Origin of the sequence: Pandoraea aquatica (genome assembly GCF_902459565.1) — a bacterium.
GTDB classification, from domain to species: domain Bacteria; phylum Pseudomonadota; class Gammaproteobacteria; order Burkholderiales; family Burkholderiaceae; genus Pandoraea; species Pandoraea aquatica.
The window spans coordinates 115343-170974 of sequence record NZ_CABPSN010000006.1 but is presented as its reverse complement, the minus strand read 5'-3'; the positions used below and the strand labels follow the sequence as shown (position 1 = coordinate 170974).

Below are 55632 nucleotides of genomic sequence, written 5' to 3'. Positions count from 1 at the left end.
TTGTCGGCCTGCGCGACGATGGCGTTCGGCTGTGGCGCGGTCTGGACCTGCACTTCGGGCGGCGGCACGTAAGCCTTGGGCTGGACGACGGGGCGCGGCGCGGGCGAGATCTTCTTCACCGGCGGTGGCGGGGGCGGCGGAGGAGGCGGTTTGATCTCCTCGATGATGCGTGTCTCAATGGGTGCCTGGATGATCGTCGCGACCCGGGTGGCGAGTCCACTGAGCAGGGCGTACAGAATCAGGGCGTGCAGCAGCAGTGCAACGCCGATACCGAGCATTCTCCGGGCGGGCGGTTTGGGTTGGGCGTAATTCATGGACTACGTGTCTCCTGCCTGCTTATGTCTTGTGTGGAGTCACGTTACGGCGCGGGTATTTCTGGTTCATCTCGACTTTGTATCGGGATTGATACATAGCGCGGACGATGCGAAGGCGACGCGCAGTTGACGAATAGGTCTGTGCGCCAAATGTTTCAGGACTGCAACAATGCCGCAAGAATGTCTGAACGTTCCTCGCGGATAATCGGGGCATGGAGACACCGCACGTGGGGGAAATGCAGGGGGAATGCCCCGACGTGCCGGAGACTAGAAAAGGAAAACGATCATGGCAACGCACGTACTTGTCGTCGATGACGATGCGCAGATCCGCAGTCTGCTTTGCGATTGCCTTGCCGACTTCGGCATGACCTGCATGCAGGCGGCCAACGGCGAGGAGATGCACCGGGTGCTGGCGCACAGCGATGTGGACATCGTCGTGCTCGACCTGATGCTGCCGGACAGCGACGGCCTGACGCTATGTCGGGAGCTGCGCACGACGTCGGACATCCCGATCATCATGCTCACGGCGCGCGGCGAGATGACCGACCGGATCGTGGGGCTTGAACTGGGGGCGGACGACTATGTCGTGAAGCCGTTCGAGCCGCGCGAACTGGTCGCGCGAATCCAGACGATTCTGCGTCGCACGAAAGCGCAGGCGAGATCGGCGACAGAACAGAAGGACGAGCGGAAGTTTGCGGGATGGCGACTGAGTTTGATCGGCCGCCATCTCATCGCGCCGGACAACACCGTCATCCCGCTCTCGAACGCAGAGTTCCGGTTGCTCAACGCTTTTCTTTCCGCACCGGGGCGTGTGCTCAGTCGTGAGTACCTGATGGATACGGCGCGGGGGAAGTCCATCGACGCGTTCGACCGCAGCATCGATGTCCAGATTTCGAGGCTGCGGCACAAACTGCGCGAAGACATCAAGGAGCCGCGCTTGCTGCGCACGATTCGAGGCGAAGGCTATATGCTCGACGTGCGCGCACAATCGGAGAGTTAGTCCGACCCGCCCGTGGAGGCGTCTTCGAGCGACCGGCCTTTGGTCGATGGGCCGAAAAGCGCAATGCAGATCGCCGCCGCCAACAGAATCACGTCGCTGATCACGAACACGAAGAGCTTGCCTTTGAGCACGGCGAAGATGCCGAAGACCAGAAGCAACAGAATCGCCCCGGCGCGCCCCCATGCCGATGCGAGACCCATCCCCGTCGCACGAATCTCCGTCGGATACAGTTCGGGCGTGTAGCTGTATATGGCGGTCGAGCCGAGCGCCAGACAGAACGACGTCAGTCCGCCGAACACCATGAGCGTGGTGGATGTCGTCGACAAGCCGAACAACGTACCGAAGATGGCCGTGCCGATGAAGGCAAGGATGGCCGTCGGCTTGCGGTCGAGCCAGTCGACCACGTACCCGCCGAATACATAGCCCGGAATGACCGACGCGTAGATCGCAATCGAGAACTCGAAGGACTTGACGATACTGAAGCCCTCCATCGCAAGCAGCGTCGGCACGAACGTCATGAATGTGTAGAGCACGCCGTATTCGGCAAACCATGCGGCCCACAGCATCAGCGTCACCTTGCGAAAGCGCGGGCTGAGCAGATCGCGTGCGCGCCATGCCTTCGCGGGCGTGGCTTTGACTGCCGAGGCTGTCCCCACACTGCTCGACACGACGGCTTCATCCGGCAGGCGACGTCCCACGCGCTGCTCGATCGACGCCAGCACGGCTTCGGCTTCGGCCGCGCGCCCGCGACGCAGCAGCCAGCGCGGCGACTCGGGCAGGCCCGAACGCATCAGTCCGACGACGATGGCGAAGGGCAACGTCAGAAAGAGCGCGGCGCGCCAGCCCCAATGCGGGATGATGTTCAGCGCCCAGATCGGCGACACGGCAATCCCGAGCGCGAAGAAGCCCATCATCCAGCCCCCGAGCTTGCCACGCACGCGTGTCGGCCAGAGTTCCGCCAGGTAGGGCGGCACGATCGAACTCTCCGCACCCACGAACAGCCACGTGAAGAAGTTCAATGCGGCAAACGACCACACGTCATTGACCAGTCCGCGCGACGCCGAAAACAGCGAATACAGCACCAGCGTGAGCATGATCATTTTCTTGCGGCCGTACCGGTCGGCAGCAAAACCGGCCAGCGCAGACCCCACCAGATAACCGCCCAGACCGATGGCTGAGATCACACCGATGGTGGCCGCATCGAATCCCCATAACGGTCGCAACGTCGCCAGGACGAAGCCGGTGATGACCGTGTCGAGCGTATCGAAGAACAGCGAGAGCGCCGCGACAACGAGCACCGTCAGGTGAAAACGCGACACCGGCAGACGGTCGAGCCGCCGGGCGATGTCCTGCTGGGTGAGTGTCGAAGTCCGCAAGGCGTCACGGGCGCCGGACGCCGAGACTGTCGAGGTCTCGGAAGTCGCGTTGCCACCGGACATCCGGCCAGCATCGCCGCCCGGGCGAGAGTCGAATTGAGAGGTCGTCATGTTCTGGTCTGTCAGTGGGGGCCGGACACAGCGCCGGCACCGGTGTCATGAGAAAGCGTTGCGTTGTGTTGGGGCGGGGCGTGTCAGGCGGAAGCGCCGATGCCCGGGTGGAACTGGCCGTGCCCCGGCGTGCCGACGATCTGGCCGTGGTCCATGACCGTCTCGCCTCGCACGACGGTGTAGACCGGCATGCCCGTCGTCTGGATGCCTTCCCACGCGGTGTAGCCGGCCTTCGTATGCATGTCGGCAACGGTGAAAGTCTGTTTCTGCTTCATATCGACGATAGTGAAGTCGGCGTCGGCACCACACTGGATCCGCCCCTTCTTCGGATATTGGCCGAAGCGTTTGGCAGGGGCTTCCGCGCAAAGGCGTGCAACGTCCTGAAGCGTCAACTTTCCCGCATTAACGGCGTTGAGCACCAGCGGAATAAATTCCTGCGCGCCCGTAATGCCCAACGGCACGGAGAAGTTGTCTTTCCAGCCCGGCGTGATTTCTTCGAGCGTATGCGGCGCATGTTCCCCCACCAGCATGTCGGCCGTGCCGTCGTGCACCGCCGCCCAATGGCTCTCCGGTGCGTACGCCCACGCATAGGCGCCGGGTCCGACCTTCTCCGCCTGAGCGCGCGTCATGAACAAAGTCGCGGATTCCATCTCGCCGGAGATGTCCTGTCCTTGCGCCTTGGCCTGTCGCACCAGCTCGTTGGCACCCGGCGGCATGACGCCCATGTGCAGGACATGCAGACGCACGCCCGTCAGTCGCGCGTAGTAAATCGACGCCGCCAGCCCTGCCGCCATCCCGTGGCCGTACATATAACCGCGCTCGTACGCCTCCATGTAGTCGCGATTGCTGGTCTTGCCCGGGTTGATGTAATCGCGAAACGTCAGCCGTTTGCACCACTCGCTGTCGTCGTGGTGCACGGCGCAGAGCAGTCCCTTGTCGGCGACCGCTTCGTACAGCTCGTGCAGGATGCCGTGGTCGACCACACCCAACTCGGAAATGTACGGATACACCTCTTTCACGTGCCGGGTGTTGAAAACCTTGATGCCGATCGCGCCCGCTTCGGCGAGCGCTGCCACCGTTTTCGGGTACAGGCCGCCGCCGTACAGCGCATAGTCGACCAGCGCTTTCGGCGCGATGGTTTCCCGCTTGAGCATGAACGATTCGAGTGTCGTCGGGTGAGGATCGTTGTTCGTCATGTCGATGCAGAACGTAATGCCCCCTGCGGCTGCGGCCGTAGTGCCCGACGTGAAATCCTCCTTGTAGGTGTGTCCCGGCTCGCGAAAGTGGCAGTGCACATGCCACAGCCCCGGCAGCACGTCCAAACCGCCTGCGTCGATGGTCCGCAGCGCGGGCGGCGTGTTCGCGTCGTCCGTCAGCGCCACGATTTTTCCGCCTCGCACGCCGATGTTCAGCGTCGAAAACCCTTCAGGGGTGTGCACCCGACCGCGCGTTATCACGAGATCCAGCGGTTCCTGATTCATCTCATTCTCCAAAAATACACAGTAAATACACGACAAATTGTTTGTGTATAAAATTATTGTGTCAAGTAGGGAATGTTCGCTACACTGGCTGCCAATCGATCACTTCATGTCTCACCATGCGCAAGAAAGCTGAGGTCGCTCAGGACGCGGCGACCAAACACGTCAAGGGTTCCGGGGCTTCGAAGGCCTACCAGTTGCTACGCGATCGCATCGTGTCGCTGGAGATGCATCCGGGCGATGACATCGACGAGCAGGCGCTCGTCGACGAGCTGGGGATTTCTCGAACGCCGCTGCGCGAAGCCATGATTCGTCTGGCGGCGGAAGGGCTGATTTCGATCCTGCCGAACCGGGGCGCGCGGGTGTCGTCGATGGATATCCCGCAGTTGCAGGAGCATCTGGAGGCGTTCGAGTTGACGCAACGCGCAACGACGCGGCTGGCGGCGCTGCGACGCACGCCCGCGGATCTGGCGCGCATCGAGGCGTTGGTGGTGGCCTTCGAGACGGCGCATGAGAAGGAGGACGTCAACGGCATGATCGACGGCAACTGGGAGCTGCATCTGGCCATCGGCAATGCCTGCGGCAATCGCGTGCTCGCCAAGATTTACACGAATCTGCTGACGGAAAACCTGCGGATCGCACGATTGGCGATGAGCTACGAAACCTTCCCGACGCCGGCGGCGCGGCAAGCGCATCTGAACAACATCCTGCGCGAGCACCGCGAAATTCTGGAGGCCATTCGCACGCGGGACGCCGAGCGTGCGGACGAGCTGGCGGCTTCACATACCAATCTCGCACGCAAACGCGTGACCGAGTACATCTCGCTCAGTGCGCTCGGCAGCATGGCCGTCGGCGCACAGGCGAATGTGCCGGGGTTTTCCGGAGGATCTTGAAATGTGTGAAGTCTGCGCCGTCTTTGGCGTGAGTGAACACTGGACCGATGCCGCCGACCCGATGGGTCAGCATTCCGTAGCGGCCGGCATTCTGGAGAATCGCAGCGAACGCGCGCGTCGGCTGCGGCTCATCAATCGCATTCTGCGTCCACATGGTCTGAAGGCCGACGATTGGGACGGCGAATCGTACAGCGTGGAAGACGCAAGCGGGCGTCGTCAACTCGCGTCCGATCTTTCGTCGCTCTGGCGCGTTGCCGAACATCTTGGTCACACCCTCATCGATCCGCTGGAGAGCGACTTCACGGTCGCGCAATCGCTATGGTCAGACTCGTACCGCGTCTCGAACTGAATATCGTCACAGGCTTTCTCGGCAGCGGTAAAACCACGCTGCTCAAGCGCTATCTGGCGCAGCGGCCGCCCGCGTCGACACTGGTCATCATCAACGAGTTCGGGCGCGAATCGATTGACGACCGCCTGACGTTGCACCTGAATTCGGAGATTGCGACCATCGCCAATGGGTGCCTGTGCTGCACGGTGCTCGATGATCTGCGCGAGACGTTGCTCGACATTCTGACCCGTCGTGCGCGCGGCGAATTGCCGGAACTGGAGCGCATCATCATCGAGACCAGTGGTCTGGCCGATCCCGGTCCGATACTGGGCACCGTGCTGTCGGATGAAAATCTCGACGAATACCTTCGCGTGGGTGCCTGCGTCACGACGTTCGACGCGCTGGAAGGCATCGCGTCGCTGGCACGCTATCCGGAAGCGGCAGCACAACTCGCGGCGGCCGATCGTGTGGCCATCACCAAGACCGATCTGTTGGACGAGAGTGGTCTGAGCGCACTCGTCGATGCGGTTCGCGCCGTGAATCCTGCGTGCGCCATCATGACCAGTGAAGTGCCCGAGGCGCTCTTTGCGCCGGGCGAGGCTTCGGCTATTGGAGACGTCTCGTCACGTCAGGCCGGCGCGCACGTCCATACGAGCTCGGTGCAGAGCTTTTCCATCGCGCTCGACACGTCGCTCGACTGGGCGACATTCTCCGTCTGGCTCACGGCGTTGCTCAATCGTCACGGCGACCGGATTCTGCGCTTCAAGTCGGTTCTGTCGATACGCTCGACGCCGGGGCAGCTCGTGGTGCAGGGCGTGCGTCACCGCGTCTATCCGCCGAGCCATCTGCCGCAAATCGAAGGGGAGGCGTCGACGTCGCGACTGGTGTTCATCACCGACGGGCTAGAGAAATCGCGCATTCTCGAATCTCTTCACCGGTTCGCAAACGCCGGGTTGATCGACGCCGGTTTCAATCGATTGACGATGCAGTAAGACACAGATGTCGAGCGCGCAAAGCCGATAACCCGGGGTATTGCGCGCTCGACATCGCGACATCGCCGCGTGAGTTCTACGGCAAATTCTCCCGAAAGATCACCTGACTTCGGCTGGCTTCGACACCGGCCGACAGGTCGCGCTTTTCGCGCAGGTTCGCGAAGATGCGCACGCAGTTCATGATGGCGCTCTGCGGACTTTGGGTGATGACGGCGTCCATCGTGCCGTCGATCAGCATGGCCCGGGTATCTGGCGTGAGGCCGTGTCCGATGAACACCACCTTGTGCTCCTTGCCTACCTCCTTGAGCGCTTTGCCAACGCCCTCCGATCCGCCGCCGATGTTGTAGATCGCGGAGAGGTCGGGGTGTTGCTCGAGTAGCGCGCGCGTCTGGCGGTAATTGACCTTCTCGTCGTCGTAGCCCTCGCGCAGCCCGACGACCTGCATCTGCGGGTATTGCTCGGAAAACAACTGCAAGAACCCGGCCTCACGCTCCACGTGGGCTTTGTAGCTGAGCGACCCGGCAATCAGCGCCACCTTCGCGTGGCGCTTCTGACCGACGAACCGGGCAATCAGATAGGCCGCCGTGCGCCCCGCCGAGCCATTGTCGAGCCCCACATACGCGATGCGCCGCGAGTGCGACAGATCGGAAACCAGCGTGACGGTCGCGACGCCGTCGTCGGCCAGCGTGTCGACCGCTTCTCGCACCTTCGGATGTTCCAGCGGCATGAACGCTACGCCGTCGCAGCCGCGCCCGCGCCCCAGCAACGCCGAGGCCATCGCGTCCGGGTCGAACCCCTGAATGAACTGCACCCGGCAGTTGACGTTGTACGGCGCCCACTGCGTTTGCGAGCATTGCACCCACTCGCCTAGCATGCGCAGAAACTTGCTGCTCCGGTCAGGCAGCACGAACAGCAACTGCGTCGGCGGCGACAGGCGCACGGCCTCCAAATCCTGCTCCGGCAAATACTTCAACTCACTCGCGGCGAGCAACACCCGCTGAACCGTCGTCTGGCGCACGCCTTCCCGGCGATGCAGCACCCGGTCGACCGTGGCGGTCGAGACGCCCGCCATTCGGGCGATGTCCGCCTGATTGGGCATATTTCGTCGCATGGAAGTGAGTCCTTTGAGTGTTTCGATGAACGCGATAAACGCAGCATACTTCATCAAAGCACATCAAATCGCATCATGAAATCGGGTTGGTCGATTGCCGGTTTGCCGCCTATCGTACGACTTCATAGCGGATTGAAACGCATCGAAACGCATCGCAAGACCGGTGCGAAGCGAATAGGAAAAGAACAGGAGACGAGTGATGGCAGGAGCAGACGTGTCGACGTCGCGTCGGCTGGAGGGCCGCGTGGCGTTGGTATTCGGTGCGGGTTCGGTCGGCGACGGCTGGGGCAACGGCAAAGCTGCCGCAGTGGCTTACGCGCGACATGGCGCGAAGGTAGTTGCCATCGATCGCGAGGCGCAGGCGGCCGAGATCACACGCGACGTGATCGCCGGTGAAGGCAACGACGCCATCGCCGTGGCCGCCGATGTCACCCGCTGGGCCGACGTCCAGCAAGCCGTCGCCGCCGCCATCGAAACCTACGGCCACATCGACATTCTTCACAACAACGTGGGCATCACGTCGCAGGGCGGTCCGGTCGAAACCACCGAGGAAGTCTGGGATCGCGTGATGGCGGTCAACGTCAAGAGCATGTTCCTGACGTGCAAGGCCGTGCTGCCGACGATGGAGGCGCAGGGGAGTGGTGCCATCGTCAACATCGGCGCACTCGGCGGCGTTCGCTGGACGGGGTATGCCTACTGCGCCTACGCGGCGTCCAAAGGCGCGGTCAATTCGCTCACGCAGAGCGTGGCGCTGCAATATGCCGCCAAGGGTATCCGTGCGAACTGCATTCTGCCCGGCGTGATGGACACGCCGCACATCTATCAGCAGATTTCCGGCTTTTACGACAACACGCAGGCGATGGTCGAGGCGCGCAATCGCCTCTCGCCGACCGGGCGCATGGGCGACGGCTGGGATGTCGCGAACGCCGCCGTATTCCTCGCGTCCGACGAGGCGCGCTACATCAACGGCGTAGAGCTGCTGGTCGACGGCGGCATGCACGTACGGTGCAATTGACTGCGGTGCTGCGGTGCAGTCGACAATAGTGACGAGACGAAAACCACAATATCAGGAGACAAGCGCATGACCAGTTCAACTTCACAGGGCCGACGCAACGTACTGCGCGCGCTTTCTGCGCTGCCCGCGCTGGGCGTGGCCGGTGTTGCCGGTGTGACGGGCGTGCTGCCGCGCACCGCACGCGCCGCGGCACCCCAGTACGTGTTCAAGTACGGCAACAACCTGCCCGTCAGCCATCCGCTGAACGTACGCGCGCAGGAAGTCGCGGCGCGCATCGCGGCCGAGAGCAAAGGGCGCATGGAATTGCGCGTGTTCCCCAACAACCAGCTGGGCGGCGACACGGACATGCTTGCGCAGGTGCGCAACGGCGGGATCGACATCTTCAACGCAGGCACCATGGTGATCGCGACGCTCGCCCCGATCAGCGCCATCACGGCCGTCGGCTTTGCGTTCTCCAGCTACGACCAGGTGTGGCATGCCGTCGACGGCAAGCTCGGTGACACCATCCGGGCGGCCTTCGCAAAGACGGGGCTCTACACCTTTGAGAAGATGTGGGACAACGGCTTCCGCCAGATCACGAGCGGCAACAAGCCGATCACGAAGGCCAACGACCTTTCCGGTATGAAGATCCGCGTGCCGGTCAGCCCGATGGGCATCTCGCTGTTCAAATCGCTGCAAGCCTCGCCGACGAGTCTGCAATTCAGCGAGGTCTACTCCGCGCTGCAAACGCGCGTGGTGGACGCACAGGAAAACCCGCTCGCCATCGTGCAGACGGCAAAGCTCTACGAAGTGCAGAAGTTCTGCTCGATCACGAATCACAGTTGGGACGGCTATCACCTCGTCGTCAACGGCCGGTCGTGGAAAAACCTGCCGGACGACCTGAAGACCATCGTCGCCCGCGCGTTCAACGAAGCCGCCATCAAGCAGCGCGAGGACGTCTACGCGCTCAACACCGGCTTGCAAAACGAACTGGCGAGCAAGGGGCTGGCCTTCAATTCGGCGTCCCCCGAAACCTTCCGTGCGCAATTGCAGAAGTCGGGGTACTACGCCGAATGGCAGAAGAAGTTCGGTGCAGAAGCCTGGGCGTTGCTCGAAGCGACCGCAGGCAAGGTGGCCTGACATGACGCCGCGTCCCGCGCATCCGTCTGCCGCGTCAGGGCTCCATGCCACTGACGTCGACACCCCCGCGCACGGCTGGCGCGCGTTCGTGGCAGGTCTCGATCGCGCCATCGGCTGGCTGACGGAGATCCCTGCGGCGCTGCTCGTGCTGGCGGATATCGTCGTCATGCTCGCGGGGGTCATCGCGCGCTACGTGTTCCACGCGCCGCTCGTCTGGGGCGACGAACTCGCGGGCATCCTCTTTCTCTGGATGTCGATGCTCGGCGCGGTCGTGGCGTTGCGGCGTGGCGAACACATGCGCATGACGGCGTTCGTCGGCAAGGCATCGCCGGGCACGCGCGCATTCCTCGACATGCTGGCGGTCGCCGCCGCCATGGCCTTTCTGTTGCTGATCGTGCATCCGGCGTACGAATACGCGTCGGAGGAAGCGTTCGTCGTCACGCCCGCGATGGAAATCAGCAACGCATGGCGCGCGGCGGCCTTGCCGGTCGGCATGGCCCTGATGTTGCTCGTGAGCGTGCTGCGCCTGCTGCGCGCTGCGCCTGCGTGGCGCACGGTGCAGGCAATGGCGGTGGTGGCTGTCGTGTGTGCGGGCTTCTGGCTGTTGGGGCCGTCGCTCGAACCGCTCGGTCGCTGGAATCTGGTGATCTTCTTCGCGGGTGTCGTCGGCGCGTGCGTGTTTGCCGGCGTGCCGATTGCGTTCTCGTTCGCACTGGCGACGTTCGGTTTCCTGGCGCTCACCACGACCACACCACTGGTCGTGCTCGTCGGTCGCATGGATGAGGGGATGTCGCATCTGATTCTGCTGGCCGTGCCGCTCTTCGTCTTTCTCGGGCTGTTGATCGAGATGACCGGCATGGCGCGTGCGATGGTGCAGTTCCTCGCGAGCATGCTCGGCCACGTACGCGGCGGGCTGAGTTACGTGCTGATCGGTGGAATGTATCTGGTCTCGGGTATTTCCGGCTCGAAGGCTGCCGACATGGCCGCCATCGCGCCGGTGCTGTTCCCGGAGATGAAAAAGCGTGGCGCAGATCCGGGCGATCTCGTGGCGTTGCTCTCGACCACGGGCGCACAGACCGAAACCATTCCGCCGTCGATCGTGCTGATCACCATCGGCTCGGTGACGGGCGTGTCGATCTCGGCGTTGTTCACGGGCGGCCTGTTGCCGGGCGTCGTGCTGGGCGTGGCGCTGTGCTGTGTGGTCTGGTGGCGCTATCGCCATGAAGACCTGTCCGGTGTCGAGCGCGCCAAGAAGGGCGCGGTGATGAAGGCCTTCGTCTACGCGCTGCCTGCGGTCGCATTGCCGTTCGTGATCCGTGCGGCGGTGGTCGAAGGCGTGGCGACGGCCACCGAGGTGTCGACCATCGGCATCGCCTACTCGGTGCTGGCGGGATTGTTCATCTACCGTAAGTTCGACGCGCGGCGTCTGTTGCCGATGCTGATCGAAACGGCAGCGCTCTCGGGGGCCATCATCTTCATCATCGGGGCGGCGACCGGCATGGCCTGGGGGCTGACGCAATCGGGCTTCGCGCAGGACCTCGCGTCGGCCATGGAGCGCATGCCGGGTGGCGCGGCGGGCTTTATCGCGGTGTCGGTGGTCGCGTTTATCGTGCTGGGCAGCGTGCTCGAAGGGATTCCGGCCATCGTGCTGTTCGGGCCGCTGATGTTCCCGATTGCGCGTGCCGTCGGCGTGCACGAGGTGCATTACGCGATGGTGGTCGTGCTGTCGATGGGGCTGGGGCTGTTCGCACCGCCATTCGGGGTCGGGTACTACGCGGCGTGTGCCATCGGCAAGGTCGATCCGGCAAAGGGCATGCGCGCGATCTGGGGCTACCTCGTCGCGCTCGTCATCGGGCTGATCTGCGTCGCGGCGATTCCGTGGATCTCGACAGGCTTCCTGCGCTGAACGGCAGTACGCAAACGAACTCAGCCCACTCGGCTGCCACACAAAAACACATTCATAACAATCGCGAATCCGGTGAGCGAGGACGGTCCTCGCGCGCACGGCGACGCACACGTCACGAACGTCACAGCAAAGAACAAGGGACGACCCATGAGCAGATTTTTCGGCGAGATTCGCCAGGTGGCATACCTCGTGCCCGATATCGAGGCGGCAATGAACTACTGGTCGGACGTCCTCGGCGTCGGTCCCTGGTACTACAACCCCAAGGTGCCGATCCGCAACTACACGTATCGCGGCGAGTCGTTCGAGCCACACAATTCCGTCGCGCTCGCCAACGCGGGCGGTCTTCAGATCGAGCTGCTGCAAATCCGCAACGACGTGCCGTCGATGTACCGCGACTTCCTCAGCGCCGGGCGCACCGGTGCGCAGCACGTGGCGTACTGGACGGACAACTTCGACGAGGATCTGGCGCGCGCGCAGGCGGCAGGCTTCAAGGTCTGCATGAGCGGCGAAGTGGGCGAGAACGGACGTTTCGTCTACTTCGAAGATCGTGGCGCAGACCCGGGGTGCCACCCAGGGACGACCATCGAGTTGTCGGAAGTGGCGGGCCCGAAAGGCACGCTCTTTCGCATGATTCGCGAAGCGGCCGCCGACTGGGATGGCCGTGATCCGGTGCGTGTCTTTCCCGACCTGTCGAAGCTATGAGTACAAAGCTGAGTGCGACCTATCTGATCGAGACGCCCCTCGATCCGCGCGCGGTTGCCGAAGTGATGGCGGGCGAGCAGTCGTGCGGTACGTTCACGCGCGTAGAAGGCGAGACCGACGCGTTGCGCGAGCGCGCACGCGCCATTGTCGAGTCGGTCGAGACGGTGGGCGAGGTGGCGATGACGTCGCTGCCCAACGCATATCTCGAACGAAAGGGCATTCGCGGCCCGTGGCACCGGGCGCGCGTGCGCATCGCGTTTCCGACGGACAACGTCGGCGCGAACCTGCCGACGCTGGCCGCCACGCTCGCGGGCAATCTTTACGATCTCGGCGAAGTGACCGGCATGCGGCTGGAGCGCGTATCGCTACCGGCAGCGTATCGCGACCAGTTCGACTTCCCGCGCTACGGCATCGCAGGCACACGTGCAGCAACGGGTGTGTCGACCGGTGCGCTGGTCGGCACGATTCTCAAGCCGAATGTGGGTATGAGCGCCGAGGATACGGCGGCGCTGGTGGCGCGCTTGTGCGCAGCGGGCGTCGATTTCATCAAGGACGACGAGGTCTGCGCCGACCCGGTCCATGCGCCGCTCGCGAAACGCGTACCGGCGGTGATGGCTGCCGTGCGCGAGCATCGCGAGCGCACCGGCAAGCAGGTCATGGTGGCGTTCAACATTACCGACGAAACCGATGCCATGCGGCGTCACGCCGATCTCGTGAAGCGAGAGGGCGGCAACTGCGTGATGGTGAGCCTGAACTGGTGCGGCTTTTCGGCCGTACAGACGTTGCGCCGTCACACCGATCTCGCGATTCACGCGCATCGCAACGGCTACGGCGCGATGTCGCGCGACCCGCTCCTCGGCATCGGCTTTCAGGCCTATCAGACGCTCTGGCGACTCGCGGGCGTCGATCACATGCACGTGCACGGTCTGCAAGGCAAGTTCGCGCAAGCCGACGAAGAGGTCATCGAATCGGCGCACGACTGCTACCGGCCGTTGGCTGAGGGCAACGCCTCAGGTCAGGCGGATACGGTCATGCCCGCGTTTTCCTCGGGCCAGTGGGCGGGCACCGTCCCGGCGACCTGGCATGCCGTGGGGCGTGACGATTTGCTGTTCATGGCGGGCGGAGGCATTCTGGCACACCCGGACGGTCCTGCGGCAGGCGTGCAAAGTCTGCGCGACGCATGGCAAGCCGTTCGCGAAGGTTGCAGCCTTGAGGACGCCGCGAAGCAATCGTTGCCGCTCGCGTCGGCATTGCGCTTCTTCGGTCGCTGATCGGTAAGACGACATGGTCATCGAATCGAATGCGACTGCGCGGCATCGTCCGCATCTGCTCTATTACGGCGACGATTTCACCGGTGCGACGGACACACTCGCGACCGCTGCGCAAGCCGGGTTGCGCAGCATGTTGCTGCTCGCGCCGCCGAGCGTGCAACGTCTGGCCGCGCTGGGCGAGATCGACTGTTTGGGCATCGCGGGCATCGCACGCTCGCTGGCTCCGGCGCAGATGAGCGACGAACTCGCGCCGGTGGCTGACCTCGCGCGACGCCTTCAGCCGCGCGTGCTGCACTACAAGACCTGTTCGACGTTCGACAGCGCGCCGGACGTCGGCAGTATCGGCGGGGCCGTTCGCCTGCTGTCTCCGGCAATGCCCAGCCCGTGGGTGGCGATTGTCGGCGGTCAGCCGAACCTGCAACGCTTCTGTCTGTTCGGCAATCTCTTTGCAGCGGCCGGGGCGGGCGGCGACGTGTTCCGGATCGACCGTCATCCGACGATGAGTCGACACCCTGTCACGCCGATGAGCGAAGCGGATTTGCGGCGGCATCTTGCGCGGCAGGGGCTCGAAGGCATCGGTCTGATTCCGTGGACGAGCTACGACGCCGATGCGAAGCATTCGTCGTCCGCGCGCTTGCTCGCGTTGCGTGAGGCGGGCGTGACGCACGTGCTGTGGGATGTCGCGCGACAAAGTGACTTGGCTGAAATCGGGGCGCAGCTATGGACGGCGGCCGAACATGCGCCCCTACTGGCCGTCGGCCCGAGCAGCGTGACGCAGGCGGTGGCGAGTGCTATGCCGCAACGCGCGACGGTGGCGTCGGCGGGTGTCGCGGCGGCCAGCGGGCCGGTGCTGGTGTTGGCAGGAAGTCTTTCGCCCGTGACGGCCGCTCAGGTGGCCGCAGCGAAGTCGTTCGAGATCGTGCGTCTGGATGCCGCGCGACTCACGGAAGCGGACGGGCAGTATTGCGCGTCGGCTGCCTTAGCGCTTGTGAGGCATCTCCGTGCAGGCCGTCACACGCTGGCTTGCACTGTCCCGTCTCAAGGCGCTACGGCCAACGGCGGCACGATCAACGCCCTACGTCTCGCACAAGCCGGAGGGCGATTGCTCGCGCAGGTGCTGCGCGAAGTGCCGGTGTCGCGCATGGCCATCGCAGGCGGGGACACCTCCAGCCACGGCATGCGCGCGCTCGATGCCTGGGGGCTGACGCACGCAGGGACACTCGCACCGGGCGCGCCAATATGCCGTCTCAAAAGCGATGTGCCAGCTTTCGACGGCATGGAGATTCTGCTCAAGGGTGGGCAGATGGGCGGGGAGGATCTCTTCGAGCGGCTGGTGCACGGCGCGTGATTCAAACCGCATAGGTCAGGCATGAACCGCGCATCGCATGGCTTGGCGATGCGATACGATGCGATACGCGGCCTGTCTGCCATTACGCCTGCTGACGCGTCGCTGCCAGCACGATCTCCCGGATACACACGCCATCCGGCTGCGAATACGCGTAGTAAATGGCGTTGGCCACATCTTCTGCCGACAGCACCTTGCCGCCCATGTCCGCCTTCCACGCTTCGTAGCCGGTCTTGATGGCGTCGTCGGTGGTGTGGCTGAGCAAGTCGGTGTCCACTGCGCCCGGCGCGATGGTCACGACGCGCACGTTATGCGCCGACAATTCCTCGCGCAGATTCTCCGACAGCCCGTGCACGGCGAACTTCGTGCCGACGTACGCGACGTGATTAGGGAACGTCTTTCGACCTGCCACCGAGCTAATGTTGATGATCGTGCCGTGCTTGCGCGCGACCATGCCCGAGGCGACGGCGTGCACGCCGTTGAGCACCCCTTTGATGTTCACGTCGATCATGCCGTCCCATTCTTTCGGGTCCTGACGCGTCACGTCGCCGAGCAGCATGACACCCGCATTGTTGACGATGGCATCCGCTGGACCGAAACGGTCTTCGGCTTCGCGCACGGCGGCGTCCAGTGCGTCTCTGTCGGTCACGTCGACCGAGCGTGCGAGCGTGTTCGGCAAATCCAGCGATTCCATTTTCTCCAGCCGACGCGCGAGCAACAGCAGCGGATGGCCGTGCGACGAAAAGAGGCGGGCGGTCGCGACGCCAATGCCGGAACTACCACCGGTAATGACGACGAGGGGCTTTTGCGATGCAGTCATGAGAGACCTCCAGATATCGGCTCGATTTATGTGTAAGCGTTGAATCAAAGTCTAGACACAATTACCGACGGCGAAAAATGCATTATTCTTTTCGCAGAAATCGGAGAAACTTATGGATGGCCGTCAGCTAAAGGCGTTTATCGCCGTCTTTGAAGCGCGCAACATCACGGGGGCCGCACGCCGTCTTCATCTGAGTCAGCCCGCGTTGTCCGGCACGATCAAGAGTCTTGAGGACTTGCTGGGCACACAACTCTTTCTGCGCGAAGCACGCGGCGTCGCAGTGACCGAGGCCGCTCGCATACTCTATCCGCAAGCCCGCCGGATTCTGTCTCAGACCGATTCCATGACGAGACAATTCCGTCAAAGTGGGCATGTTTCTGGCATCGATATCGGTGTCGAAGCAGATATTGCTGCGCAGGATGTCGCACGATTCGTTGTGCTTGCGCGCAGCGCTGTGCCTGCGTTGTTCGTCAGTCTGCTCGATGGCTGCAAGGGCGACGCGCGCTTGTCCACCGAGGACGCGCGTTGCGAGGACGAACTGTTCTTGCCGCTCTTCATCGAGCCTTACGTGCTGGCGATCCCCGAGGGGCGCGATGCCGATGCTTTGCCGTGGATCGTCTGTCCGACGCATCCGACACACCAGCGCTTGCTGCCGTACTACGGCGCGGCGGCGGGTGCCCCGGCCGCGCACGCGGAAACCCTTGGGCTGGCGCTGAATCTGGTGTCGGCTGGGTTGGGGGCTTGTGTCGCGCCCGAATCGCTGGCGCGGGGGCATGCCGGAATTGCCGTTCAGCCCATCGACGGGTTCGAAATGTCGCGCCGCGTGGGCCTTTGCTACGCCGTGCAGGCACTGGACAAACCCGTTCTGGCGACGCTGGTCGAGCAACTGCGTGCCGACGCGTCGGCCGTGTCGGCGATGGTCTGACGTATCGGTGTCTCCTTCAGAGAGGTACTTGACGCGCAACCAACCAACTAGTAGATTGGTTGCCATCGGACGCTATCGTCAGCGTCAAACCCGCGTGTGAGGTTCGGCTTCACGCGCCGTTTCGTCTAATCGAGTTAAGGACTATGAGCGTCGAGCTGTCTCCCCGGGCGACCGAAATCGCAGAGCACACGAAGCAATTGTTGGCGGCGGGCGGTTATCACGGGTTCAGCTACGCCGATTTGTCCGAGCGTGTGAACATCGGCAAGGCCAGCATTCATCATCACTTCCCGAGCAAAGCGGATCTGGTGCTGACGGTGGTCAAACGGCATCGCGAGCAGGCGCGCGACGGGCTGGCGGCGCTCGATCAGCACGTGGCCGATCCGACGGCGCGTCTCGCCGCCTACACGAATTACTGGGCGGAATGCATTCGCGACGGTTCGATGCCCATGTGCATCTGCGCCATGCTGGCGGCGGAATTGCCGATGATCCCGGCGGAAATCGCCGACGAGGTGCGTCGCTATTTCGACGATCTGACGGCATGGCTCGCATCGGTGCTGGAAGCCGGTGTGGCGCAGCGGCAGTTCCGGTTGAACGGCAGCGCGCTGGTCGAGGCGCAGGCGTTCATGTCCACGGTGCACGGCGCGATGCTGACGGCGCGGGCATTAGGAAACGCGGATTCGTTTCAGGCGATTTCGCAAGTGGCGATCAGCCGTTTGAGTGGCGCGAAGTGAGTCTGACGACATGACGTCGACGAAGTGAGCGTCGTTCGGACGAGCAGACAGAAAAGGGCGCATTTGCGCCCACTTTTTGAAGCATCAAACCAACCAACTAGTCGGTAGAAGGAGTCCCCTCCATGCCTCATCCTATTTCCACCTTGGGCGCGGTGCATACCGCCATCAGTGTCGTGACGTTCGCGGCGGGTATCGTCAGCTTCGTCCGCTATCGAAAAATCGATCCGGCCAATCGCGCTGGTCAACTCTATCTGGTCGGCATGTTGATCTCGGTGTTCACGGCGTTCGGGCTGTCGAGCACCGGTGGTTTCAACGCGGGTCATGCGCTGGGCATTCTGGCGTTGCTCGCCACGCTGGGCGGCTTGCTCATCCCTCGCATCGACTTTCTGGGACGTGCGCGCCCCTACCTGTCGCAGTTCGCGTTCGCGTTCAGCTTCTTCTTGCTGTTGGTACCGGGGATCAACGAGACGCTGACGCGCTTGCCCGCGAGCCATCCGCTTGCGAGCGGCCCGGAGTCGCCACTCGTGCGCGGCGCGCTCGGCGCATGGCTGGGCATCTTCGTGCTCGGTGCGATCTTGCAATTCGTGTGGCTTCGTTCGCAACGTAGCCGCGCTTAAGCGCGTGTAAGCACGTTAGAGGGAACGAGGGAGGACGTCGGTATCAGTGCCGCGTCCTCCCGCATCGATGTCGAATCAGGCGTCGCCGCCGAGCGCAAAGTCGACGGCTGCCAATGCGTGCAATTCGGTGGTGTCGAACAGCAGCAGATCGGTGTGTTCCGGCTTCACGAGCAGCGAAATCTCGGTACAGCCGAGAATGATGGCTTGCGCACCGCGTGCGGCGAGCCGTTGCATCACGTCCAGGTAGATCGCGCGCGACGCGTCGCTGACGACGCCGACGCAAAGCTCGTCGTAGATCACACGGTGCACGGCGGCGCGGTCGTCGCTGTCCGGCACGAGCACGTCGAGTCCGAACTTTTGGTGCAGGCGCGACTTGATGAAATCCTGCTCCATCGTGAACGCTGTTCCTAACAGGCCGACGCAAGTGATCTCACGCGCCTTTGCGGCATGTCCGACCGGGTCCGCGACATGGATAAGCGGGATCGAGACGGCGTCTTCGATGTAGTTCGCCAGCTTGTGCATCGTGTTCGTGCACAGCACCACACAGTCCGCACCCCCCGCTTCCAGACGCTTCGCCGCCTCGCGCAACATCACGCCGGCGTCATCCCAGCGCCCCTCATGCTGAGCGCGTTCGATCGGGCCGAAATCCACGCTGAACATCAAGGTCTGCGCAGAGCGCAGCGGGCCGAGCTTCGCCTGTACCGCCTCGTTGACGATGCGGTAGTACTCCACGCTGGATTGCCAGCTCATGCCGCCGATAAGGCCGATGGTGCGCATGAAAATTCCTTGTTTGGTAGAGACGATGTTCGCGTGATGTGCGCGTGACGTCCGCTGAATTCGCTTATTCGCTTAACGACGCACCAGCGCCACAACGTAGACGCAAGGCTGCTTGCCCGCGTTGAGGAAAGTGCACGGCGCGGGCGGTCCGAGCTGAAGGCAGTCGCCTTCCTTGAGTTCGTACGTCAACTCGCCCTCTTCGAACGTGAGCGTGCCTTTGCGCACCCAGATCTGCTGATGCTGAAACGTGAAGGCCGACGACGGATACGACACGTTCACGCCCGGCGGCAGCGTCACTTCCAGCAACTCCAGCATGCCGCCATTGCGCGGTGACACGGCGCGGCGCAGATAGCCCGTCTCCGGGTCCTGCCAGACCAGTTGCTCGGCTTCGCGGCTCAATCGTTCACCGGATTGCTCGGCGAGCGAAAGCAGCATCGACAGTTGCAGACCGAATGCGCCCGAGAGACGACCGAGCAGTGCGGCCGTCGGGCTGGCTGCGCCACGTTCGATCTTGCTGATCATCGCCTTCGAGACACCGGAGCGTTCGGCCAGATCACCTAACGACCAGCCGCGGGATTCGCGCTCGATACGGATGCGATGCGAAATCGCGGGCGTCGGGTCCACCATCGGGGGAGTCATGCAGAGATTCCAAGGGTTTCGGGTTGCGAAATTATACAAGTCACCTCTATCACGACCCGGAAATTAAGCGTTTACCCCCAGTCGAAACATTTTTGATCGTAGTCAAACGTCTACTATAGTAAACGGCAACAACGGATCGAACCGCATTGGTCCCGCCCCTAATTTGTTGCAGACAAGGAGTCAACATGCCCCGTGAAATTCGACTGAACGCCTTCGAGATGAACTGCGTGGGTCATATCCAGCAAGGTCTGTGGACGCATCCCCGCGATCAATCCACGCGCTACAGCGAGTTGCAATACTGGGTCGACTACGCGAAGAAGCTGGAGAAGGGGCTCTTCGACGGGATGTTCTTCGCCGATGTCGTCGGCGTGTACGACGTCTATGGCGGCAACGCCGACGCTGCGTTGCGCAACGCCGTGCAGGTGCCGGTCAACGATCCGCTCATGCTGATTCCGGCGATGGCCGCGGCCACGCAACATCTCGGCTTTGGCGTCACGGCCAACCTGACTTACGAACAGCCGTTCCTGTTCGCGCGCCGTATGTCGACGCTCGATCACCTGACGGGCGGCCGTATCGGCTGGAACATCGTGACGGGTTATCTCGATAGCGCCGCGCGCGCCATCGGCATCGAAGGGCAGATCGCGCACGACGACCGCTATGACCTCGCGGACGAGTACATGTCGCTCGTCTACAAGCTGTGGGAAGGCAGCTGGGACGACGACGCCGTGCTGGCCGATCGCGCCGGTGGCGTCTACGCCGATCCGTCGAAGGTGCGCGTGATTCACCACCACGGCAAGCAATACAAGGTCGACGCCATGCACCTGAGCGCGCCGTCGCCGCAACGCACACCTGTGCTGTATCAGGCCGGTTCGTCGCCGCGCGGTTGCCAGTTCGCTGCCACCCACGCCGAGTGCGTCTTCGTGAACGGCCAGAAGATGGAGGGTGTGAAGGAGATCGTCGACACGATCCGCGCGGAGGCGGTGAAGTACGGCCGCGAAGCGAACGACGTGAAGGTTTTCATGGGCGCGACGCCCATCGTCGGCCGCACCGACGCCGAAGCAAAGGAGAAGTTCGAGGAGTATCGTCGTTATGTCAGCTCGGAAGGGGCGCTCGCACACGCGGCGGCGTCGCTCGGTATCGACTTCGCCAAGTACGACATCGACGAGCCGATCGACACCGGCAAGAGCCAGGCCATCGTGTCGAACGTGACGGCCATGACGCGCGCTGCCGGTCCGCAATGGACGCGTCGCAAGCTGCTCGAACAGATGGTGCTCGGCAGCCGCCAGACGCCGTGGATCGGCTCGGCGCAGACCATTGCCGACCAGATGATGGCGTGGAGCGAAGCGACGGGTATCGACGGCTTCAACCTGTCACGCACGGTCGTGCCGGAGTGCTTCGAAGACGTGATCGATCTCGTGGTGCCGCTGTTGCAGGAGCGTGGCGCGTACAAGACCTCGTACGGCGACGGCACGTACCGCAAGAAGCTTTTCGGTCACGACCGTCTGCCGCAAACGCACAGCGCTGCACAGTACCGCTCGGGCGCGAAGTAAGCGTCGCCGTGAAACCGTCACGTATCCAAGTATCGAACGAGGTGAAGGAAATGGACAAGAGCACGGTGGACAAATCGATCTTCCGCGAAGCGATGGCTGGCCTGGGCGCTGCCGTCAACGTCATTACCACCGATGGCCCCGGCGGGCTGGCCGGATGCACGGCCTCTGCCGTGTGCGCTGTTACCGACGATCCGCCCACGCTGCTCGTCTGCATCAACCGGGCGAGCCGAAACAACGCTGTGATGCGCGAGAACGCACGCCTGTGCGTGAACGTGTTGTCGGCCGATCAGCGCGACATCGCCATGCAGTTCGCGACGAAGGATCTGTCGATAGAAACGCGTTTCGCGAGCGGCGACTGGGACACCCTGCACACCGGTGCGCCGGCGCTGCAAGGCGCGGTGAGCGTGCTCGACTGCGAAGTGTCGTCGATCACCGAAGTTGGCACGCACACGGTCTTCTTCTGTGAAGTGAAGGCGGCGCGCTCCGCCGGGGCGCTCGATGGCCTGATCTATTTCGCACGCGGCTTTCACCGCGTCGGCATGGTCGCGCAAGCGGTTTCTGCCTGAGGACGCACTGCCCATGAAGTCTCCGTCCACCCTGCGCACTCTGCGCGAACACGGTGCCCCCGACGGCAAGATTGCCTCGCTGGCGATCGTGCTGCTGGCGCAAGTGGCGGCGATGGGGGTCTGGTTTTCGTCGACGACCGCCGTCGCGCTGATCAAGCGCACGCAGGCGATTGCCTCGGGGGACGAGGCGATGCTCACCGGTGCGGTGCAGCTCGGGTTCGTGATCGGCACCGTCGTGTCGGCCACGCTCGCGCTGCCCGACCGGTACGACCTGCGCCGGATCTTCGCGGCGTCTGCGCTAATGGCGGCGCTGTCGACCGGTGCGCTTGCGGTGCTGCCGCCGACGGGGCCGGTGGTGATTCTGCTGCGACTGATCACGGGCATTTGCATGGCTGGCGTCTATCCGGTCGGCATCCGGCTTGTAGCGACGTGGGCCAAAGCCGACCTCGGATTGCTGATCGGTCTGCTGGTCGCTGCGCTCACGCTGGGCTCCGCGAGTCCGCATCTGGTCGGTGGCTTGCAAGACCTCGACTGGCGCTGGGTCTATCTCGCGGCGGCCACGCTGGCCGTGGCGTCGGGCGTGGCCATCGGTTTCGCGGAGATCGGCCCGAACATCAAGCGGGCGTCGCGCGTCGATTTCACGAAGGTCACGCAAGCGTGGCGCGACCCGGCGGTGCGGCTGGCGAATCTGGGCTACCTCGGCCACATGTGGGAGCTGTATGCCATGTGGGCGTGGCTCGGCCTGTTCCTGCAATACACGTTGCATCTGCATGGCGTGGCGGACTTCCATGAGAAGGCCGAGATGCTGACGTTCGCGGTGATCGCGTTTGGCGCGGTCGGTGCGTGGGCGGGCGGCATGCTTGCGGATCGTCTGGGCCGAACGCTCGTCACGATGGGGGCGATGGCGCTCAGCGCGACATGTGCCGCCGTGATTGGCTGGCTGCCTGCGGCACCGCTTGCGCTTGTCGTGGGTGTCGCATTCGTGTGGGGCTTCTCGGTGATCGCAGACTCGGCGCAGTTTTCGGCGGCCGTGGCGGAGCTGGCGGACCCGACGTCGGTCGGCACGCTGCTCACCGCACAGACATGCGCCGGCTTTCTGCTCACGCTCGCCAGCATTCGGCTGGTGCCGGTGATCGTGGCGCACCTCGGCTGGCAGGGCGGCATGGGGGTGCTCGCCATCGGACCGGCCCTTGGCTGCGTGGCGATGTGGCGACTGCGTCAGCACCCGGCGTCGCTACGCATGGCCGGTGGCAAACGATAGCGCGACAACACACGAAGCTCTCTCCCTCAGTACCTCAAGTAACCCGAGACGTTGAAATGTATTCCTATCCCGATATCAAGATGCTGATCGGCGGTCAGTGGCGCGCCGCGCCCGGCCAACCGGTGACGAATCCCTCGGAAGGCACGACCATCGGCACCGTGCCGACGGCGACGCTCGCCGACCTCGACGACGCGCTGGCCGCTGCCGAGCGTGGCTTGCGCGTCTGGCGACGCAAGTCGCCCGCGCAGCGCACCGAGATCATGCTGCGTGCGATTGCGTTGCTCAAGGAGCGCGTCGAAAGCATCGCGTTCGCTATCTCGCTGGAGCAGGGCAAGACGCTGGCCCAAGCCCGCGCCGAAGTGCTGCGCGGCTGCGATCTGATGACGTGGGACGCCAACGAAGGCAAGCGTCTGTACGGTCGGGTCATTCCCGCTGAACCGGGCATGCGTCATACCGTGGTGCGTGAGCCGGTCGGTGTGATCGCCGCCTTCACGCCGTGGAACTTTCCGATGAGTTCGCCCGCCCGCAAGGTCGGTGGCGCACTCGCGGCGGGCTGTTCGATCATTCTCAAAGCGGCCGAAGAAACGCCCGCCGGTGCCGTGCTGATGGCGCAGGCGTTCCAGGACGCAGGCTTACCCGACGGTGTGTTCAACCTCGTGTTCGGCGATCCCGCGACGATTTCGTCGCACCTGATCGCAAGCCCCGTTGTGCGTGGCATCACGTTCACGGGCTCCACGCCGGTCGGCAAGCATCTCGCCGGGTTGACGGCGAAGCACATGAAGCCCGCCATTCTGGAGCTGGGCGGTCACGCACCGGTCATCGTATGCGACGACGCCGACCCCGAAGCGGCGGCGCTGGCGTGCGTCAAAGGCAAGCTCAACAACGCCGGTCAGGTGTGTGTGGCTCCGACGCGCTTCTTCGTCCATCGCAAGGTCTACGACGCTTTCATCGCCGCCTTCGCGCGTCATGGCGCGGCGATCCGCGCGGGGCACGCCCTCGAATCGTCGAGCGACATCGGCCCGGTGGTGAACCAGCGGCGTCTGGACGCACTGCATTCGCTGGTCGACGACGCCGTTGCGCGCGGTGCACGCGTACTGTGCGGTGGCGTTCGCGCGGAAGGCCCCGGCTATGTGTTTCCGTTCACCGCGCTGGCCGACGTGCCGCCTGACGCGCGCGCGATGCTCGAAGAACCGTTCGGTCCGCTGTCGCTGATCGTGCCCGTCGATAGCCTCGACGAAGCCATCGAACGCGCCAACAGCGTGCCCTATGGATTGGCGGGTTACGCGTTCACCCGCTCGGCGGCGAATGCCTACCGCCTTGGCGACGAACTCGAAGTCGGCAACCTCGCGATCAACCATCTGGTCTCGGCAGTCTCCGAGACCCCGTTCGGTGGCGTGAAGGACAGCGGCTACGGCAGGGAAGGGGGCACCGAGGGGCTTGAGTGCTACACGCACGTCAAGAGCATCTCGCACCTGATGGAGACGGCGTAACCCGACGACGGATCCGTCGCGGTGAACGTACGGGACACGCTTCACCGCATACACGACGTGCCGGACGACGGCTATCGAACATCGACACACGTTGATGTTGCGAAGCCCCGACCGGCCCGACAAGGCAACGGGAAAAACCAGGAGACGCTCATGCGGTCCATACATCTTTTAGCACTCCTACCAGTATTGGCGGTTCTGGTAGGTCCGTTTTTCGTCAACCGCGTCACGCCGTATGTGCTCGGCATGCCGTTTCTGCTGGCGTGGCTGGCCGGAGCGCTCGTGCTGACGTCGATTGTGATGGCGATCATCTATTACGCGGATCGGGCGCGATTCGAAGCGGCTGACCACGGCCAGGAAGGAGTCTGAGCATGAATAGCGCACTGATCTTCATCTTTCTGGCCATCGCGCTGGCGCTGTTCCTCGGCATTCGCGCGCGACGCGGCAAGGACATGAGTCTTGAGCAATGGGCCGTCGGCGGTCGCGGTTTTGGCGCGGCCATCGTCTTCCTGCTGATGGCGGGCGAGATCTACACGACGTTCGTGTTCCTCGGCGGCAGCGGTTATGCGTACGGCCATGGTGCCGGCGCGTATTACCTGCTCGGCTACGGCAGTCTGCCGTTCATCCTGTCGTACTTCCTGTTGCCGCCGATCTGGCGCTACGCCAAGGAACGCAACCTGATTTCGCAGCCGGACTTCTTCGCCTCGAAGTACAACAGTCCGGTGCTCGGCGTGCTGGTCGCCATTGTCGGCTTCGCGGCGCTGGTGCCGTACCTCGTGCTTCAGCTCAAGGGCCTCGGGATCATCGTGAGCGTATCGTCGTATTCCGCGCTCTCGTCGAATCAGGGCGTGCTGATCGGTGCGGTCGTGGTCGCGGTGTACGTGGCGCTGTCCGGCGTACACGGTTCGGCATGGACGTCGGTCGTCAAGGACGCGCTCGTCATGTTCGTCGCCGTGTTCCTCGGTCTCTATCTGCCGTATCACTACTACGGTGGCGTGGGCGACATGTTCGCGGCCATCGAGAAGGCCAAGCCGGGCTTCCTGGCGCTCAAGGACGTCGGTGAAAGCCCGGTGTGGATGGTCTCCACGGTGATCCTGTCGACGCTGGGCTTCTACATGTGGCCGCACATGTTCATGGCGACGTACACGGCCAAGCGTGAGGAAGTGCTGCGCCGCAACGCATTCGTGCTGCCGATCTATCAGCTGATGCTGCTGTTCATCCTCTTCGTCGGCTTTTCGGCGGTGCTCGCCGTGCCGGGCCTCACCGGTGGCGACATCGATCTGGCGCTGTTCAAGGTGTCGCTCGCGACGTTCGATCCGTGGTTCGTCGGCGTGATCGGTGCGGCCGGGATTCTGACGGCACTCGTGCCGGGGTCGATGATCCTGATGACGTCCGCCACGCTGCTCGCGAACAACGTGTATCGCCCGCTGCGTCCGCAGTCGAGCGATGCGCATGTCGCTCGCGTCGCCAAGTGGCTCGCTCCGGCGGTCATGGCGCTGGCGGTGCTGTTCACGCTCAACGGCGGTCAGACCATCGTGGCGCTGCTGCTGATGGCTTATGCACTCGTGACGCAGTTGTTCCCGGTGCTGCTCGCCAGCCTGATCGGCAAGAACCTCGTGACCCGCCCGGCAGCGTTCGCCAGCATCATCGTCGGTGAAGCGACGGTGGCGTGGGTGTCGCTCACGAAGAAGTCTGTCGCCGCACTCTTCCCGTTCCTGCCGGACGCGCTCAAGGACCTCAACGTCGGCATCGTGGCGCTGGTGTTCAACGTGGCGACGCTAGTGGTCGTGACGCTGCTCACGCGCCGCACGGCGGGCGCTGCGCAGCTCTCGGCAGACGCATCGTAATCCAGTCACAAGAGAAGTAACGAAAGCCCGTGGCCGCCCCGCAAAGGGCGCTGGGCTTTCGTGCAACAGACTAGCTATGACGACTTCCCTCGATATTCATCGCATCGCATTCGTGCAGGCTGGCTGGCATGCCGACTTGCTCGACGGCGCACGCGACGCCTTCCGGGCCCGCATGACCGAACTGGGCGTGCCCGCCGACCGTATCCATCACTTCGACGTGCCCGGTGCGTTCGAAATCCCCTTGTTCGCGAGACGTCTCGCCAAAAGCGGCCAGTACGACGCCATCGTCGGCGCGGCGCTCGTCGTCAACGGCGGAATCTATCGTCACGAGTTCGTGGCGCAGGCGGTGGTCGACGGTCTGATGCGTGTGCAGCTCGACACCGATGTGCCGGTGTTCTCGATGTCGCTCACGCCGCACCACTTCCATTCTCACGACGAACACTACGGCTTTTTCGACGGGCATCTGCGTCACAAGGGCCGCGAAGTGGCCGACGCCTGTGTCGGCATGCTGCTCGCACTGGCGAATCTCGACAGCCCCGTCGCTCCGGTGGATGACGTATCCGCCACACCTACCAAGGAATCTCAGACATGACGCCTCCGAGCGATCTGGACGTATTGCTCGCCGAGGGCGACGCCGACCTGCGCACCTTGCGCCGCGACCTGCATGCCCATCCCGAACTGCGTTTCGAAGAGCGTCGCACGGCGGACGTGGTCGCCGGGTATCTGACGTCGCTCGGCTACACCGTCGACCGTGGCATGGGGGGCACCGGCGTGGTGGCGAGCCTGCCGGGCGCAGACCCGTCGATGGGGATCGTGCTGCGCGCCGACATGGATGCACTGCCGATACAGGAAGCGAATACGTTCTCGCATGCCTCGTGTCATCACGGCGTGATGCACGCCTGCGGCCATGACGGCCACACGACGATGCTGCTCGGCGCGGCCCGTGTGCTGCGTCAATTGCCGCAGTTGCCGGGTTCGGTGCACTTCGTCTTCCAGCCGGGCGAGGAGGGCGGCGCGGGCGCGCAGAAGATGATCGACGACGGCCTCTTCGAGCGCTTCCCGACACAGGCCGTGTTCGGCATGCACAACTGGCCGACACTGCCGGCGGGCGAGTTCGGCCTGCGCACGGGGCCGATCATGGCGGCGGGCGTGCGTTTCCGGATCAAGATTCGCGGGAAGGGCGCGCACGCCGCGCAGCCGCATCTCGGCCTCGATCCGATTCCGCTTGCCTGTTCGATGGTGCTGCAATGCCAGACGCTGGCCGCTCGTCACAAGGATCCCGTCGCCCCGGCAGTCGTCTCCGTTTGCATGATGCACGCGGGCGACACGGACAATGTGATCCCGGATACGGCGGAGTTGCGCGGCACGATTCGCACCCTGTCGTCGGCCGTGCTGAACCAGTTGCAGGACGGTATTCGCCGCATTGGCGACGGCCTGGTAGCGGCCTACGACGCGACGATCGAGACGGAGTTCTTCCAGTACTACCCGGCGACCGTCAATACGGCGAACGAAGCCGCGCTGTGCGAGCAGGTCATGCGCGAGACGTTCGGCGACGAGGCCACACACGCAGACGTGCCGCCGAACATGACGTCTGAGGACTTCGGTTTCATGCTCGAAGCGAAGCCCGGTGCTTACGTGCTGATCGGTAATGCGCCACGTGGCGAAACCGGCGTCGGTTTGCATCATCCCGCCTACGACTTTAACGACGACATTATTCGCGACGGTGTGCGGTATTGGGTTGCGCTTGCGCAGGCTTACTACGTAGGACCACGTAGACGATAATTGCCCGAAGTCAAGATTTTTTAATGCGGCGAATTCAACGCACCTGCGTATTTTTATCCACGATGCAGGTGCGTTGTCTTTTCCGCTTCGGGCATTATTCGTGCCTGATATTTCAACCTAAGTCCCGATGAAATCGACGTAAAAACACGTCGATTTCATCGAATAAAACGGACGTTGAACTTGCACATCGGGACAAAATGTTTCGATACGCACAACGTCTCCATTCTTCCCTGAAACCCCACTGTTCATGGGGCTTTGCGGCGCAGCGGCAAAAGCACATTCCATCGGCTAGAGTGTATTTAAGCGTGTTTTACATGCGCTTTTATCGAACTAGAACAAGAGGAGACTGCTGAGATGCGGTTATTGCTATTGCTGCCGTTCATCGGCTTGTTGTGGGTGCCTTTCTACAACAAAGAACTGCCGGCCCTTTGGGGATTCCCTTTCTTTTATTGGTACCAGTTCGCCTGGGTGCCGCTGACCTCGCTGCTGATCTGGATCGTGTTTCGCGATGGTCTGAGGAAAGGGGAAGAATAAATGGAAGCCGGTATCAACTGGACTGCGCTAGCGGTCTTCGTATTTTTCTTCATCCTCGTGACCGTCATGGGGTTCTGGGCGTCGCGCTGGATGGCGGGACCGTCCAACAAAGGCGCGCATCTGGACGAGTGGGGCCTCGGCGGCCGTAACTTCGGCGCGTGGATTACGTGGTTCCTCGTGGGGGGCGACTTCTACACGGCTTACACCGTGATCGCTGTGCCGGCACTGGTCTACGCCGTCGGTGCCTACGGTTTCTTCGCGTTGCCGTACACGATTCTCGTCTACCCGATCGTCTTCCTGATCATGCCCAAGCTGTGGCACGCCGCGCACAAGGCGGGTCACGTGACGGCCGCCGACGTGGTCTACGGTCGCTATCAGTCGCGTCCGCTGGAGTTCGCAATTGCGCTCACCGGCGTGGTGGCGACGATGCCGTACATCGCGCTGCAACTGATCGGTATGGAAGTCGTGATCAAGGCGTTGGGGCTGACGGGTGAGTTGCCGCTGCTGGCCGCATTCGTGATTCTCGCGCTGTACACGTACTCGGCGGGGTTGCGCGCACCGGCGCTGATCGCCTTCGTCAAGGACCTGATGATCTACATCGTGGTGCTGGTGGCGGTGGTGGTCGTACCTGCAAAGCTGGGCGGCTATGGTGTGGTGTTCGACTCGGCGCGCGAGGTGTTCGCGAACAAGGGCGGGGCGACTGGCCTGACGCTCAAGCCGTCGCAGTTCCTGCCATTCGCCACGCTGGCGCTCGGCTCGGCGATGGCCGCGTTCATGTATCCGCATACGCTGACCGGCATTTTCGCTGCGAAAGATGCGAACACGATTCGCAAGAACGCCGTTTTCCTGCCGGCCTACACTGTGCTGCTCGGCCTGATCGCGCTGCTCGGCTTCATGGCTTACGCGGCGGGTGTGAAGGTGCAGACCAACAACGACGTCGTACCGGCGTTGTTCAACGGCCTGTTCCCGAGCTGGTTCGCAGGCTTTGCGTTTGCTGCGATTGCCATCGGTGCGTTGGTGCCGGCGGCCGTGATGTCGATCGGCGCATCGAACCTGTTCACGCGCAACTTCTGGAAGCCGTACGTCAACCCGGGGATTTCGAACGAGGGTGAAGCGAAGGTCGCCAAGGTCGTGTCGCTAGTCGTGAAGCTTGGCGCGCTGGTGTTCATCCTGTTCCTGCCGACGAAGTTCGCACTCGACCTGCAATTGCTGGGCGGTGTGTGGATTCTGCAAACGTTCCCGGCGCTGGTGTTCGGCCTGTTCGTGGGCTGGTTCGGCGCGCGTGCGTTGCTGTGCGGCTGGGCCGTCGGGATCGTGTGCGGAAGCTGGATGGCGTTTGCCGACGGCATCAAGCCGGTTCACTCGTTCATGGTGGGCGGTGAGCAGTACGCGATGTACACCGGCCTGATCGCGCTTGCGCTGAACGTGGTTGTGGCGGTGGTCGCTAACCTCGTGCTGGGCAAGGGGTCACGTCCGGCTCTGCGTAGCGCAGCGTAATTGCTGAGTGCTTGCCGCGTGTAGTCAGCGCGGCATTGCGCATGAATTAAGGGCGTCACATACCGGAGTCCTCCGGACATGTGACGCCCTTTTCGTTTCATCGCGCCTGATCGAGACCGCGCTCGCGCCATACGCGCAACCACGTCGCGAGGCCGGTGACAGAGATCTCTGCCTTAGCGTTGAACGTCTGCGCTTTGGGCCACGCGACCCCGTCCTTGCGCGCAAATGACAGCCGGTATTTGCGCATCGTGTCGTCCGGGTGCGCTGCAGCGTCGGCTTTCAACTGCGGTACTTCCCAGCACTCCACCGAGAACGGGCGTCCGAACTCATTCGTCAGCGTGCTTGCCAGTTCGCGGTAAGTGAACGTGTCGCCGGCCACGTGCACGACCTGATCGTCGAACGACGGACGCGACGCGGCGATCTGCGCGGTGAGACGTCCTATGTCCTCCGGCGTCGTGACGGTGAGCGCAAAGTCGGGGTCGCCCAACGCGTGCACAACGCCTCGCTCGACGTCCACCAGCCCGAAGGCGGGCAGCACCACGAAGCTCATGAACATGCCCGTCGAGACGATGGTCCAGCGCACGTCGTTCTGCGCGCGCAGCATGTCGCGCACGTCGAGCTGTTCGTCCCAGACGTCCTGACCGCTGCCCCGGCCGACGACGTCGTAATCGACACCGAACTGCCACGGGATGTAATGCGCGACGCGGGCCTTAAGCACGGCCGCCGTGATTTTGCGCTGCGTGCCGGAACCGCCGACGAAGCCGGTGCAGCAGATGATCTGGTCGAACGGTTGGAAGACGGCGGCGAGCGCATCTTCCGAGGCGGTCGCGAGATCGGCTTCGACGATGTCGACCCGAAGCTCATTCAGCTGCGCAAGTAGTGCCGTGCGTTGCGCCGAATCGGCTGCCGCAGGCCGCAGTAATACGGAGACGGATTCGACGCGCCCGGCATCACGCATCGCGCTCATCTCGCGCAGCACGCATTCGCCGAGTTCTCCCGCGCCAAGCACCAGCACGCGGTTTTCCGAAGGATTTAGAGTGGTCATTTGCAACTCCTGTGAAGTTGCGAATAATAGGGACGTTCCAGCCCTTTGATAAGAAGGTACACGCGTGATACTGCCTCCTGGCATCCCCTCCTTCGAAGCGCTCCTTCAGGAGTCGCAAGCCGCGTGCGACGCGCTCAGCGCAGACGACGACGGCCTCAAGCGCGAGATCCTGGCACATGCAGGCAACCGCTGGTCGCTGGGCGTCGTGCATGCGCTGGGCGTGGGCGGCACGTTACGGCACGCCGAGATTGCGCGTCGGCTCGACGGCGTGACGCAGCGCATGCTCACTCGCACGCTGCGCCAACTGGAGCGCGACGGCCTGATCGCTCGCCACGATTACGACGAAGTGCCGCCGCGTGTCGATTACCGGCTGACCGAGTTAGGACGCGGGTTGCTCGTCGGCATGGTGCCGCTGTGGCGGTGGGTGATGGATAACGCCGACGACTTTCGTGAGTCGCGCAGAGCGTTCGACGTCAAGACGCCCTGAGCCGTCGCCAGCCTGCAAGGCGTTCGGCGGCGTTTTGCGCAACAATGCCTGCACACGAATATCCGGCCCGGAGTTCGAGACAACCGGCCGCCCCCAAAACATCAAGGACACGCGATGCGCAATCTGGATCAACACACGATCACGCAGGAAGCGATCGACCGCCTGGCGGACACGCCGGACCCGCGTGTGCGCGAAGTGCTCACCAGCCTCATCCGCCACCTGCACGACTTCGCACGCGACGTGAATCTGACGGAAGACGAATGGGCCAGGGGAATCGCCTTCCTGACGGCGACCGGCCAGAAGTGCGACGACAAGCGTCAGGAGTTCATCCTGTTAAGCGATGTGCTGGGCCTGTCGATGCTCACCGTCGCGATGAATAATGCGAAGCCGCCGGAATGCACCGAGGCGACGGTGTTCGGCCCGTTCTTCGTCGACGGCGCGCCGCATTACGAGAACGGCGACGACGTGGCGAATGGCGCATCGGGCGAGCCGTGTGAAGTCATCGGCAGCATTCGCGCGCTGGACGGCCGTCCCGTCGCAGGCGCGCGCATCGACGTGTGGCAGGCCGACGCACAGGGCTTGTACGACGTGCAGCGCGACGACCTCGACACCGCGCAAGGACGCGGCGTGCTCCATGCCGACGACGCCGGCATGTACCATTTCCACACGGTGCTGGCCGAGGCCTATCCGATCCCCACCGACGGCCCGGTCGGCGAGTTGCTGGCGGCGACGGCGCGGCATCCGTGGCGTCCCGCGCATCTGCATTTCCGTATCGAAGCGCCGGGCTATGAGACGCTGGTCACGCATGTTTTCCGCGAAGACGATCAATGGCTCGATTCGGACGCGGTATTCGGTGTTCGTCAGTCGCTGATCGCACCGTGGGTCCGCCGTGAAGACGGCAGCTACGCGCTGCATTACGACTTCGTGCTCAATCCTGTCGCCAAGGGCTGAGCGTTATTGAAGCGCTATCGAAGTGTTATCGCAGTCGCAGTCCCCACAGCGCATCGAGCACATGCTGGGTTGAGCGCTCCAGCGGCCCTGTGTGATGCGCGATGCCCAGATCACGCCACAACGCGGGACGTAGCGGCCGCATGGCGATGCGCTCGTCGGTGTGGGGTGTCGTGGCTTCGTGCGGCAGCAATGCCGCGCCATACCCGGCGGCCACGAGGCTCTTGATCGCGTCGTTGTAGTTGAGTTCGATGCGTGGCGTCGGATGATGCCCGGCCGCAGCGAACCATTCGGCCGTCTGGCGCGAAAGCCGGGTCGTACTGTCGTTCAGGATGAGCGGCTGGTCGGCGAGCCAGTCCGGTGTCACGCGTTTGGGCGTCTCCCAATGCGCGGGCACGAACGCCATGACCGGATCGCGACGCCATTGCCGCAGCGTCAGCCCTTTGACCTGCGATTGCGGCAAGGCCACCAGCCCGAGATCGAGTGCGCCGCGATGCAAGCGGCTGAGCGTCTCCTGCGAGGTGAGGATGGCGACCTGCACGTCGATATCCGGATGATCCAGACGCAACGTTTCAAGTGCCTGCGGCAGCAAATGCGCGATGGCCCCCGTCGACGCGCCGATTCTCACCCGTCCCGCCAGCCCCTGCGCATGTCGCTCGATGTCCTCGAGCGTGCGCTCCGCGTCGGCCAGCAGTCGGCGCGCGCGTTCCACCAGCGCCTCGCCGACCGACGTCGGCCGCACATGCCCGCGCTTGCGCGATAACAGCTGTGCGCCCACGCGCGCTTCCAGATCCGAGATATGCAGGCTGACGGTCGGCGGCGAGAGGTGCAGCGCCTGCGCCGCGTCGGCGAACGAACCGCTGTCGGCGACCGCCACCAGTGTCTTCAATCGGTCGAGACTGATCTCTCTCATATCGTCACCGTCACATCGTCGATTGTCGTTCAGAAAAATAGAATTTCAGATTCACGAAATTCAACTTTTTTTATTTCGGTCGTGGCGAGAAGATACCACTTCGACGAGGTTCATGATCCACTGATGGGGTATCCGATATGTCTTCTCCGCTTGTTTTTATCGATGGTGATCAGGGCACCACGGGATTGCAGATCCACGAGCAACTGCGTGGACGCACCGATATTCAACTGCTGACGTTGCCGGACGCCCATCGCAAGGATCCGCAGCATCGCACTGATGCGATCAACCACTGCGATATCGCCATTCTTTGTCTGCCCGACGCCGCGGCACGCGAAGCCGCCGCATCCATCGTCAATCCGCACGTACGGGTGATCGATGCGAGTTCCGCGCATCGCACGCATGCCGACTGGGTGTACGGATTTCCCGAAATGACGAAAGGGCAGGCAGCGCGTGTGGCGAGCGCCAAACGCGTGTCGAATCCCGGCTGCTATCCGACGGGCGCGGTGGGCCTGCTGCGGCCGCTGGTCGATGCCGGACTGATCCCGCGCGACTATCCGATCAGCGTCAATGCCGTGTCGGGGTATTCCGGTCGTGGGCGGGCTGGCGTCGACGAGCACGAGGGACCGAACGCAACGCCGCGCTCGACGCATCGTGTGTACGGGCTGGAGCTGTCGCACAAGCACGCGCCGGAGATCGAACAGCGCTCGGGCCTCGCGTTCCGTCCCCTGTTCCTGCCGTCGTACGGTTCGTACCGGCAAGGCATCGTGCTGACGATTCCGCTTCACGCGCGCTTGTTGGGGCCTGGCGTCGACGGCCGCGTGTTGCACGACGCTTTGTCGGCTCATTACGTCGATGAAAAATTCGTCGAAGTGATGCCGATGGAAGCGCCGGGCGTTGTGAAACAGCTCGATCCGGAGGCGATGAACGGCACGAACGTCATGCAACTGAGCGTGTTCGCGCACCCGGAAAACGGCCAGATCCTGCTTGCAGCGGTGCTCGACAACCTCGGCAAGGGGGCGTCGGGGGCGGCGATCCAGAACCTGGATCTGATGCTTACCCAGTAAAACAGGCGACAGCGGCAAGCCAGCGGCGTCTTCGGACGCCGTTGTTTTGCCCGGGACCTGCCCCCGGGAAATCGCGCGGATGTTGTATCGTCAGGGCTCCCGTAATTTGTTGTTGAAGTCCCCCCGATGATGCCGCTTCACTCCGATCCAGCGTTTTTTCAACTTCTGGCGGATAGCCACGCACGACTGCTTGGCCGCCCGCTCGTCCCGCAAGACATCCCCTCAGAGGACGCCGTCGAATGGCTCTACGAGCACGCGCCGTTTGCCGTGCTCGCACACAATACGGCCACCGATCCGGTGTTCGTGTACGGCAACAAGATAGCGCAGCGCCGCTTTGGCTACGACTGGGACGAAATCACCCGTCTGCCGTCGCGACTGTCGGCCGAAGCGCCGAACCGCGAGGAGCGTCAGCAGTTCCTCGAACGCGTTCAGCGTCTGGGCTACGAGTCGGGCTACAAGGGCGTACGCATCACCAAGACCGGTGAGCGTTTCATGATCGAAGAGGCCACGCTGTGGCAGTTGATCGACGACGACGGCAAGCTGCATGGACAGGCCGTCGTCATTCCGCGCACTCGCGATATGTGATCTGTCGGCGGGGGGGCGGTGCACGTGAGGTGAACGACGTCTCGCGTCACCCCTTCAGCCGTTCACCGATTCGATGGCGATTTCCGGATGCTTGTGGAAGCTGGCGAGCGCGTCGTCGTTGGGGCGCGCGTCGGTGACAAGCGTCCATGCGCGTTCCAGCGGCGTCCAGTGCTGCTGACTCGCGCGGTCGAGTTTGTTCGCTGTCACTAATACATAGACGCTCGCCGACTGGCGGATGATGCATTCCTTGAGCCACGCCTGCTCGGCCGAGGCTTCGCACAGTCCGCGTCCGGCGACGACGCCATCCGCGCCGAGAAACGCCTTGTCAACGGAGACCCGCGAGAGCGCGAGCTGCGCCAGTGGCCCGAGCACGCTCATGCTCGACGGACGCACGTCGCCGCCGATGAGCGTCACCGGCACCTTGTTGGCGGCCAGCGCACCGACGGCGAGCAAATTGTTCGTGACGACCTGCACGCGCTCGCGTCCTGCGAGGAAACGCGCCATCGCTTCGGTCGTTGTGCCGCCATCGAGGAAGATCGTGTCGCCGTCGGCGACATGCGCGACCGCAGCGCGCGCGATAGCGTCTTTCTGTTCGCGAAAACTCTCACGACGCAATTCCAGTGATTCTTCCGGCTCGTGCATGCGCACGGGCGCTGCGGCACCCCCGTATGTGCGCACGATGCGACGCTCGTCGGCGAGTGCGCGCAGGTCGCGCCGCACCGTCGCCTCCGACATGCCGAAGTGCGCACACAGTGCAGCCACATCGGTCATGCCAGACAGGACAGCTTTGAAAATCGCCTCGCGGCGGTTAGCAACTTTCATGGAGGGATCGCTCAATGATACGAATGACGAAGTCTCGCGGGCGAGCGCAATGCCGTCAGGACTGCATCAGCGTGGACTGAAGGCTGACAGCGGGATCGCCGCGCGGCGCGCATAGTGTAGCTTGCGGCGTCCGCAAACCGGTGGGGACGCTGGCAAACGGGTGGGGGAGGGAAGCATTCGGCGCACCTTCCTCTGAAAATGATCGATTCGATCATTTTGGCGATCTCGATGCCTCAGTTTTGATCGATTTCACCCGAGGATAAACCCCTAGTCACAAAATTTGCACATTTTTCTGGCAGCGATTAGACTTCCGTCTGCTCAAATCGATCAAAATAATGATCGATTAATCAATATCGATATCAGTCGGGAGACAACAATGGCTCAAATTCGTATCAAGCGCGGCATCGAACGCGTACCGGGCGGGATGATGATTGTCCCCCTGCTGATCGGCTCGTTGATTGCCACGTTCATGCCGGGCATGCCGAAGTTCTTCGGCTCGTTCACGAATGCGCTGTTCACCGGCGCGCTGCCGATTCTCGCGGTGTTCTATGTCTGCATGGGCGCGAGCATCGACGTGAAGGCCACGCCGTACCTCATCAAGAAGGGCGGCGCGCTGTTCGCCGCCAAGGTGGGCGCAGCTATTGTCGTGGGCATCGTGCTGGGCCACTTCCTGGGCGAAGCGCCGGTGACGTCGGGCATGTTCGCGGGCATCTCCACGCTGGCCGTGGTCGCCGCGATGAACGACACCAACGGTGGCCTGTACATGGCGCTGATGGGCCAGTACGGCCGTTCGGAAGACGTGGGCGCGTACACGATCATGTCGCTCGAATCGGGTCCGTTCCTGACGATGGTCACGCTGGGCGTGGCCGGTCTGTCGGCGTTCCCGTGGCCGACGCTGGTCGGCAGCATTCTGCCGCTGGCCGTGGGCATGCTGCTCGGTAACCTCGATCGCGAAATGCGCGACTTCCTGGGCCGTGCCGTGCCCGTCATGATTCCGTTCTTCGCGCTGGCACTGGGTGCTGGCCTCGATCTGCACAAGGTCTGGCAAGCAGGCCTGCTGGGTATCCTGCTCGGTTTCGCCGTCGTCGTCGTGACGGGCATTCCGCTGTACATCGTCGACCGTCTGACGGGCGGCACGGGCGTGGCCGGTACGGCCGCTGCCAACACGGCAGGGAATGCGGCGGCAGTACCTGCACTGATCGCGGCCGCCAATCCCGTCTATGAAGAAGCGGCCAAGAGTGCGACGCTGCTCGTGGCTGCATGCGTGGTGGTGACCGCCATCGTCTCGCCGATCCTGACGGCCGCCGTCGCCAAGCGGGCGATGGCGCGCAACACGGCAAACGCAGCGAGCTCGGGTAAGGGAGCGGTGCAGTGAGTGTTCTGATTGTCGCCGACGATCTGTCCGGCGCTGCCGACTGTGCCATCGGCTTTACCAATGCCGGACGGCGCAGTGTGGTGTCGCTGGATGTCGAAGGCTTCAACGCTTCGGCACAGGTCGTCGCCATCGACACCGATACGCGGCGTCTCGCACCGGGTGAAGCGGCCGCACGTGCGGTCGCCGCCTGGCAGCGACTGGCGGCACCGGGCCGTCGACTGTACAAGAAAATCGATTCGACGTTGCGTGGCAACTGGGTCGCCGAAGTGGCGGCCTTGCAGCCGCTCGCGGGGCTTGCGGTCGTAGCGCCCGCGTTTCCGGCGACGGGACGCACCGTGCGCAACGGCGAAGTCTTCGTGCGTGGTGTGCCGCTGGCCGAGACGGACACATGGCAACTGGAGCATGAAGGGCAGGAGGCGCGTCTCGCGCCCATGCTGAGCGCGGCCGGTATGGTCACGCAAACGGTGTCCGTCGAGACGCTGCGCGCCGAACTTGTGCAAGTGACATCGGCGTTGGCTGGCATCGTCGCGCAGGCGCGCGCGGTGGGCGTGACGGCGTTGATCGTCGACGCGCAGACCGATGACGATCTCGCCATGCTTGCGCGCGCGAGCACGTCGCTCACGGAAATCTTCTGGGTCGGTTCGGGCGGACTCGCTCGTGAACTGGCCGAATTGCCGGAATTGTTCGAAGTGCCGGAAGGCGCAACGCCGTCGGCAGACGCAGTGAGCAATGTTGACACCTACAACGGCAACGGCCGCGTGTTGACGCTCGTCGGCAGCTTGTCGGCGGTCTCGCGCCAGCAATGTGCGCGACTGTGTGAAGACAATGCCGTCGTGGAGTGGGTTGTACCGCCTGCCGTATTGCGTGCCGGTGCTGCACATCCGCAGAGCGCCGTGTGGTGCGAACGCATCGGCGAAGCCATCGAGGAAGGCACCGACCTGCTCGTGCGTATCGGACGCGACGACGCGTTCGATCCCGCCGAAGGCGCGCAACTCTCGGCGGCACTGGCGGCGCTGATCGCACCGCACTTCGCGAAGTTGTCGGGACTGATCGTCACGGGCGGCGAAACGGCCCGTGCGATGTTGAGCGCAGCGAATATCGGCGCGCTGGAACTGCTGTCGGAAGTCGAACCGGGCGTGGCCGTCGGACGTCCCGCCAACGGTGTGCGCATGCACATCGTGACGAAGGCTGGCGCATTCGGCGGTGAAGCGGCGCTGCACAGCGCCTATCGTCATTTGCGCGCGGCGGCGGACGCAAGCGTCGGTTGACGCGTGCCCTGGACGCAAGCTGCCTACGAAACATCTGGAAATCGCCTCGGCCTGTGCGCCGGGCACCCCCCAAACGAAACGGATATGAACGCAAACGCCATGAACCCTTACCTCCCTGTTATCGGCATCACCATGGGTGATGCGGCGGGCGTTGGCCCTGAAATCATCGTCAAGAGTCTGGCGCACGAGAGCGTTTATCAGCAGTGCCGCCCGGTGGTGATCGGCGACGCGCGCCGTCTGGAACAAGCCATCGCCATCGTGAAGCAGCCGCTCACCGTGCGCCGTATCAAAACGGTCAGTGAGGCGACTTTCGCGCGCGGCGTGATCGAGTGCATCGACCTCGATCTGATCCCGGAAGACCTGCCGTTCGGCGAGCTGTCGGCGATTGCGGGCGACGCGGCGTATCAGTACATTGCGCATGCCGCGAAGCTGGCCGAAGCGGGTGAAATCGACGCGATCTGCACCGCGCCGCTCAACAAGGAAGCCCTGCACGCGGGCGGTCACAAGTTCCCGGGGCATACCGAGATGCTGGCGCATCTGACGGGCGTGGAAGAAGTGTCGATGATGCTGGTCGCGCCGCAACTGCGCGTGATTCACGTGACGACGCACATCGGCATCATCGACGCGATTCGCAAGATCGAGCCGGGGCTGGTGCAGCGCACGATCGAGCGCGGTCATGCGACGCTGGTGAAGGCAGGCATCGCGAACCCGCGCATCGCGGTGTGCGGTATCAACCCGCATGCAGGCGAGAACGGGCTGTTCGGTTACGGCGAAGAGGAAGAGAAGATCGTGCCGGCGGTGCAACTGCTGCGCGAGCGCGGTTGGGACATCGAAGGGCCGCTGCCGGCCGACACGCTGTTCTTCCGCGCCGGCCGTGGCGACTTCGATCTGGTCGTCGCCATGTACCACGATCAGGGCCACGGCCCGGTCAAGGTGCTGGGTCTGGAGGCGGGCGTGAACGTGACCGTCGGTCTGCAAGTGGTGCGCACGTCGGTCGATCACGGCACGGCGTTCGACATCGCAGGCAAGGGCATTGCCGACGAAGGCAGCCTGCTCGAAGCGCTGCGTCAGGGCGCTGAGCTGGCGACGCGTCGCGGCTGATGCGACGAAGGGGGAGGTGGCGCTAACGCGTCACTCCACCCCCATATGACCGCGATCGTTGATTTCGCGGATGAGCGTACGTAGCGCGCCGACGATACGCTCGGTCAGTCCTTGTGGCGGACGTTGCTCTGCCCACACGAGTCCCACATCCATCGACGGCACGCCCGTGCCGAGATCCCGTCGCAGAATCCGTCCGCCATCGATCGACCATGGCCGGTAGACGAGATCCGACAGAATCGACACCCCATACCCCTGCGCCACCATGCTGCGAATCGACTCGATCGAGCGCGTGCGGAAATGCACGACCGGCTCGACGTGCGCTGCATGCCAGTAGCGCTCGACCGTCTGCACGTGCTCGTCCATATCGAGCAGCAGGAAGCGCTGCCCGCGCACGTCGTCCAGCGTGACGGTCGGCTTGTCGAGCAGCGGATGCCCCGGGTTCGTCCAGAGCCGTCGGGTGGAGCGCAGCAACGTGTGCGAGACGAGACCGTCGGCGACGACGTTGGACACCAACAGTAAGGCCAGATCGACGTCGCCCGCGAGCACGGCCGTTTCCAGTTCGCGACGGTCGCCCTCGATCAATGTGAGTTCGACGTTGGGGAAACGCTTGGACAACGTGCTGGCCACCGATGGCAGCAGATAAGCGGAAATCGTCTCCGTGACGGCCAGCCGCAGCCGCCCGCCTGCGTCGTCGGGCAGCGTGCGGGCTTCGTGCAGGGCGTCGTCCGTCGCGTTGAGGATGCGATAGGCGTGCCGCAGGAACCGTTCGCCCGCTTCCGTCGGACGCAGCCCCTTCGCGTGCCGCACGAACAGCGGCGTGCCGACAATCACCTCCAGATTCTGCAAGGCAATCGTCAGCGACGACTGCGATGCGCTGCACCGCTCGGCGGCCCGCATCACTTGCCCGGTCTCGGCGACGGCCACGAAATACTCGATCTGACGCAGGGTTGGTTTCATTTAAAAAATCAATATTGCAAACTATATTTTTTATATTAGTAATAAAACTGCCCGCTGTATAGCATCGGAACATCGCTTCATATAAGAGATGCACGGGACATGGTTCAGGAGGTCAAGCCCGGGTTCTGCACGCTTTGCAGGTCCCGCTGCGGCACACTCAATCGCGTGGAAAACGATGCGCTGATCGCGGTCGAGCCCGATCCGTCGCACCCGAACGGCGCGGCCATGTGCCGCAAAGGCAAGGCTGCGCCGGAGTTGGTGCATCACCCGGACCGCCTCACCACGCCGTTGCGCCGTACTGCGCCCAAAGGGGCCGACGATCCGCGCTGGGAGCGTATTTCGTGGGATGAGGCGCTGACCGAGATCGCCACGCGTCTGGGCGACATCCGTCGCGAGAGCGGGGCGCATTCCGTTGCCTTCGGCGTCACCACACCGAGCGGCACGCCGCTCTCGGACAGCATCGACTGGATCGAGCGCTTCATCCGGGTCTTCGGCAGCCCCAACACCGTCTACGCGACGGAAATCTGCAACTGGCACAAGGACTTCGCGCACGCGTTCACGTTCGGCTGCGGCATGCCGACCGCCGACTATTCGCAAGCGGACGTCATCATGCTCTGGGGGCATAACCCGACGAGCACGTGGTTGAGTCAGGCGAACGCCATCGGGCGCGGCCGCACACGCGGTGCGCGTTTGCTCGTCGTCGATCCGCGCAAAACGCCGCTCGCCGCTGCGGCGGATGCGTGGCTGCCGGTGCGTCCCGGCACGGACGCGGCGCTGGCACTGGGCCTCGCTCGTCGCCTGATCGACGACAACCGGTTCGACGAGACCTTCGTACGCCGCTGGACCAACGCCCCCTTGCTCGTGCGCAACGACAACGGGCACTTTCTGCGTGCGCAGGATTTGGCGACGTTTGCAGCGAACGCTTCACCGGACGCCTTCGTCATCTGGGATGATGCGGCTGCCGCGCCGCAGGGCTACGACACAACCCATGCGCTGACGCGCGACGCCGCCAATCGCGCGGCCCTGCGCGGCGAATTCACCGTCGATGGCCGCGACGGTGCGCGCATCGTCTGCCGCCCGGCGTTCGATCTGCTGTGCGAAGGCCTGGCCCCTTACGACCCGGCAACCGTCAGCGAACTGTGCGGTGTGTCGCCCGAACAACTCGACGCGGCCGCTGCACTTTTCGACGGCACGCAACGCGTCGCGTATCACGCGTGGTCGGGCGTCGCCCAGCACGCGAACGCCACGCAGATCGAGCGCGCCGTTGCCGTGCTGTATGCACTCACCGGCAGCTTCGACCGCCGTGGCGGCAACCGGGTGATGACGCGTCAGCCGGTGAACGCGGTGGCACAACACGAGCTGCTGAGCCCGGAGCAACAGGCGAAAGCATTGGGCATCGACGAGCGTCCGCTGGGGCCGCCTGCACGTGGCTGGGTGACGGCGCGCGACACCTATCGCGCGATCCTCGAAGGCGAGCCGTATCGCGTGCGCGCGTTGTTCTGCTTCGGCACCAATGTGCTGGCGTCGCAGGCCGATTACGAGATGGCGTGTGCCGCGCTCGAAGCGCTCGAATTCCATGTCCATTGCGACTTGTTCGAAACGCCGTCGTCGCGCTACGCCGACATCGTGCTGCCGGTGAATACGCCGTGGGAGCGCGAAGGCCTGCGTCCCGGCTTCGAGATCGACGATCAGGCGGACGCGCTGATTCAGTTGCGTCAGCGCATGGTGTCGCCGCGCGGCGAGTCCCGCAGCGACAACGACATTGTGTTCGACCTCGCCGTGCGGCTGGGCATGGGCGACGCGTTTTTCGGTGGCAGCCTGGAAGCGGGGTGGAATTATCAACTCGCGCCGACGGGGCTGGATGTGCAGACGCTGCGCGCGCATCCCGAGGGCATTTCACGTCCGCAGCCGCAGTACGACCGGAAGTACGCGCGCGGCGAATCCGGTGGCGTGCGCGGCTTCGCGACCGAGACGCGACGCGTCGAACTGTACTCCGAGCGTCTGCTGCGTCACGGCTATCCGCCGGTGCCGGTGCACGTCGCTTCGCATGCATTCACCGACGACGAAGCGCGTCGTTTCCCGCTGGTGCTCGGCTCGACGAAGAACGGTTACTACTGCCATAGCCAGCATCGCGGATTGGCCAGTCTGCGCATGCGCGCGCCGGACCCGCTGGTGCATCTGCATCCCGCGCTGGCCGAACGCAAGCAGATCGCCGAGGGCGACTGGGTGCGCGTGACGACGCCTGCCGGTGTTGCGCGTTTTCGCGTGGCGTTCGACGCGGGTGTCGGTGTGGATGTGCTGCTCGCCGAATACGGTTGGTGGCAGGCGTGCGACAGCGTCGGACGTCGCGGCTTCACCATGACGGGCGAGCAGTCGAGCAACTACAACGCACTGGTGACGACGCAGGACATCGATCCGATCAGCGGTTCGTCGCCGTTGCGCTCGTTCCGCTGCGATGTTGAGCGTGACCCGGCCAGCGATCCCGCGCGTCGCCCGTGGGACGGACTTGCGCGCTTTCGCATCAGCGAACTCGACGCCGCCGCCGACGGCGTGTGCGCCATCGCGTTCGAACCGCTGGACGACGTGGGCCTGCCGGACTATCTCGCCGGTCAGCACGTCACTGTGCGCGTGCCGATCCCCGGTCATGCGAAGCCGGTCACACGGGCTTACTCGCTGACCGGCCCCGCCAATGAGTCTGCGAGACGTGGCTATCGGATCGCCGTGCGACATCAACAAGGGCGCACCGCCAACGGCGAACCGTTTGCGGGCGTCGTGTCCAGTTGGCTGAACACCGGCGCGCGCGTGGGCGACGTGATCGAACTCGGCGCACCGTCGGGACGCTTCGTCATGCCGCTGCAAAGCCGTCAGCCGGTGATCTGCTTCGCTGGCGGTATCGGCATCACACCGTTCCTCTGCTATCTGGAATCGCTGGCCGAACAACGGGCGCGCGGACTGACGCAGACGCCGGAAGTCTGGCTGCACTACGCCAACCGCAATGGCGCGACGCACGCGTTTCGCGATCGTCTGGCGGCGCTGGCGCAGCGGGTGCCCGACGTGCATATCGTCAACTACTACGACGCACCGCGCGACGTCGATGTGTTCGGCCGTGACTACGCGTCGGCCGAACGGCTGTCGGCGGCTGTGGTGTCCGACGACCTGATCGCGCGTCGCGCGCGCGTTTATCTCTGCGGTCCTGAGCCGATGATGGTGGCCGTGATGGGCGGGCTGGCCGCGCGTGGTGTTCCGGCGTTCGACATGTTCAAGGAAGCTTTCCGCTCACCGGCCGCGCCGCGCGTGGATGCCGACGCGGCGTGGCCTGTCACCTTCGCCCGCTCGGGCCGTCAGGCGGTGTGGACGCCCTCGCACGGCAGCTTGCTGTCTTTCGCCGAGTCGCTGGGTCTCTCGCTGCCAAGCGGGTGTCGCGTCGGACAGTGCGAAAGCTGCGCCGTGCGCGTGCTGGAAGGCGAGGTCGATCACATGGGCGATGTGGCGCTCGACGAGCCGGGCATGTGTCTGGCGTGTCAGGCCATACCGCGCGAAGCCGTCGTGATCGATGCTTGAGATCGACCCAAGACTTATCCGAATTTCATCCCCCCAATTCTGAAGAGGACGCAACCCATGCAAATCATCGACGCCGCCGCCACCCGCAACGCTCTCGCGTTTGGCCCGCTGCTCGACGCGCTGAACGCCATGTTCGTGGAAGGATGCGAAGTGCCGCTGCGCCATACGCACGTGATCCCCGATCCGGCGACGGGCGCATCGGTGACCGTGCTGATCATGCCCGCGTGGCAGCCGGGCGGGTTCCTCGGCATCAAGACGGTCAACATTGCACCCGCGAACGCTCAGCGCAGCGTCCCCGGACTGCATTCGACGTATTTGCTGTACGACGCTGCGACTGGCGTGCCGCTCGCGCAGATGGATGGCAACGAGATCACGTCACGCCGCACGGCGGCGGCTTCGGCGCTGGGGGCGGCCTACCTGGCACGCGAAGACGCGTCGCATCTCGCGCTGCTGGGCGCGGGCCGCGTTGGCTCGCTGGTGCCGCCTGCGCATCGCACGGTGCGCCCGATTACACACGTGAGCGTGTGGGACCGTGATGCGAATGCGGCTGCCCGTGTGGTCGACGGTCTGCGAGAGCAGGGCTTCGAGGCGCAGGTGAGCGCGACGGCCAAAGACGCCGTGGCGGACGCCGACGTCGTGACCTGCGCCACGCTCGCGACCGAGCCGGTCGTGCAGGCCGAATGGCTCAAGCCGGGCGTGCATCTGGATCTGATCGGCAGCTTCACGCCGCAGATGCGCGAAGCGGACGACGCCTGCTTTGCCGGTGCGACGTTGTTCGTCGACACGGAGGAAGCGCTGGCGAAGTCCGGCGAGCTGCTCGGACCGATGTCGCGCGGCGTTTTCACGAAAGACGACGTGCGCGGCACGCTGGCCGACCTGTGTCGCGAGGGACGCATCCACCGCAGCACGCAAGACGAGCGCACGGTGTTCAAGGCCGTGGGCACCGCACTAGAAGACCTTGCTGCCGCCATGTTGGTCTGGCGAGCGACGCAGGGCACCTGACCCATCCAATTCAAGCCACATCAAGCAAGGGGAACGCAGGAAATGAAACCGGGAACTTCACTATCGAGCACGACGGAGGCGCCGCACGACGGCGGGCTCCTCGAACGTCTGGCGGCATCGGTCACACGCTGGTCCGAGCGCTGGTTTCCTGACGCCTATCTGTTTGCCGCACTCGCCGTGATCGTGTGTGCGGGCGGGGCGCTTGCTATCGGGGTGCCGGCCGTCAAGGTCGGTGTCGCGTTCGGCGACGGCTTCTGGAGCCTGATCCCGTTCACGATGCAGATGGCCATCGTCGCCATCTCGGGCTATGTGGTGGCGGTCTCGCCGCCGGCGGCCGTGCTGATCCGCAAGATGGCCGCCGTGCCGCGCAGCGGTCGCAGCGCTGTCGCGTATGTGGCGTTCGTGAGTATCGTGCTCTCCTTGTTCAACTGGGCCATCAGCCTCGTGTTCAGCGGTCTGTTGGTGCGTGCGATTGCGCGACGCGACAACATCCGCATGGATTACCGCGCGGGCGGCGCTGCGGCATATCTGGGCATGGGCGCGACGTGGGCGCTGGGTTTGAGTTCGTCGGCCGCGCAGTTGCAGGCGAACCCGGCGAGCCTGCCCAAGGCGCTCATCGAGATCACCGGCGTCATTCCGTTCTCGGACACGATTTTCTTGCCGCAGTCGATGGCGATTGCCGCCGTGCTGACGGTCGTCTCGGTGATCCTTGCGTACTACTCCGCGCCGCGCGACGAACGTGCGAAGGTGGCTGCCGATCTCGGCGTGTCGCTCGACGATGCGTCGAAGCCGTACGTGCGTCCGCAGCGTCCCGGCGACTGGCTCGAATACAGCCCGCTCGTGACGGTGCTGATCGTGGCGCTCGGCGCGTTGTGGATCGGGCATGAGTTCACGACCAAAGACCCGCTGCTCGCCATCTCGAACCTGAACACGTACAACTTTCTGTTCCTGATGCTGGGGATGTTGCTGAACTGGCGTCCGCGCCGTTTCCTCGACGCCATCGCCAAGTCGGTGCCGTCGGTGGCGGGCGTGCTGATTCAGTTCCCGCTGTACGGTGGCATCGCTTACCTGCTGACGAAGGCACCGGGGCTGGATGGCCAGACGCTCTCGCATCATCTCTCGAGCTTCTTCGTGGCGATCTCGTCGCAGGAGTCGTTCCCGGGCGTGATGGGCGTGTACTCGGCCGTGCTGGGCTTCTTCGTGCCGTCGGGCGGCGGCAAGTGGATCATCGAAGCGCCGTATGTCATGCAAGCCGCTAACGATCTGCACGTCCACCTGGGCTGGGCGGTGACGGTGTATAACGCGGCCGAGGCGCTGCCGAACCTGATCAACCCGTTCTGGATGCTGCCGCTGCTGGGCGTGCTCGGCCTGCGCGCTCGCGACGTGGTGGGCTACACGTTCACGCAATTGCTCGTGCACTTCCCGGTGGTCATCGTGATGCTCTGGTTGCTGGCGCAAACGCTGACGTATCACCCGCCGGTCATGCCGTAACGATTAGCGCTCACACGCTCACACGTTTAAGCACAAAAGCGCCTCCCGGGAATTCCGGGAGGCGCTTCGTCTTTTCATCGTCCGTGACAAGCCGTCACGCATCAGTCGGCGCGCGGGAAGTCGAGGTCCGTGTCGTTGATGCGGTTGACCAGATTCGTGAACGTGATGCCCGACATCACCAGCGCGATTTCGATGACCTGCCGCTCCGTGAAGCCGGCGTCGCGAATGCGCTGGTATTCGTTCTTGTCGATGGTGCCGTTGGTGGTGACCAGATTGCGCACGAAGTGAGCGAGCGCGTCGCGATGGTCGTCGCCCGAGACGACACCCGCACGCACGGCACGCATGGCTTCCGGTGCGAGTCCCGACATCTTGCCGATCAGCGTGTGCGCTGCCACGCAGTAGTCGCAACCGCCGACTTCGCTCACGACGAGACGGATCGTCTCGATGTCTTTCTTCGCGAGGCTCGTCTTGCCGATAACGGCGTCGAGCGCGAGGACGCTGGCGAGCACGTCCGGGGCATGAGCGCCGATGGTGGCGTACAGGTTCGGCACCTTGCCTGCGCTCGCCTTGATCTTGGCGAACAGTTCGGCGGTTTGACCGGCGGCGTCTTGCGGCGAGATGGCAGAGATACGGCTCATGACTTGCTCCTTAGGGTTTGAGATACCGCGTCACAGTGGCGACGGCATGGATCACATCTTAGGGAGGATCGGTGATATCTTTAATGCCTGATTTTGTCGGTATCATGCTCAATCGTCTCAATTTGGCTTTGTGGCCGAGGTCGTATGAATTTGCTGGATCGTCTGCTGACGCTGATTCCCGTGACCGGGCAGCTCGATTTCCGTTGCCACTTCGGCGCGCCCTGGCGAATTGACGAGGCGCGCTCGGCCGACAGTCAGATCGTCTGGCACCTGTTGTTGAGCGGGACTGCGACGGTTGCGTCCGGCGACGCGCCGCCGGTCGTCATGACGGCGGGCGACATCGTCATGTTTCCGACCGGGGATGCCCATTCGCTGAGCGAGGGGGAGGGTGGACCGACTGAGCCGCCGCGCTTCGAGCCGGGCGCGGGCTTCACCATCGTGCGGCAGGGCAACGACGACGCGGCCGATGCCGCCGATGTGCTGTGCGGCCGCTTCTTCTTCGGCGCGGTGCCTTATGGCTTGCTTCAGACGTATTTGCCCGCGCGCATGGTCGTGCGTGGCGGACGTCAGGGGGCGAACGGGGATGAAGCCCCTGCGCCCGGCAGCATCGGGGATCGGCTGGCGCGCCTGATCGCCCTCATGCGGGACGAGACGATGGCGCAGGAGCCGGGATGCGAAGCGCTCGTCGGCAATCTCTCCGGCGCGTTGTTCGCAATGACGCTGCGCGCGGCGAGCGAGGGGGATAGTTCTCCGCGAGGGCTGCTGGCGCTCGCTCGCGAGCCGCGTTTGCAACCCGCGCTCGCCGCGATGTTCGATGCGCCGGAGCGAACGTGGTCGTTACCCGATCTGGCGGCGCTGTGTCATATGTCGCGCGCCACGTTTTCCCGACGTTTCGACGAGGCCGCAGGGTGTTCGGCACACGACTTCCTCGCCGAGATCCGCATGGCCATCGCGGGCCGAAAGCTCGCCAATACGACGGCGTCGGTCGCGGACATCGGCGAGTCGGTCGGCTATCAGTCCGACGCCGCGTTTCAGCGCACATTCAAAAAGGTCGTCGGCGTGACGCCCGCGCAATGGCGTACGCGGGCACGGCAGGCAGATCAGAGCGATCAGTCACCGCGCAAGGCCGCAGCCTGACGTTTCCACAACGTCCACGGACGCTCCATCACACCGAGATTCGTTTCCGTCGAGCGTCGGCCTTCCTCTTCGTCGAGATACGTCACCTCGCCGCCGAGCGCGATGGCGCTCGATTGCATACCGGCGTTCAATTCGGTGTAGATCGCGCGATAAACGGCGGCGGGTAAGGTCGGGGCGGTCGCCACGAAGCCATGACCGCGCATGAGCGCGACGTCCGCGTTACCCAGCGTGTCGGCGAGCGCTTTGCCTTGTTCGCCGTTGCGCACGAGCATGTCCGTGCAGCCGAAGCAATGACGGATGTCGAACACCGGTGCGCCGCTGCCGAGAAACCCGGCCATGTGATAGACAGGACGCAGCCGCACCGACGACGCAGCGAACGGAATCACCGATGGCGAATGGCTGTGAACGATGGCCTTGACGTCCGGACGTGCGCGATAGATCTCGCTGTGAATCCACGTCTCCAGATACCGCTTGCGCGTGTCGCCGTCGACCGGCTGGCAATCGAGGTCGAGCGTGAGAATGTCATCCGGCGTGACCAGTTCGGGGGCCATCGATTGGGCGATCAGAAAGTGCGCTGCGTTGCGCGGGTCGCGCACGCTCACGTGCCCGAAGCCGTCGAGCACTTCATGATGCGCGAGGATGTGGTTGGCGGCGGCGAGGTCCTCGCGCAGTTGCGCGATGGAAGCGGCGTCGTGGTCGGTGATCGCCGGTGTGTAGGGAGTGGTGGCTTGCATAGTGGTGTTGTGCAATGAGTATCGATGGTCGGACGGTGACGCGACGGGCCGGGCGGACATCACACCCGCACGGCGGCGCTCACCTCGGGAGGAAACAGATCGTCGGCCTGCATCGGGCGATGGCAGACCCCTTGTTCGAAGGCGAAACGCAGGAAGGCGTCGAGCGTGACGCGGTTGGGCGCGACGCCGTACGGCCACGGATCGCCCCCGAACATCGCCCTGGCTTCGGCCGCACGCTGACTCATCCAGGGCAGCGGGAAGTGCGAGCAGGTGATGTCTTCGAGACGGGCGATGCTCGCGTCCTTCGCCTGTGTGAACGCTTTGATGAGGTTGTTGGCGATCCAGCGATTCGCGGTGAAGACATCGCGTCGCATGACGACCAGATGCATGATCGGGAAGATGCCGCTGCGCTCGAAATAGGCGCGTTCCGCGGTCTCGAAGTCCGGCAGCAGACGCACGACCTCGTGCTCGCGACCGGCGGGTGGTGCCGGCGGACGTGCGCTGAGAATGGCGTCGATCTCGCCGTCGAGCAGCATGGCGGTGAGCGACTTGTCGGGCGACGGGCGATAGCGCACGCCTTCCGGCACGCGCACGGCGACTTTCTCGCGGCGTCCCGCCTGATTCACGCCACCCTGCACCCACTCGACGTCCGTGAGCGCGACGCCCTGATCGTGGGCGAGCCAGCCGCGTGAGTAGACCGACGCGGTCTGCGCCCACTCGGGCACACCGATGCGCTTGCCGCGCAAGTCGCCGGGAGATGCCACGCCGCCGTCTGCCTTCACGTAAAGCGACGACAAGCGAAAGACGCGCGACGGAAACACCGGCAGGCCGATCAGCCGGTCGTCGCCCTGCGAGCGCAGCGACGCGTACTTCGCGAGCGACATTTCCGAGAGGTCCCACTCCTGAAAATGCGTCGTGCGATAGAAGATCTCTTCCACCGGTAGCACTGAGGGCACGAGATCGATGCCGGTGACGGCGATGCGACCGTCGAGCAGATCGCGCACGTGGTCGTAGTCGTTGATGGCGAGGGAAAGCGAGAGTCTGGACATGAGGGGTTCCGAAGCGGGCGTGTCATCGAAAAGACACTGCCCGCGATACGAAAGGAAGAGACGTCAGTGGCCGAAGGCCGGCGCTTTCGGCAGGTTTTCGGGGCGAGCGACGAGGAACACGAGTGCGGCAGCGGTCACGAGCGCTGCGCCGAGCACGAAGAACATCGTGCCTGCGCCGCCCGTCGCCTGTTGCAGCACGCCGGCGATGGCCGGTCCGCACATGGCTCCGACGCGAGCGATGCCGAGATACAGCCCGACGCCGGTGCTGCGAATCTCGGTCGGATAGCTCACCGCCACGAGGTTGTTGAGCACCGTCTGCGTGCCGATGACGAACATGCCCGCCACCACGATGCCCACGAACGTTACCGAGCCGCCGGTGATCGTCGCGAGCACGCCGATGGCCGCAGCACCACACAGCCAAGCAAGCGACATGGCGAGACGGCGATTGCCGATGCGGTCCGCGACCACGCCCGTGAGCAGGCTGCCGAATGCCGACGCGAAGACCAGCAGCGATCCGTAGGCGAAGCTCGTCGAGAGGTTCTCGCCGCGCTTGAGCATGATCGTCGGCAGCCACCCGGACAGGCCGTACGACGAGAACAGCGACAGGGCGCCCATCGACCAGAGGCAGATCGTCTGACGGCGGAATTCGGGCGAGAAGAGCGCCGCGACCGAGCCGGCTTTCACACCGGCATCGGGGGACGTGAACGTCGCCGTCGCGAACTCGGCGGCGCGAGCGGGCCACAGGCGGCTCAACTGCGAGCGGACTTCATCCTGACGGCCGCGACTCGCGAGGAACGACACCGACTCGGGCAGCACGAATTGCAGCGCGAGCGCCAGCACGACCGACAGCGCACCGACGTAGTACATGCTCTGCCAGCCGTACTGCGGAATCAGCCACGCCGCGATGAAGCCGGACGCCGTTGCACCACCGATCCAGCCGCACGAGAAGAACACGATGGTGAAGACGTTCGCGCTGCGTTTCGGCGCAATTTCGTTGATGTACGTGACGGCTACCGGCATCAGCAAGCCCAGCGAGATCCCCATCACGAAACGCAGGGCGATGAACGTGCGCAGGTCGTGGGCAAAGAGCGCGATGGCGAGACTCATCACACCGGACAGCCAGATGCCGGTGAGCAGCACACGGCGACGTCCGATGCGGTCGCTGAACGGTCCCGAGACGGCGGAGCCGGCGGCGAAGCCTGCCAGCCCGCACGAGAGCAGCACGCCGATCTGGCTCGGCGACAGCAGCCATAGCTTGGTGACGTCGTGAACGATGTAGGCGGCGTTGTAGAGATCGAAGCCGTCGAACAGCAGGATCAGCGCCAGCAGCGTCGCGAGCCGATAGTGAAAGGCCCCTAGCGGGGCGGATTGCAGCGCTTCGCGAACGTCGATGCGCTCAGTGGGTCGCGGCGGAAGGTCATGGGCCATGCGTTGTCTCCGGATGGGCGACCTGTCGAATACCGGCGAGCGCCGGTTCGCAGTGTCTTTGTCTGTGTTCCGGAGACGACTTTACTGAGCGATTTTTTGTTTATCAATATTGATTTTTAAAGTCAATATGAATGTGGCATGATGAGCCGCAAACGCGTTGCCACCGGGCGACGCAGCGCGACCGAAGGAGCCGCAGACACCGATGACGCAGCAAACCGACCTGATGACGCGCGAAGAAGTCCTGGCGCTGCTCGATATCAAACCGGCCACCCTGTACGCTTATGTGAGCCGGGGGTTGATCCGGGCGCGTCCGCATGAAGACGGTCGCAAGAGCCTGTATCTGCGTCGCGACGTCGAGCGTCTGGCCACGCGCAAACGCGGGCGCGCACCGACCGGCGCGGTGGCCGAATCCACCATGCGCTTCGGCGATCCTGTGCTGCATTCGGCGATCACCCAGATCACGCCGCACGGCCCGCGTTATCGCAACCGGTTGGCAATCGATCTGGCGAGCGGCGGGGCGTCGTTCGAGTCGGTGGTGCATTTGCTGATGACGGGGATCTGGCAGGACAGCATTGCCGAATGGCCGATGCAGGAAACGCCGTCCGACGTGTTGCGCTTTCTGTCGACGTACGACGGGGAAGTGGCGAGCGCCGACATTGGCAATCTGCTCGGCATGGTGCCGTTCGCGCTCGCCATGCATGGGCGCGGCGCACGCGAGCTGGCCGACGGCACCGCCGTGCAGGCGGCCCGCGCGATGCTGCATTGCATGGTCGGCTGTGTGGGTTTTCTCGGGCCTACCCAGCGCTTCGTTGCGCGTGAGCGCGGAGAGAGTGTTGCGGCGCACGTGCTACGTGCAGCGGGCAGTGCGGTGACACCTGCACGAGTGCGCGCGATGAACGCCGCACTGGTGGTGCTGGCCGACAACGAACTCGCACCGGCGACGTTTTCGGCGCGCGTGGCGGCGTCTACTAATGCGGACCTGTTTGGTTGCGTCGCGGCGGCCATCGGCTCACATATCGGCTTCACCACCGGCACCAGCACCGAAAAGATCGAGACGCTGCTGCTGTGCGAGCCGTTCGATGCGCTCGATTCGCGCATCGGCCGGGTGCGCGAATACGGCGCGAGTCTGCTCGGCTTCAATCATCCGCTGTATCCCGGTGGCGATGCGCGTGCCGATCTGATGATGCAGATGGCGGGCGAGTTGATGCGCGAGACGGACGACGCCACCATCGACGACACGTTGCGCAACAACACGCGTCTGACGCTCGACTTTCTCGAACGCATGCGCACCGAAGTGAACGCGCATGCGGGCCTTGCGACGGGACTGGTTGCACTCGCGCGTGCGCTGGGACTGCCCGACGGCACGTCAACGGCGATGTGGATCATCGGCCGCTCGGCGGGCTGGGTGGCGCACGTCATGGAGCAACGCACGCAGGCGTTCATGCTGCGACCGCGCGCGAAGTACGGCTTTGGTGGGCCGGTGACGGCCGAAACCTTCGAGTCGTTCGACCCGCCCGCCACCCGGTGATCGACGCCGTCTGTCGGACTTCGCAGCGCATGGATGTCAGACGGTTTCGCATAGAGACGGATTGAGGATGTAACAAAAAATTCATATCGGACTGCTAGCCTGCGCGCAGATTTCCCATTCGCACGCGCCCGGCGGCACCCGCCTCGACCCGGAGCCGCCGTGCGCCAAGTAGCGCGGACATGCTCAGAACCAAAGCGAAAAGCACGCCGCAGCCGATATTGTTACTGTGCATCGCGATGATCTGCTACTGCGCTTGCTCTGCCCGTGCCTGGGCGACGGATGTCGCGCCCGGCGCTGCAACATCCGTCGCACCTGCCACGTCAGGCGCATCGGGCGACCTTGCCGCCGAGCCGTCGCTGCACTTCGACATTGCGTCACAACCCCTTCAATCCGCGCTGGAATCGTACGGCGCGTTCACCGACGTCTCCCTCCTGTATGACAGTTCGCTGACGGCCGGTCGCGTCTCTGCACCGGTGCAGGGCGACATGACGGCGCGCGCTGCGCTACGCGTGCTCCTTGAAGGCAGTGGCCTCGCCGCACGTTATACCGGCGCGAAGACGGTGGCGCTGGTGCCGTTGCGCCGCAGCCTGCCGGACAGCGCGGACGACATTCAGATCGAAGCGAATGCGGCGCGTCGGTACTTCGGACTCGTGCAGGCGCGCGTTCACGATGCTTTTTGTGCGCAACCGGTGCTGGCGCAGGGGGCGAGACGCATCGCGCTGCGCTTGTGGATCGATGCGTCGGGACGCATCGGTCCCGTCGGCCTGCTCGGGTCGAGCGGCGACAGCACGATCGACAGACTCGCCGTGGGCGCATTGCAGGGGGTGAGCGTGGGTGAGCCGGTGCCGCCCTCGCTCGCACAACCGTTCACGTTCGTGATCCTGCCCAAGGCGTCGGGGCGTAGCTGGGGCTGTAGTGCCGCCAACGACGCCACGGCCGTGACCCCTGATAAGCCACCTCGCACGGGAGGCCGGAATGGCCGATAGCGCCCGCGCGACACTGCGTGAACTGCTCGTCGAGCGCTACGGGCAACTCAAGACGCTGCTCTCGCGCAAGCTCGGGTCGTCCGATCTCGCGGGCGACGCCTTGCAGGACACGTGGGTGCGGCTGGAGAACACCGAGAACATCGAGCCGGTGCGCAATCCGGGCGCGTATCTGTACCGGATGGCGTACCACGCAGCCATCGACAAGCAGCGTGCCGAGGACCGACGACTCAGCGTCGGCGAAATCGAGACGATGCTCGATCTCGTCAGCCCCGATCCCGGACCCGCACAGATCGCCGAAGCGAATTCCGACCTGCATGAACTCGCGCGAGTGTTGGAACAGATGCCGCAACGCCGTCGCGACATCTTGCTGGCGGTGCGTCTGGACGGCCTCGCGCAGCGCGAAGTCGCCGAGCGTTTCGGGATATCCCTGCGGCTGGTCGAACTGGAGTTGAAGAAGGCGCAGGAATTCTGCGCGGAGCACATCGAACGGTAGGTGTATGACGCGGCGCGTGACACGGCTTTATGACGGTCATGCGACACGACAAAAAATAATGGCAAAAAAACTGCGGATTCTGCCGATGGGAAACGTCATGTAATCAGGACGTCCCGAAAACCCATGGATGCATGGGCGACATCGAAGGCAGAATTCAGGGCGCACGCTACGGCGATGCGTTCCCGCAGGCAGAGGATCGACAGACACACCCGATATGAAGGCATCACCCGACAACCCGACCGGATCTGCCACCGTGCAGGCCTCGCATGACGCGCAGCGTATGCAGCGCGACGCCCACGCGTGGGTGCGACGCCTTACGTCCGGCGAAGCCACCGTGGCCGACGCGCAGGCGCTCCAGCAATGGTGCGACGCAAGCCCCGCGCATGCCGCGGCGTTTGCCGACGCCCGGCGTTTGTGGCGCGATCTCGGCCCGGCGGGTGAGGTGGTGCGTGCGCGCGAGCGTGCCGAGGCACGTCGTCCGGCGCGCGTGGGACGACGCGTGTTCCTGGGCGGTGCGCTGGCTTCCGTGGCGGGCGTCGGTGCGGCGGTGATCGCACCCGCAGGGCTCTGGGGCGCGATGACGTCGCTCGCGCATGCGGACTACCGCACGTCGGCAGGCGAACAACGGCAGATTGCGCTCGCCAACGATGTCACGGTCAATCTCAATACGCGCACGAGCATTGCCTTGACGGAGAAGGGGAGTGACGTGAGGGCAACGTCGTCGCAAGGCGTGCGTCGGGGCGTCGATCTGCTCGATGGCGAAATCGCCGTCGACAACTCGCGCAGCGCAGCGCCGTTCGTCGTCACGGCGGGCGATGGCCGCGCTATCGGCACGCTGGCCAATTTCGAAGTGCGCAATCTCGACACGCGTGTCTGCGTGACATGTGTGTCCGGTAACGTACGTGTCGAACTCGGCGGCAACAGCGTGCAGTTGGCCGCGCACCAGCAAGTGATCTATCAAGGGCAAAGTCTCGGGCGCGCGACGACCGTCGATACGACCGTCGCCACCGCGTGGCGCTCGGGGGT

53 protein-coding genes (2 of these 53 only partly in view) are annotated in these 55632 nt (G+C 64.0%); 38 read left to right on the top strand and 15 right to left on the bottom strand.

All coding sequences use genetic code 11. The features are described from left to right. Window positions 1–314, bottom strand: the 5' portion of a protein-coding gene (locus PAQ31011_RS19710) for an energy transducer TonB (RefSeq protein ID WP_150577418.1). Its footprint begins 322 nt before the window's first position; the window shows 314 of its 636 coding nt (coding positions 1–314); it begins with the start codon at window positions 312–314; its stop codon lies beyond the left edge, outside the window. A gap of 286 nt (window positions 315–600) precedes the next feature. Here PAQ31011_RS19710 and PAQ31011_RS19705 point away from each other — a divergent pair, with 286 nt between their 5' ends. Continuing rightward, entirely contained in the window at window positions 601–1314 is a 714-nt protein-coding gene (locus tag PAQ31011_RS19705) for a response regulator (protein ID WP_150577417.1), read from the top strand. On the opposite strand, the gene PAQ31011_RS19700 is transcribed toward PAQ31011_RS19705, so the two are convergent. Both PAQ31011_RS19700 and PAQ31011_RS19695 read right to left on the bottom strand, forming a co-directional pair. Then, complete coding sequence (locus PAQ31011_RS19700; RefSeq protein ID WP_217424877.1) at window positions 1311–2801, bottom strand: MFS transporter; 1491 nt, start codon at window positions 2799–2801, stop codon at window positions 1311–1313. The two genes, PAQ31011_RS19705 and PAQ31011_RS19700, sit on opposite strands and share 4 nt — an antisense overlap. An 83-nt stretch (window positions 2802–2884) precedes the next feature. After that, a complete protein-coding gene (locus PAQ31011_RS19695; RefSeq protein WP_150577416.1) occupies window positions 2885–4282 on the bottom strand; it encodes a dihydroorotase in 1398 nt (465 codons plus the stop codon). A 116-nt stretch (window positions 4283–4398) separates the two neighbouring features. Here PAQ31011_RS19695 and PAQ31011_RS19690 point away from each other — a divergent pair, with 116 nt between their 5' ends. Genes PAQ31011_RS19690 through PAQ31011_RS19680 form a run of 3 tightly spaced genes read left to right on the top strand, consistent with a single transcriptional unit; the run spans window position 4399 to window position 6492 of the window. Continuing rightward, window positions 4399–5172 (top strand): GntR family transcriptional regulator, encoded by a 774-nt coding sequence (locus PAQ31011_RS19690; RefSeq protein WP_150577415.1) that lies wholly within the window; start codon window positions 4399–4401, stop codon window positions 5170–5172. A 1-nt stretch (window position 5173) separates the two neighbouring features. Continuing rightward, window positions 5174–5521, top strand: a complete 348-nt coding sequence (locus PAQ31011_RS19685; RefSeq protein WP_150577414.1) for a hypothetical protein — start codon at window positions 5174–5176, stop codon at window positions 5519–5521. Then, complete coding sequence (locus tag PAQ31011_RS19680; protein ID WP_150577413.1) at window positions 5491–6492, top strand: CobW family GTP-binding protein; 1002 nt, start codon at window positions 5491–5493, stop codon at window positions 6490–6492. The genes PAQ31011_RS19685 and PAQ31011_RS19680 overlap by 31 nt, the downstream gene beginning before the upstream one ends. Before the next feature lie 76 nt (window positions 6493–6568). On the opposite strand, the gene PAQ31011_RS19675 is transcribed toward PAQ31011_RS19680, so the two are convergent. Continuing rightward, complete coding sequence (locus PAQ31011_RS19675; RefSeq protein WP_246179673.1) at window positions 6569–7603, bottom strand: LacI family DNA-binding transcriptional regulator; 1035 nt, start codon at window positions 7601–7603, stop codon at window positions 6569–6571. A gap of 199 nt (window positions 7604–7802) precedes the next feature. On the opposite strand from PAQ31011_RS19675, the gene PAQ31011_RS19670 reads away from it, so the two are divergent. The 6 genes from PAQ31011_RS19670 to PAQ31011_RS19645 all read left to right on the top strand — a co-directional run bounded on the left by PAQ31011_RS19670 (window position 7803) and on the right by PAQ31011_RS19645 (window position 14964). After that, window positions 7803–8618, top strand: coding sequence for an SDR family NAD(P)-dependent oxidoreductase (locus PAQ31011_RS19670; RefSeq protein WP_150577412.1), 816 nt, complete (start codon window positions 7803–7805; stop codon window positions 8616–8618). A gap of 66 nt (window positions 8619–8684) precedes the next feature. Beyond that, window positions 8685–9737: a TRAP transporter substrate-binding protein gene (locus tag PAQ31011_RS19665; protein ID WP_150577411.1), complete on the top strand. Its 1053-nt coding sequence runs from the start codon at window positions 8685–8687 to the stop codon at window positions 9735–9737. Between the two features lies 1 nt (window position 9738). Further along, window positions 9739–11643, top strand: a complete 1905-nt coding sequence (locus PAQ31011_RS19660; RefSeq protein WP_150577410.1) for a TRAP transporter large permease — start codon at window positions 9739–9741, stop codon at window positions 11641–11643. A gap of 147 nt (window positions 11644–11790) precedes the next feature. Continuing rightward, a complete protein-coding gene (locus PAQ31011_RS19655) occupies window positions 11791–12345 on the top strand; it encodes a VOC family protein (RefSeq protein WP_150577409.1) in 555 nt (184 codons plus the stop codon). Then, window positions 12342–13616, top strand: coding sequence for a ribulose-bisphosphate carboxylase large subunit family protein (locus PAQ31011_RS19650; RefSeq protein ID WP_150577408.1), 1275 nt, complete (start codon window positions 12342–12344; stop codon window positions 13614–13616). The genes PAQ31011_RS19655 and PAQ31011_RS19650 overlap by 4 nt, the downstream gene beginning before the upstream one ends. Before the next feature lie 13 nt (window positions 13617–13629). Then, the gene (locus PAQ31011_RS19645) at window positions 13630–14964 is read left to right on the top strand and encodes a four-carbon acid sugar kinase family protein (RefSeq protein ID WP_150577407.1); all 1335 of its coding nucleotides are present in this window, start codon (window positions 13630–13632) and stop codon (window positions 14962–14964) included. 82 nt (window positions 14965–15046) lie between these two features. On the opposite strand, the gene PAQ31011_RS19640 is transcribed toward PAQ31011_RS19645, so the two are convergent. After that, window positions 15047–15781 (bottom strand): SDR family oxidoreductase, encoded by a 735-nt coding sequence (locus tag PAQ31011_RS19640; protein WP_150577406.1) that lies wholly within the window; start codon window positions 15779–15781, stop codon window positions 15047–15049. Between the two features lie 112 nt (window positions 15782–15893). Here PAQ31011_RS19640 and PAQ31011_RS19635 point away from each other — a divergent pair, with 112 nt between their 5' ends. From PAQ31011_RS19635 to PAQ31011_RS19625, 3 genes are all read left to right on the top strand, one after another. Continuing rightward, entirely contained in the window at window positions 15894–16706 is an 813-nt protein-coding gene (locus tag PAQ31011_RS19635; RefSeq protein ID WP_150577405.1) for a LysR family transcriptional regulator, read from the top strand. A 143-nt stretch (window positions 16707–16849) separates the two neighbouring features. Further along, on the top strand, window positions 16850–17437 hold the full coding sequence (locus PAQ31011_RS19630; RefSeq protein ID WP_150577404.1) for a TetR/AcrR family transcriptional regulator: 588 nt from the start codon (window positions 16850–16852) through the stop codon (window positions 17435–17437). Between the two features lie 122 nt (window positions 17438–17559). Continuing rightward, window positions 17560–18054, top strand: coding sequence for a hypothetical protein (locus PAQ31011_RS19625; RefSeq protein ID WP_150577403.1), 495 nt, complete (start codon window positions 17560–17562; stop codon window positions 18052–18054). A 75-nt stretch (window positions 18055–18129) separates the two neighbouring features. Here the strand turns inward: PAQ31011_RS19625 and PAQ31011_RS19620 are convergent, their stop codons facing one another. Then, window positions 18130–18831: an aspartate/glutamate racemase family protein gene (locus tag PAQ31011_RS19620; protein ID WP_150577402.1), complete on the bottom strand. Its 702-nt coding sequence runs from the start codon at window positions 18829–18831 to the stop codon at window positions 18130–18132. A 72-nt stretch (window positions 18832–18903) separates the two neighbouring features. Continuing rightward, the gene (locus tag PAQ31011_RS19615) at window positions 18904–19470 is read right to left on the bottom strand and encodes a helix-turn-helix domain-containing protein (protein WP_046291224.1); all 567 of its coding nucleotides are present in this window, start codon (window positions 19468–19470) and stop codon (window positions 18904–18906) included. A 185-nt stretch (window positions 19471–19655) separates the two neighbouring features. On the opposite strand from PAQ31011_RS19615, the gene PAQ31011_RS19610 reads away from it, so the two are divergent. From PAQ31011_RS19610 to mctP, 10 genes are all read left to right on the top strand, one after another. Further along, window positions 19656–21020: an LLM class flavin-dependent oxidoreductase gene (locus tag PAQ31011_RS19610; RefSeq protein WP_150577401.1), complete on the top strand. Its 1365-nt coding sequence runs from the start codon at window positions 19656–19658 to the stop codon at window positions 21018–21020. A 50-nt stretch (window positions 21021–21070) separates the two neighbouring features. Beyond that, window positions 21071–21586 carry a flavin reductase gene (locus PAQ31011_RS19605; protein ID WP_150577400.1) on the top strand — a complete coding sequence of 172 codons (516 nt, stop codon included), beginning with the start codon at window positions 21071–21073 and terminating at the stop codon, window positions 21584–21586. A 13-nt stretch (window positions 21587–21599) separates the two neighbouring features. Beyond that, window positions 21600–22847, top strand: coding sequence for an MFS transporter (locus PAQ31011_RS19600; RefSeq protein ID WP_150577399.1), 1248 nt, complete (start codon window positions 21600–21602; stop codon window positions 22845–22847). A gap of 56 nt (window positions 22848–22903) precedes the next feature. Then, window positions 22904–24337 carry an NAD-dependent succinate-semialdehyde dehydrogenase gene (locus PAQ31011_RS19595; protein WP_150577398.1) on the top strand — a complete coding sequence of 478 codons (1434 nt, stop codon included), beginning with the start codon at window positions 22904–22906 and terminating at the stop codon, window positions 24335–24337. Window positions 24338–24487: 150 nt separating this feature from the next. After that, window positions 24488–24703 carry a DUF3311 domain-containing protein gene (locus PAQ31011_RS19590; RefSeq protein ID WP_150577397.1) on the top strand — a complete coding sequence of 72 codons (216 nt, stop codon included), beginning with the start codon at window positions 24488–24490 and terminating at the stop codon, window positions 24701–24703. Window positions 24704–24705: 2 nt separating this feature from the next. Beyond that, window positions 24706–26181, top strand: a complete 1476-nt coding sequence (locus PAQ31011_RS19585) for a sodium:solute symporter family protein (protein WP_150577396.1) — start codon at window positions 24706–24708, stop codon at window positions 26179–26181. 76 nt (window positions 26182–26257) lie between these two features. After that, window positions 26258–26773, top strand: coding sequence for a 6,7-dimethyl-8-ribityllumazine synthase (locus PAQ31011_RS19580; protein ID WP_150577395.1), 516 nt, complete (start codon window positions 26258–26260; stop codon window positions 26771–26773). Further along, entirely contained in the window at window positions 26770–27963 is a 1194-nt protein-coding gene (locus PAQ31011_RS19575) for a M20 aminoacylase family protein (RefSeq protein ID WP_150577394.1), read from the top strand. Before PAQ31011_RS19580 ends, PAQ31011_RS19575 begins: the two co-directional genes overlap by 4 nt. 354 nt (window positions 27964–28317) lie before the next feature. Next, entirely contained in the window at window positions 28318–28497 is a 180-nt protein-coding gene (locus PAQ31011_RS19570; protein ID WP_150577393.1) for a DUF3311 domain-containing protein, read from the top strand. Next, window positions 28498–29994: a monocarboxylate uptake permease MctP gene (gene mctP / locus PAQ31011_RS19565; RefSeq protein ID WP_150577392.1), complete on the top strand. Its 1497-nt coding sequence runs from the start codon at window positions 28498–28500 to the stop codon at window positions 29992–29994. 97 nt (window positions 29995–30091) lie between these two features. Here the strand turns inward: mctP and PAQ31011_RS19560 are convergent, their stop codons facing one another. Beyond that, complete coding sequence (locus tag PAQ31011_RS19560) at window positions 30092–31039, bottom strand: aromatic alcohol reductase (protein ID WP_150577391.1); 948 nt, start codon at window positions 31037–31039, stop codon at window positions 30092–30094. 64 nt (window positions 31040–31103) lie between these two features. Here PAQ31011_RS19560 and PAQ31011_RS19555 point away from each other — a divergent pair, with 64 nt between their 5' ends. Further along, entirely contained in the window at window positions 31104–31526 is a 423-nt protein-coding gene (locus PAQ31011_RS19555; RefSeq protein ID WP_246179672.1) for a winged helix-turn-helix transcriptional regulator, read from the top strand. 114 nt (window positions 31527–31640) lie between these two features. After that, window positions 31641–32477, top strand: a complete 837-nt coding sequence (locus PAQ31011_RS19550) for an intradiol ring-cleavage dioxygenase (RefSeq protein ID WP_150577390.1) — start codon at window positions 31641–31643, stop codon at window positions 32475–32477. A 25-nt stretch (window positions 32478–32502) separates the two neighbouring features. Here the strand turns inward: PAQ31011_RS19550 and PAQ31011_RS19545 are convergent, their stop codons facing one another. Further along, on the bottom strand, window positions 32503–33387 hold the full coding sequence (locus PAQ31011_RS19545) for a LysR family transcriptional regulator (protein WP_150577389.1): 885 nt from the start codon (window positions 33385–33387) through the stop codon (window positions 32503–32505). A gap of 137 nt (window positions 33388–33524) precedes the next feature. On the opposite strand from PAQ31011_RS19545, the gene argC reads away from it, so the two are divergent. Then, window positions 33525–34451 carry an N-acetyl-gamma-glutamyl-phosphate reductase gene (gene argC, locus PAQ31011_RS19540; RefSeq protein ID WP_150577388.1) on the top strand — a complete coding sequence of 309 codons (927 nt, stop codon included), beginning with the start codon at window positions 33525–33527 and terminating at the stop codon, window positions 34449–34451. Window positions 34452–34580: 129 nt separating this feature from the next. Then, window positions 34581–35036, top strand: a complete 456-nt coding sequence (locus tag PAQ31011_RS19535) for an MEKHLA domain-containing protein (protein WP_174990212.1) — start codon at window positions 34581–34583, stop codon at window positions 35034–35036. A gap of 54 nt (window positions 35037–35090) precedes the next feature. Here PAQ31011_RS19535 and PAQ31011_RS19530 read toward each other — a convergent pair whose 3' ends face one another. Then, on the bottom strand, window positions 35091–35858 hold the full coding sequence (locus PAQ31011_RS19530) for a DeoR/GlpR family DNA-binding transcription regulator (protein ID WP_150577386.1): 768 nt from the start codon (window positions 35856–35858) through the stop codon (window positions 35091–35093). A 376-nt stretch (window positions 35859–36234) separates the two neighbouring features. Here PAQ31011_RS19530 and PAQ31011_RS19525 point away from each other — a divergent pair, with 376 nt between their 5' ends. The 3 genes from PAQ31011_RS19525 to pdxA all read left to right on the top strand — a co-directional run bounded on the left by PAQ31011_RS19525 (window position 36235) and on the right by pdxA (window position 39602). After that, window positions 36235–37233, top strand: a complete 999-nt coding sequence (locus PAQ31011_RS19525; protein ID WP_150577385.1) for a 2-keto-3-deoxygluconate permease — start codon at window positions 36235–36237, stop codon at window positions 37231–37233. Continuing rightward, the gene (locus PAQ31011_RS19520) at window positions 37230–38501 is read left to right on the top strand and encodes a four-carbon acid sugar kinase family protein (RefSeq protein ID WP_150577384.1); all 1272 of its coding nucleotides are present in this window, start codon (window positions 37230–37232) and stop codon (window positions 38499–38501) included. Before PAQ31011_RS19525 ends, PAQ31011_RS19520 begins: the two co-directional genes overlap by 4 nt. Before the next feature lie 99 nt (window positions 38502–38600). Next, window positions 38601–39602 carry a 4-hydroxythreonine-4-phosphate dehydrogenase PdxA gene (pdxA, locus tag PAQ31011_RS19515; RefSeq protein ID WP_150577511.1) on the top strand — a complete coding sequence of 334 codons (1002 nt, stop codon included), beginning with the start codon at window positions 38601–38603 and terminating at the stop codon, window positions 39600–39602. Window positions 39603–39632: 30 nt separating this feature from the next. Here pdxA and PAQ31011_RS19510 read toward each other — a convergent pair whose 3' ends face one another. After that, window positions 39633–40559: a LysR family transcriptional regulator gene (locus PAQ31011_RS19510; RefSeq protein WP_150577383.1), complete on the bottom strand. Its 927-nt coding sequence runs from the start codon at window positions 40557–40559 to the stop codon at window positions 39633–39635. A gap of 99 nt (window positions 40560–40658) precedes the next feature. On the opposite strand from PAQ31011_RS19510, the gene PAQ31011_RS19505 reads away from it, so the two are divergent. From PAQ31011_RS19505 to PAQ31011_RS19495, 3 genes are read left to right on the top strand one after another with little or no spacing between them, the layout of a single operon-like run. Continuing rightward, entirely contained in the window at window positions 40659–44120 is a 3462-nt protein-coding gene (locus tag PAQ31011_RS19505) for a molybdopterin-dependent oxidoreductase (RefSeq protein ID WP_150577382.1), read from the top strand. Between the two features lie 57 nt (window positions 44121–44177). Further along, entirely contained in the window at window positions 44178–45122 is a 945-nt protein-coding gene (gene lhpI / locus PAQ31011_RS19500; protein WP_150577381.1) for a bifunctional Delta(1)-pyrroline-2-carboxylate/Delta(1)-piperideine-2-carboxylate reductase, read from the top strand. Window positions 45123–45164: 42 nt separating this feature from the next. Then, window positions 45165–46613, top strand: coding sequence for a short-chain fatty acid transporter (locus tag PAQ31011_RS19495; protein WP_150577380.1), 1449 nt, complete (start codon window positions 45165–45167; stop codon window positions 46611–46613). Window positions 46614–46714: 101 nt separating this feature from the next. Here the strand turns inward: PAQ31011_RS19495 and PAQ31011_RS19490 are convergent, their stop codons facing one another. Next, window positions 46715–47251, bottom strand: a complete 537-nt coding sequence (locus PAQ31011_RS19490; protein WP_150577379.1) for a carboxymuconolactone decarboxylase family protein — start codon at window positions 47249–47251, stop codon at window positions 46715–46717. Window positions 47252–47395: 144 nt separating this feature from the next. On the opposite strand from PAQ31011_RS19490, the gene PAQ31011_RS19485 reads away from it, so the two are divergent. Then, window positions 47396–48388, top strand: coding sequence for a cupin domain-containing protein (locus tag PAQ31011_RS19485; RefSeq protein WP_150577378.1), 993 nt, complete (start codon window positions 47396–47398; stop codon window positions 48386–48388). Here PAQ31011_RS19485 and PAQ31011_RS19480 read toward each other — a convergent pair. From PAQ31011_RS19480 to PAQ31011_RS19470, 3 genes are all read right to left on the bottom strand, one after another. Then, window positions 48361–49122: a class II aldolase/adducin family protein gene (locus PAQ31011_RS19480; protein WP_150577377.1), complete on the bottom strand. Its 762-nt coding sequence runs from the start codon at window positions 49120–49122 to the stop codon at window positions 48361–48363. The two genes, PAQ31011_RS19485 and PAQ31011_RS19480, sit on opposite strands and share 28 nt — an antisense overlap. A gap of 59 nt (window positions 49123–49181) precedes the next feature. Then, complete coding sequence (locus PAQ31011_RS19475) at window positions 49182–50171, bottom strand: substrate-binding domain-containing protein (protein WP_150577376.1); 990 nt, start codon at window positions 50169–50171, stop codon at window positions 49182–49184. A gap of 63 nt (window positions 50172–50234) precedes the next feature. Beyond that, window positions 50235–51599 (bottom strand): MFS transporter, encoded by a 1365-nt coding sequence (locus PAQ31011_RS19470; RefSeq protein ID WP_150577375.1) that lies wholly within the window; start codon window positions 51597–51599, stop codon window positions 50235–50237. 202 nt (window positions 51600–51801) lie between these two features. Here PAQ31011_RS19470 and PAQ31011_RS19465 point away from each other — a divergent pair, with 202 nt between their 5' ends. The 4 genes from PAQ31011_RS19465 to PAQ31011_RS19450 form a co-directional block, all read left to right on the top strand. Next, a complete protein-coding gene (locus PAQ31011_RS19465) occupies window positions 51802–53127 on the top strand; it encodes a citrate synthase (RefSeq protein WP_246179671.1) in 1326 nt (441 codons plus the stop codon). Window positions 53128–53306: 179 nt separating this feature from the next. Next, window positions 53307–54113: a secretin and TonB N-terminal domain-containing protein gene (locus PAQ31011_RS19460; RefSeq protein ID WP_150577374.1), complete on the top strand. Its 807-nt coding sequence runs from the start codon at window positions 53307–53309 to the stop codon at window positions 54111–54113. After that, on the top strand, window positions 54103–54606 hold the full coding sequence (locus tag PAQ31011_RS19455; protein WP_150577373.1) for an RNA polymerase sigma factor: 504 nt from the start codon (window positions 54103–54105) through the stop codon (window positions 54604–54606). The genes PAQ31011_RS19460 and PAQ31011_RS19455 overlap by 11 nt, the downstream gene beginning before the upstream one ends. A 214-nt stretch (window positions 54607–54820) precedes the next feature. Further along, window positions 54821–55632, top strand: partial view of a FecR family protein gene (locus PAQ31011_RS19450; protein WP_174990202.1) — the 5' portion only. It continues 214 nt past the right edge of the window; the window shows 812 of its 1026 coding nt (coding positions 1–812); its start codon is at window positions 54821–54823; its stop codon lies beyond the right edge, outside the window.

What these genes read in the sequence shown, in the direction of transcription:
- PAQ31011_RS19650 (WP_150577408.1), top strand. Translation starts at nt 12,342, where the DNA reads ATGAGTACAAAGCTGAGTGCGACCTATCTGATCGAGACGCCCCTCGAT.
- PAQ31011_RS19695 (WP_150577416.1), bottom strand. Translation starts at nt 4,282, where the DNA reads ATGAATCAGGAACCGCTGGATCTCGTGATAACGCGCGGTCGGGTGCAC.
- PAQ31011_RS19550 (WP_150577390.1), top strand. Translation starts at nt 31,641, where the DNA reads ATGCGCAATCTGGATCAACACACGATCACGCAGGAAGCGATCGACCGC.
- PAQ31011_RS19590 (WP_150577397.1), top strand. Translation starts at nt 24,488, where the DNA reads ATGCGGTCCATACATCTTTTAGCACTCCTACCAGTATTGGCGGTTCTG.
- PAQ31011_RS19685 (WP_150577414.1), top strand. Translation starts at nt 5,174, where the DNA reads ATGTGTGAAGTCTGCGCCGTCTTTGGCGTGAGTGAACACTGGACCGAT.
- PAQ31011_RS19595 (WP_150577398.1), top strand. Translation starts at nt 22,904, where the DNA reads ATGTATTCCTATCCCGATATCAAGATGCTGATCGGCGGTCAGTGGCGC.
- PAQ31011_RS19495 (WP_150577380.1), top strand. Translation starts at nt 45,165, where the DNA reads ATGAAACCGGGAACTTCACTATCGAGCACGACGGAGGCGCCGCACGAC.
- PAQ31011_RS19655 (WP_150577409.1), top strand. Translation starts at nt 11,791, where the DNA reads ATGAGCAGATTTTTCGGCGAGATTCGCCAGGTGGCATACCTCGTGCCC.
- PAQ31011_RS19510 (WP_150577383.1), bottom strand. Translation starts at nt 40,559, where the DNA reads ATGAAACCAACCCTGCGTCAGATCGAGTATTTCGTGGCCGTCGCCGAG.
- PAQ31011_RS19705 (WP_150577417.1), top strand. Translation starts at nt 601, where the DNA reads ATGGCAACGCACGTACTTGTCGTCGATGACGATGCGCAGATCCGCAGT.
- PAQ31011_RS19645 (WP_150577407.1), top strand. Translation starts at nt 13,630, where the DNA reads ATGGTCATCGAATCGAATGCGACTGCGCGGCATCGTCCGCATCTGCTC.
- PAQ31011_RS19480 (WP_150577377.1), bottom strand. Translation starts at nt 49,122, where the DNA reads ATGCAAGCCACCACTCCCTACACACCGGCGATCACCGACCACGACGCC.
- mctP (WP_150577392.1), top strand. Translation starts at nt 28,498, where the DNA reads ATGGAAGCCGGTATCAACTGGACTGCGCTAGCGGTCTTCGTATTTTTC.
- PAQ31011_RS19600 (WP_150577399.1), top strand. Translation starts at nt 21,600, where the DNA reads ATGAAGTCTCCGTCCACCCTGCGCACTCTGCGCGAACACGGTGCCCCC.
- PAQ31011_RS19460 (WP_150577374.1), top strand. Translation starts at nt 53,307, where the DNA reads ATGCTCAGAACCAAAGCGAAAAGCACGCCGCAGCCGATATTGTTACTG.
- PAQ31011_RS19570 (WP_150577393.1), top strand. Translation starts at nt 28,318, where the DNA reads ATGCGGTTATTGCTATTGCTGCCGTTCATCGGCTTGTTGTGGGTGCCT.
- PAQ31011_RS19485 (WP_150577378.1), top strand. Translation starts at nt 47,396, where the DNA reads ATGAATTTGCTGGATCGTCTGCTGACGCTGATTCCCGTGACCGGGCAG.
- PAQ31011_RS19675 (WP_246179673.1), bottom strand. Translation starts at nt 7,603, where the DNA reads ATGCGACGAAATATGCCCAATCAGGCGGACATCGCCCGAATGGCGGGC.
- PAQ31011_RS19505 (WP_150577382.1), top strand. Translation starts at nt 40,659, where the DNA reads ATGGTTCAGGAGGTCAAGCCCGGGTTCTGCACGCTTTGCAGGTCCCGC.
- PAQ31011_RS19525 (WP_150577385.1), top strand. Translation starts at nt 36,235, where the DNA reads ATGGCTCAAATTCGTATCAAGCGCGGCATCGAACGCGTACCGGGCGGG.
- PAQ31011_RS19535 (WP_174990212.1), top strand. Translation starts at nt 34,581, where the DNA reads ATGCCGCTTCACTCCGATCCAGCGTTTTTTCAACTTCTGGCGGATAGC.
- PAQ31011_RS19615 (WP_046291224.1), bottom strand. Translation starts at nt 19,470, where the DNA reads ATGACTCCCCCGATGGTGGACCCGACGCCCGCGATTTCGCATCGCATC.
- PAQ31011_RS19575 (WP_150577394.1), top strand. Translation starts at nt 26,770, where the DNA reads ATGACGCCTCCGAGCGATCTGGACGTATTGCTCGCCGAGGGCGACGCC.
- argC (WP_150577388.1), top strand. Translation starts at nt 33,525, where the DNA reads ATGTCTTCTCCGCTTGTTTTTATCGATGGTGATCAGGGCACCACGGGA.
- PAQ31011_RS19470 (WP_150577375.1), bottom strand. Translation starts at nt 51,599, where the DNA reads ATGGCCCATGACCTTCCGCCGCGACCCACTGAGCGCATCGACGTTCGC.
- PAQ31011_RS19585 (WP_150577396.1), top strand. Translation starts at nt 24,706, where the DNA reads ATGAATAGCGCACTGATCTTCATCTTTCTGGCCATCGCGCTGGCGCTG.
- PAQ31011_RS19670 (WP_150577412.1), top strand. Translation starts at nt 7,803, where the DNA reads ATGGCAGGAGCAGACGTGTCGACGTCGCGTCGGCTGGAGGGCCGCGTG.
- PAQ31011_RS19620 (WP_150577402.1), bottom strand. Translation starts at nt 18,831, where the DNA reads ATGCGCACCATCGGCCTTATCGGCGGCATGAGCTGGCAATCCAGCGTG.
- PAQ31011_RS19640 (WP_150577406.1), bottom strand. Translation starts at nt 15,781, where the DNA reads ATGACTGCATCGCAAAAGCCCCTCGTCGTCATTACCGGTGGTAGTTCC.
- PAQ31011_RS19665 (WP_150577411.1), top strand. Translation starts at nt 8,685, where the DNA reads ATGACCAGTTCAACTTCACAGGGCCGACGCAACGTACTGCGCGCGCTT.
- PAQ31011_RS19490 (WP_150577379.1), bottom strand. Translation starts at nt 47,251, where the DNA reads ATGAGCCGTATCTCTGCCATCTCGCCGCAAGACGCCGCCGGTCAAACC.
- PAQ31011_RS19660 (WP_150577410.1), top strand. Translation starts at nt 9,739, where the DNA reads ATGACGCCGCGTCCCGCGCATCCGTCTGCCGCGTCAGGGCTCCATGCC.
- PAQ31011_RS19475 (WP_150577376.1), bottom strand. Translation starts at nt 50,171, where the DNA reads ATGTCCAGACTCTCGCTTTCCCTCGCCATCAACGACTACGACCACGTG.
- PAQ31011_RS19610 (WP_150577401.1), top strand. Translation starts at nt 19,656, where the DNA reads ATGCCCCGTGAAATTCGACTGAACGCCTTCGAGATGAACTGCGTGGGT.
- PAQ31011_RS19700 (WP_217424877.1), bottom strand. Translation starts at nt 2,801, where the DNA reads ATGACGACCTCTCAATTCGACTCTCGCCCGGGCGGCGATGCTGGCCGG.
- lhpI (WP_150577381.1), top strand. Translation starts at nt 44,178, where the DNA reads ATGCAAATCATCGACGCCGCCGCCACCCGCAACGCTCTCGCGTTTGGC.
- PAQ31011_RS19630 (WP_150577404.1), top strand. Translation starts at nt 16,850, where the DNA reads ATGAGCGTCGAGCTGTCTCCCCGGGCGACCGAAATCGCAGAGCACACG.
- PAQ31011_RS19545 (WP_150577389.1), bottom strand. Translation starts at nt 33,387, where the DNA reads ATGAGAGAGATCAGTCTCGACCGATTGAAGACACTGGTGGCGGTCGCC.
- PAQ31011_RS19605 (WP_150577400.1), top strand. Translation starts at nt 21,071, where the DNA reads ATGGACAAGAGCACGGTGGACAAATCGATCTTCCGCGAAGCGATGGCT.
- PAQ31011_RS19465 (WP_246179671.1), top strand. Translation starts at nt 51,802, where the DNA reads ATGACGCAGCAAACCGACCTGATGACGCGCGAAGAAGTCCTGGCGCTG.
- PAQ31011_RS19455 (WP_150577373.1), top strand. Translation starts at nt 54,103, where the DNA reads ATGGCCGATAGCGCCCGCGCGACACTGCGTGAACTGCTCGTCGAGCGC.
- PAQ31011_RS19560 (WP_150577391.1), bottom strand. Translation starts at nt 31,039, where the DNA reads ATGACCACTCTAAATCCTTCGGAAAACCGCGTGCTGGTGCTTGGCGCG.
- PAQ31011_RS19680 (WP_150577413.1), top strand. Translation starts at nt 5,491, where the DNA reads ATGGTCAGACTCGTACCGCGTCTCGAACTGAATATCGTCACAGGCTTT.
- PAQ31011_RS19690 (WP_150577415.1), top strand. Translation starts at nt 4,399, where the DNA reads ATGCGCAAGAAAGCTGAGGTCGCTCAGGACGCGGCGACCAAACACGTC.
- pdxA (WP_150577511.1), top strand. Translation starts at nt 38,601, where the DNA reads ATGAACCCTTACCTCCCTGTTATCGGCATCACCATGGGTGATGCGGCG.
- PAQ31011_RS19530 (WP_150577386.1), bottom strand. Translation starts at nt 35,858, where the DNA reads ATGAAAGTTGCTAACCGCCGCGAGGCGATTTTCAAAGCTGTCCTGTCT.
- PAQ31011_RS19580 (WP_150577395.1), top strand. Translation starts at nt 26,258, where the DNA reads ATGACGACTTCCCTCGATATTCATCGCATCGCATTCGTGCAGGCTGGC.
- PAQ31011_RS19625 (WP_150577403.1), top strand. Translation starts at nt 17,560, where the DNA reads ATGCCTCATCCTATTTCCACCTTGGGCGCGGTGCATACCGCCATCAGT.
- PAQ31011_RS19635 (WP_150577405.1), top strand. Translation starts at nt 15,894, where the DNA reads ATGGATGGCCGTCAGCTAAAGGCGTTTATCGCCGTCTTTGAAGCGCGC.